Origin of the sequence: Blautia massiliensis (ex Liu et al. 2021), from assembly GCF_052064225.1 — a bacterium.
Classification (GTDB): domain Bacteria; phylum Bacillota; class Clostridia; order Lachnospirales; family Lachnospiraceae; genus Blautia_A; species Blautia_A fusiformis.
On the sequence record NZ_JBQHWA010000012.1, the window covers coordinates 1 to 57,671 of the forward strand.

The 57,671-nt window shown below is 46.4% G+C and carries 51 protein-coding genes, 1 tRNA gene and 1 pseudogene (1 of these 53 running past the window's edge); 6 read left to right on the forward strand and 47 right to left on the reverse strand.

All coding sequences use genetic code 11. The features are described from left to right. Nucleotides 1-101: 101 nt before the first annotated feature. Together ACTNDQ_RS06410 and ACTNDQ_RS06415 are read right to left on the reverse strand one after the other, a co-directional pair. Entirely contained in the window at nt 102-1,349 is a 1,248-nt protein-coding gene (locus ACTNDQ_RS06410; RefSeq protein WP_288788013.1) for a DUF1015 domain-containing protein, read from the reverse strand. A 130-nt stretch (nt 1,350-1,479) separates the two neighbouring features. Beyond that, nucleotides 1,480-2,841 carry an MATE family efflux transporter gene (locus ACTNDQ_RS06415; protein ID WP_441064207.1) on the reverse strand — a complete coding sequence of 454 codons (1,362 nt, stop codon included), beginning with the start codon at nt 2,839-2,841 and terminating at the stop codon, nt 1,480-1,482. Between the two features lie 253 nt (nt 2,842-3,094). On the opposite strand from ACTNDQ_RS06415, the gene ACTNDQ_RS06420 reads away from it, so the two are divergent. After that, entirely contained in the window at nt 3,095-3,394 is a 300-nt protein-coding gene (locus ACTNDQ_RS06420; RefSeq protein ID WP_015524766.1) for a BMC domain-containing protein, read from the forward strand. A 16-nt stretch (nt 3,395-3,410) separates the two neighbouring features. Further along, complete coding sequence (locus tag ACTNDQ_RS06425; RefSeq protein WP_015524765.1) at nt 3,411-3,701, forward strand: BMC domain-containing protein; 291 nt, start codon at nt 3,411-3,413, stop codon at nt 3,699-3,701. A gap of 655 nt (nt 3,702-4,356) precedes the next feature. Here the strand turns inward: ACTNDQ_RS06425 and ACTNDQ_RS06430 are convergent. From ACTNDQ_RS06430 to ACTNDQ_RS06495, 14 genes are all read right to left on the reverse strand, one after another. Beyond that, complete coding sequence (locus ACTNDQ_RS06430; RefSeq protein ID WP_279199451.1) at nt 4,357-5,049, reverse strand: nucleotidyltransferase family protein; 693 nt, start codon at nt 5,047-5,049, stop codon at nt 4,357-4,359. A 78-nt stretch (nt 5,050-5,127) separates the two neighbouring features. Then, nucleotides 5,128-5,820: a selenium cofactor biosynthesis protein YqeC gene (gene yqeC, locus ACTNDQ_RS06435; protein WP_441064211.1), complete on the reverse strand. Its 693-nt coding sequence runs from the start codon at nt 5,818-5,820 to the stop codon at nt 5,128-5,130. A 52-nt stretch (nt 5,821-5,872) separates the two neighbouring features. Then, on the reverse strand, nt 5,873-6,736 hold the full coding sequence (yqeB, locus tag ACTNDQ_RS06440) for a selenium-dependent molybdenum cofactor biosynthesis protein YqeB (RefSeq protein ID WP_441064213.1): 864 nt from the start codon (nt 6,734-6,736) through the stop codon (nt 5,873-5,875). Continuing rightward, the gene (locus tag ACTNDQ_RS06445) at nt 6,708-7,523 is read right to left on the reverse strand and encodes a DUF975 family protein (RefSeq protein WP_114002574.1); all 816 of its coding nucleotides are present in this window, start codon (nt 7,521-7,523) and stop codon (nt 6,708-6,710) included. Before ACTNDQ_RS06445 ends, yqeB begins: the two co-directional genes overlap by 29 nt. 3 nt (nt 7,524-7,526) lie before the next feature. Then, entirely contained in the window at nt 7,527-8,126 is a 600-nt protein-coding gene (locus ACTNDQ_RS06450; protein WP_118623802.1) for a histidine phosphatase family protein, read from the reverse strand. Then, nucleotides 8,119-8,499: a bifunctional adenosylcobinamide kinase/adenosylcobinamide-phosphate guanylyltransferase gene (locus ACTNDQ_RS06455; RefSeq protein WP_021650419.1), complete on the reverse strand. Its 381-nt coding sequence runs from the start codon at nt 8,497-8,499 to the stop codon at nt 8,119-8,121. Before ACTNDQ_RS06455 ends, ACTNDQ_RS06450 begins: the two co-directional genes overlap by 8 nt. Nucleotides 8,500-8,526: 27 nt before the next feature. Further along, nucleotides 8,527-9,303 carry an adenosylcobinamide-GDP ribazoletransferase gene (gene cobS / locus ACTNDQ_RS06460; protein WP_173739654.1) on the reverse strand — a complete coding sequence of 259 codons (777 nt, stop codon included), beginning with the start codon at nt 9,301-9,303 and terminating at the stop codon, nt 8,527-8,529. Then, nucleotides 9,300-9,827 carry a bifunctional adenosylcobinamide kinase/adenosylcobinamide-phosphate guanylyltransferase gene (locus ACTNDQ_RS06465; protein WP_279199440.1) on the reverse strand — a complete coding sequence of 176 codons (528 nt, stop codon included), beginning with the start codon at nt 9,825-9,827 and terminating at the stop codon, nt 9,300-9,302. The genes cobS and ACTNDQ_RS06465 overlap by 4 nt, the downstream gene beginning before the upstream one ends. A 1-nt stretch (nt 9,828) precedes the next feature. After that, a complete protein-coding gene (cobT, locus tag ACTNDQ_RS06470) occupies nt 9,829-10,881 on the reverse strand; it encodes a nicotinate-nucleotide--dimethylbenzimidazole phosphoribosyltransferase (protein ID WP_441064287.1) in 1,053 nt (350 codons plus the stop codon). Beyond that, complete coding sequence (locus ACTNDQ_RS06475) at nt 10,881-11,309, reverse strand: GtrA family protein (protein ID WP_441064217.1); 429 nt, start codon at nt 11,307-11,309, stop codon at nt 10,881-10,883. The genes cobT and ACTNDQ_RS06475 overlap by 1 nt, the downstream gene beginning before the upstream one ends. Then, complete coding sequence (locus tag ACTNDQ_RS06480) at nt 11,290-12,237, reverse strand: glycosyltransferase family 2 protein (protein WP_320810581.1); 948 nt, start codon at nt 12,235-12,237, stop codon at nt 11,290-11,292. Before ACTNDQ_RS06480 ends, ACTNDQ_RS06475 begins: the two co-directional genes overlap by 20 nt. After that, a complete protein-coding gene (locus tag ACTNDQ_RS06485; RefSeq protein ID WP_441064219.1) occupies nt 12,234-15,008 on the reverse strand; it encodes a YfhO family protein in 2,775 nt (924 codons plus the stop codon). The genes ACTNDQ_RS06480 and ACTNDQ_RS06485 overlap by 4 nt, the downstream gene beginning before the upstream one ends. 113 nt (nt 15,009-15,121) lie before the next feature. After that, nucleotides 15,122-18,667: a pyruvate:ferredoxin (flavodoxin) oxidoreductase gene (gene nifJ / locus ACTNDQ_RS06490; RefSeq protein ID WP_059085599.1), complete on the reverse strand. Its 3,546-nt coding sequence runs from the start codon at nt 18,665-18,667 to the stop codon at nt 15,122-15,124. Nucleotides 18,668-18,911: 244 nt separating this feature from the next. Further along, nucleotides 18,912-19,325: an RrF2 family transcriptional regulator gene (locus ACTNDQ_RS06495; RefSeq protein ID WP_015524747.1), complete on the reverse strand. Its 414-nt coding sequence runs from the start codon at nt 19,323-19,325 to the stop codon at nt 18,912-18,914. A 341-nt stretch (nt 19,326-19,666) separates the two neighbouring features. Between ACTNDQ_RS06495 and ACTNDQ_RS06500 the strand changes: the two genes are divergently transcribed. Beyond that, nucleotides 19,667-21,307: an ABC-F family ATP-binding cassette domain-containing protein gene (locus tag ACTNDQ_RS06500; RefSeq protein WP_021650411.1), complete on the forward strand. Its 1,641-nt coding sequence runs from the start codon at nt 19,667-19,669 to the stop codon at nt 21,305-21,307. An 85-nt stretch (nt 21,308-21,392) separates the two neighbouring features. Here the strand turns inward: ACTNDQ_RS06500 and ybaK are convergent, their stop codons facing one another. The 9 genes from ybaK to ACTNDQ_RS06545 form a co-directional block, all read right to left on the reverse strand. Then, on the reverse strand, nt 21,393-21,872 hold the full coding sequence (gene ybaK / locus ACTNDQ_RS06505) for a Cys-tRNA(Pro) deacylase (protein ID WP_022426473.1): 480 nt from the start codon (nt 21,870-21,872) through the stop codon (nt 21,393-21,395). A gap of 23 nt (nt 21,873-21,895) precedes the next feature. Continuing rightward, the gene (locus tag ACTNDQ_RS06510; RefSeq protein ID WP_278796186.1) at nt 21,896-23,152 is read right to left on the reverse strand and encodes a hypothetical protein; all 1,257 of its coding nucleotides are present in this window, start codon (nt 23,150-23,152) and stop codon (nt 21,896-21,898) included. 49 nt (nt 23,153-23,201) lie between these two features. Further along, on the reverse strand, nt 23,202-24,410 hold the full coding sequence (locus ACTNDQ_RS06515; RefSeq protein WP_278796185.1) for a transglutaminase domain-containing protein: 1,209 nt from the start codon (nt 24,408-24,410) through the stop codon (nt 23,202-23,204). 85 nt (nt 24,411-24,495) lie between these two features. Next, a complete protein-coding gene (locus ACTNDQ_RS06520; RefSeq protein WP_441064223.1) occupies nt 24,496-26,523 on the reverse strand; it encodes an NlpC/P60 family protein in 2,028 nt (675 codons plus the stop codon). A 263-nt stretch (nt 26,524-26,786) separates the two neighbouring features. Continuing rightward, nucleotides 26,787-27,383 carry a zinc dependent phospholipase C family protein gene (locus ACTNDQ_RS06525; protein ID WP_022426477.1) on the reverse strand — a complete coding sequence of 199 codons (597 nt, stop codon included), beginning with the start codon at nt 27,381-27,383 and terminating at the stop codon, nt 26,787-26,789. A 194-nt stretch (nt 27,384-27,577) separates the two neighbouring features. Next, the gene (locus ACTNDQ_RS06530) at nt 27,578-27,835 is read right to left on the reverse strand and encodes a hypothetical protein (RefSeq protein ID WP_441064226.1); all 258 of its coding nucleotides are present in this window, start codon (nt 27,833-27,835) and stop codon (nt 27,578-27,580) included. 99 nt (nt 27,836-27,934) lie between these two features. After that, nucleotides 27,935-28,423 (reverse strand): IS110 family transposase, encoded by a 489-nt coding sequence (locus ACTNDQ_RS06535; protein WP_441064227.1) that lies wholly within the window; start codon nt 28,421-28,423, stop codon nt 27,935-27,937. Between the two features lie 74 nt (nt 28,424-28,497). Continuing rightward, nucleotides 28,498-29,529 (reverse strand): uroporphyrinogen decarboxylase family protein, encoded by a 1,032-nt coding sequence (locus tag ACTNDQ_RS06540; protein ID WP_022426478.1) that lies wholly within the window; start codon nt 29,527-29,529, stop codon nt 28,498-28,500. A gap of 54 nt (nt 29,530-29,583) precedes the next feature. Further along, on the reverse strand, nt 29,584-30,984 hold the full coding sequence (locus ACTNDQ_RS06545; protein WP_118515886.1) for an MFS transporter: 1,401 nt from the start codon (nt 30,982-30,984) through the stop codon (nt 29,584-29,586). Nucleotides 30,985-31,245: 261 nt separating this feature from the next. Here ACTNDQ_RS06545 and ACTNDQ_RS06550 point away from each other — a divergent pair, with 261 nt between their 5' ends. Further along, nucleotides 31,246-32,826, forward strand: a complete 1,581-nt coding sequence (locus tag ACTNDQ_RS06550) for a PucR family transcriptional regulator (RefSeq protein WP_441064230.1) — start codon at nt 31,246-31,248, stop codon at nt 32,824-32,826. Between the two features lie 21 nt (nt 32,827-32,847). On the opposite strand, the gene ACTNDQ_RS06555 is transcribed toward ACTNDQ_RS06550, so the two are convergent. From ACTNDQ_RS06555 to ACTNDQ_RS06590, 8 genes and pseudogenes are all read right to left on the reverse strand, one after another. After that, entirely contained in the window at nt 32,848-33,630 is a 783-nt protein-coding gene (locus ACTNDQ_RS06555) for an arylamine N-acetyltransferase family protein (RefSeq protein ID WP_441064232.1), read from the reverse strand. A 15-nt stretch (nt 33,631-33,645) separates the two neighbouring features. Further along, the gene (locus tag ACTNDQ_RS06560; RefSeq protein ID WP_278796169.1) at nt 33,646-34,185 is read right to left on the reverse strand and encodes a DUF2284 domain-containing protein; all 540 of its coding nucleotides are present in this window, start codon (nt 34,183-34,185) and stop codon (nt 33,646-33,648) included. A gap of 16 nt (nt 34,186-34,201) precedes the next feature. After that, the gene (locus ACTNDQ_RS06565; protein ID WP_441064234.1) at nt 34,202-35,902 is read right to left on the reverse strand and encodes an ASKHA domain-containing protein; all 1,701 of its coding nucleotides are present in this window, start codon (nt 35,900-35,902) and stop codon (nt 34,202-34,204) included. A gap of 91 nt (nt 35,903-35,993) precedes the next feature. Then, nucleotides 35,994-36,626, reverse strand: a complete 633-nt coding sequence (locus ACTNDQ_RS06570) for a corrinoid protein (protein WP_015524728.1) — start codon at nt 36,624-36,626, stop codon at nt 35,994-35,996. A gap of 46 nt (nt 36,627-36,672) precedes the next feature. Next, complete coding sequence (locus ACTNDQ_RS06575; RefSeq protein ID WP_441064237.1) at nt 36,673-37,488, reverse strand: methyltetrahydrofolate cobalamin methyltransferase; 816 nt, start codon at nt 37,486-37,488, stop codon at nt 36,673-36,675. A 326-nt stretch (nt 37,489-37,814) separates the two neighbouring features. Further along, complete coding sequence (gene metA / locus ACTNDQ_RS06580; RefSeq protein WP_278796167.1) at nt 37,815-38,747, reverse strand: homoserine O-acetyltransferase MetA; 933 nt, start codon at nt 38,745-38,747, stop codon at nt 37,815-37,817. A gap of 91 nt (nt 38,748-38,838) precedes the next feature. Next, nucleotides 38,839-40,800 (reverse strand): NAD-dependent DNA ligase LigA, encoded by a 1,962-nt coding sequence (ligA, locus tag ACTNDQ_RS06585; RefSeq protein ID WP_114002561.1) that lies wholly within the window; start codon nt 40,798-40,800, stop codon nt 38,839-38,841. Between the two features lie 85 nt (nt 40,801-40,885). Then, a pseudogene (locus ACTNDQ_RS06590) lies at nt 40,886-41,536 on the reverse strand (pseudouridine synthase); the annotation flags it as partial. Nucleotides 41,537-41,648: 112 nt separating this feature from the next. On the opposite strand from ACTNDQ_RS06590, the gene ACTNDQ_RS06595 reads away from it, so the two are divergent. Then, a complete protein-coding gene (locus ACTNDQ_RS06595; RefSeq protein ID WP_279201139.1) occupies nt 41,649-42,185 on the forward strand; it encodes an N-acetylmuramoyl-L-alanine amidase family protein in 537 nt (178 codons plus the stop codon). A 65-nt stretch (nt 42,186-42,250) separates the two neighbouring features. Here ACTNDQ_RS06595 and ACTNDQ_RS06600 read toward each other — a convergent pair whose 3' ends face one another. The 12 genes from ACTNDQ_RS06600 to ACTNDQ_RS06655 form a co-directional block, all read right to left on the reverse strand. After that, nucleotides 42,251-43,171 (reverse strand): SH3 domain-containing protein, encoded by a 921-nt coding sequence (locus ACTNDQ_RS06600; RefSeq protein WP_022426066.1) that lies wholly within the window; start codon nt 43,169-43,171, stop codon nt 42,251-42,253. A gap of 57 nt (nt 43,172-43,228) precedes the next feature. Next, a tRNA-Arg gene (locus ACTNDQ_RS06605) sits at nt 43,229-43,300 on the reverse strand. Nucleotides 43,301-43,507: 207 nt separating this feature from the next. Beyond that, nucleotides 43,508-44,338, reverse strand: a complete 831-nt coding sequence (locus ACTNDQ_RS06610; protein WP_441064241.1) for a hypothetical protein — start codon at nt 44,336-44,338, stop codon at nt 43,508-43,510. 34 nt (nt 44,339-44,372) lie between these two features. Further along, entirely contained in the window at nt 44,373-45,437 is a 1,065-nt protein-coding gene (locus ACTNDQ_RS06615) for a DUF6077 domain-containing protein (RefSeq protein WP_441064243.1), read from the reverse strand. Between the two features lies 1 nt (nt 45,438). Then, nucleotides 45,439-47,733 (reverse strand): xanthine dehydrogenase family protein molybdopterin-binding subunit, encoded by a 2,295-nt coding sequence (locus ACTNDQ_RS06620; RefSeq protein ID WP_015524718.1) that lies wholly within the window; start codon nt 47,731-47,733, stop codon nt 45,439-45,441. Continuing rightward, nucleotides 47,730-48,200 carry a (2Fe-2S)-binding protein gene (locus ACTNDQ_RS06625; protein WP_015524717.1) on the reverse strand — a complete coding sequence of 157 codons (471 nt, stop codon included), beginning with the start codon at nt 48,198-48,200 and terminating at the stop codon, nt 47,730-47,732. The genes ACTNDQ_RS06620 and ACTNDQ_RS06625 overlap by 4 nt, the downstream gene beginning before the upstream one ends. After that, nucleotides 48,197-49,009: an FAD binding domain-containing protein gene (locus ACTNDQ_RS06630; protein ID WP_022426069.1), complete on the reverse strand. Its 813-nt coding sequence runs from the start codon at nt 49,007-49,009 to the stop codon at nt 48,197-48,199. The genes ACTNDQ_RS06625 and ACTNDQ_RS06630 overlap by 4 nt, the downstream gene beginning before the upstream one ends. A gap of 121 nt (nt 49,010-49,130) precedes the next feature. Then, nucleotides 49,131-50,807: an alpha-glucosidase gene (locus ACTNDQ_RS06635; RefSeq protein ID WP_279201387.1), complete on the reverse strand. Its 1,677-nt coding sequence runs from the start codon at nt 50,805-50,807 to the stop codon at nt 49,131-49,133. An 11-nt stretch (nt 50,808-50,818) separates the two neighbouring features. Further along, the gene (locus tag ACTNDQ_RS06640) at nt 50,819-51,454 is read right to left on the reverse strand and encodes a GNAT family N-acetyltransferase (RefSeq protein ID WP_441064246.1); all 636 of its coding nucleotides are present in this window, start codon (nt 51,452-51,454) and stop codon (nt 50,819-50,821) included. A gap of 20 nt (nt 51,455-51,474) precedes the next feature. Further along, nucleotides 51,475-53,520, reverse strand: coding sequence for a M28 family peptidase (locus tag ACTNDQ_RS06645; protein WP_278796161.1), 2,046 nt, complete (start codon nt 53,518-53,520; stop codon nt 51,475-51,477). Nucleotides 53,521-53,670: 150 nt separating this feature from the next. Further along, nucleotides 53,671-53,931, reverse strand: a complete 261-nt coding sequence (locus ACTNDQ_RS06650; RefSeq protein WP_441064249.1) for a hypothetical protein — start codon at nt 53,929-53,931, stop codon at nt 53,671-53,673. A 241-nt stretch (nt 53,932-54,172) separates the two neighbouring features. After that, entirely contained in the window at nt 54,173-54,304 is a 132-nt protein-coding gene (locus ACTNDQ_RS06655; protein WP_441064251.1) for a hypothetical protein, read from the reverse strand. A 311-nt stretch (nt 54,305-54,615) separates the two neighbouring features. Between ACTNDQ_RS06655 and ACTNDQ_RS06660 the strand changes: the two genes are divergently transcribed. After that, nucleotides 54,616-55,203, forward strand: coding sequence for an AAA family ATPase (locus ACTNDQ_RS06660; RefSeq protein WP_015524710.1), 588 nt, complete (start codon nt 54,616-54,618; stop codon nt 55,201-55,203). A gap of 598 nt (nt 55,204-55,801) precedes the next feature. Here ACTNDQ_RS06660 and ACTNDQ_RS06665 read toward each other — a convergent pair. Next, nucleotides 55,802-56,908 carry a DUF362 domain-containing protein gene (locus ACTNDQ_RS06665; RefSeq protein WP_441064253.1) on the reverse strand — a complete coding sequence of 369 codons (1,107 nt, stop codon included), beginning with the start codon at nt 56,906-56,908 and terminating at the stop codon, nt 55,802-55,804. A 202-nt stretch (nt 56,909-57,110) separates the two neighbouring features. Continuing rightward, a protein-coding gene (locus ACTNDQ_RS06670; RefSeq protein ID WP_320810704.1) for an alpha/beta hydrolase crosses the window boundary here: on the reverse strand, nt 57,111-57,671 show its 3' portion. Its footprint extends 288 nt past the window's final position; only the last 561 of its 849 coding nucleotides appear in the window; its start codon lies beyond the right edge, outside the window — the gene reads right to left on this strand; the stop codon is at nt 57,111-57,113.

The window sequence follows — 57,671 nt, forward strand, 5'->3', positions numbered from 1 at the left end:
ATCAACTCCTTTCAATAATATTCCACTCTAATATCTTATAAAACTCAACATGTACTTATATGATTTTATAATTTATATTTAACTGTTAATAACCTCCGGCATCAGTCTGAAAGCTTATGGATAAAAAGACCACTGCGGAGCTTCGGTTCAAACCAGGTGCTCTTTGGCGGCATAAGCTTACCCTCGTCTGCGATCGTCATCAGCTCCTCCATGGATGTAGGATACATGGCAAAGGCAGCTCCTCCTGTCTCATCTGCAGCTGCTGCCAGATCCTTCAGCCGGTGGTTTCCTCCCATAAAGCGGATCCTCTCATCGGTACGCGGGTCACTGATCCCCAGAACCGGACCCAGGACCTTATCCTGAAGAATAGACACATCCAGCTGACCTACGCTGTCTTTACCCGCATAGATATCCGGATATGCCTTCAGATGGAACCATTCTCCGTCTACATACAGCCCAAAGCAGTGTTTCTCCACCGGTTTACATGGAAATCCCGGCATTGCCATCAGCTCAAAATTAAACTTCATGCTTCCGATAAAGGCTTTGGGTTCCATACCCTTGATATCCTTTACGATCCTGTGATACGGAAGGATGGTCAGCTGGTCATACGGAAATACCACCGACAGGAAAAAGTTAAATTCTTCTTTTCCGGTGTAGTCCGGATGCTCCGCTCTTCTCTTCTGTCCAACCTTTACTGCGGAGGCTGCTCTGTGGTGGCCATCTGCAATATAGATAGAGGAGATCCCGCCAAAAAGACTATGTATAGTCCGGATCTTTTCATCCTCATCTACGATCCATACACGATGTGTGATCTCATCATCGGAAGTAAAATCATACACCGGAGCATGTGCATTTTTCCATTCTTCCATAAGAGTAAGAAGCTCTGCCGGATATCTGCACGCCAGAAAAATAGGACCTGTGTTGGCATCACAGACATCCACATGACGGATGCGGTCCTGCTCCTTATCCTCTCTTGTAAGCTCATGCTTTTTGATCACACCATTCATGTAATCATCAATGGAACTGACACCTACGATCCCGGTCTGGGATCTTCCCTTACGGATCAGTTCATACAGATAATAGTTCGGTTTCTCATCCTGGATCAGGATCCCTTCTTTCTGGAAACGATCCAGATTTTCCCCTGCCTTCTGATAAACCTTCGGATCATAAAGATCGGTTTCCGGATCCAGATCCATCTCCGCACGGTCTATATGGAGAAAAGATTCCGGATTTTTTTCCCCGATCTCTCGCGCTTCCTCTCTGCTGACTACGTCATAGGGAAGTGCAGCCACCTTTTCTGCTTTTTCTGAAGCAGGTCTTACTGCCCGAAATGCCTGAAATAAAGCCATTATGTTTTCCTCTCATTCCTGTCCGGCCATACGCCGGCCCTTCTTAAGATTTCTGCTTAGTTTGCAGAAAAATCATCCTGTCCATTCTAACACATATCAAAATTTCCCGCAAACCTTTATCCGGCCCGTCTTATGCCTTACGTTTGTTCAGCTCCGGCAGTACCGTTACCAGCATAGTAAAAAAGCATGCACAGCCGCCTACAAGGTTGGAAACCGGTTCCGCCCAGAACACGCCGTCTGTTCCCAGGCCATTCACAGAAGGCAGCAGGATCGTCAGCGGTACCACGATCACTACCTTTCGGAACAGAGAAAAAAAGGTGGCCTTTTTTGCCTTTCCAAGTGCCACGAACACGCTTTGCCCGGTAAACTGCAAGGCCATAAAGCAGAAGCCGAAAAAGTAAATATGAAGGGCGGGAACTCCCTTTTCCAGAAGCCCGGGATCGCTGTTAAAGATCCGGATAAAAAATTCCGGAAGCAGCTTCAGGATTCCCCAGCCTGCCAGGGTATAGATCACACAGACAGCTGTGATAAATTTAATTGCTTTTTTGACTCTGTCGTATGCTTTTTCTCCATAATTGAAGCTCATGACCGGAGAAGCACCTGTGGTAAGCCCATGGACCGGCATGGTGAAAATATCGCGGACGGAATTTAAAACTGTCATGACACCAACGTAGATATCACCGCCCCAGGTCTGGAGTGTGGCATTGCATACCACCTGCACAAGACTGTTTGTAAACGCCATAAAAAAACCGGACATACCCAGGCTTACGATACTGCCCACTCTTTTCCAGGAGATCCTCATGGCGCTTTTTTTCAGGTTCAGGATCGCCTTTTTTCCTGTAAGGAAGCGTAAGACCCAGATGGCGGAACAAAACTGGGAAATGATAGTCGCCAAAGCCGCTCCCCGGACTCCCATGTGCATTCCAAAGATAAACAGGGGATCCAGAAGAATGTTCAGTACAGCACCGATCAGTATCGTGAGCATCCCTGTGTTTCCAAAGCCCTGGCTGTTGATAAACGGGTTCATTCCCAGAGTGATCATCACAAACAGGGTTCCCAGAAGATAGATCCTTATGTAGTCTGCCGCATAGGAAAAGGTTACATCACTGGCACCAAAGGCATAGAGAATCGGTCTGTAAAAGATAAGGCCAGTGGCTGTCAGGATCACTCCTGTGCCGATCAGCATCACAAAGGTGTTTCCCATGAGCATTTCTGCTTCTTCCCGGTTTCCTCTTCCCCGTTCCATGGAGCAAAGCGGTGCTCCTCCATTTCCAAAAAGATAGGTAAATGCGGTGATCAGGGTGATAATAGGAAAACACAGTCCCACTCCTGTCAGTGCAGTGGCTCCGATCTCAGGAATCCTTCCGATATAGATCCGGTCTACAATGTTGTAAAGGAGGTTCAGGATCTGTGCAATGATCATCGGCACAGCCACTTCCATAATGTTACGATAGACATTTCCTGTTGAAAAGTCTGTCTGATGTATCTGCATTTCTTTACACCTTCCTGCTATTTCTTATTTAATTAATATACTATATCCGGCGTCCAAAGTAAACTTTGCGTTGCTGTTCTCTTCGTGAGCTACTGTTCACTCCGTTCTCAGTAATACTTTGTTATCTGTGTATTTATTCCTTGCTATTTTTGTCTAAAAAAGTTATAATAAATCCATAAAAACGGTAATGATTCCACGTAAAACCGATCAAGAAACCACATTACTGGAATCTGTTCCGCATGGAGGTATTTTTATGGATAATAATTATAAGGGCATGGCTGTAGGTGTTTTTGAGCTGGATAACCTGGTTGCCTGTTTTGTTGCTCTTGATGCTGCTTCCAAAGCAGCCAATGTCAGGATCCAGAGTGTTGAACGTAACCGTCTGAAGAGTGGCGCCTGTGTCAAGATGCGTGGTTCTGTTTCTGACGTTAATGCAGCTATGGAGGTTGCGCTGGAGGCAGCCAAACCTCTTGGTAAGGTTGTTTCTCATACTGTGATCGCTTCTCCTTCTGAGGATACTGAGATCGCACTGAAGATGACGATCAATAAATAAAGGGGGCGACGGATTTATGAATTATGGTGCTTTTGGTTTAGTTGAGGTTGTTGGCAGCAGTAATGCGATCCTGGTGATCGACCAGATGCTGAAGACTTCTGATGTTTCTTTTCTTACCTGGCAGACGAAGTGTGGTGGTCATGCCACTGTTTTTCTGACTGGTGATGTTTCTGCTGTTACGGCTGCCGTTGACAGTGTAAAAGGGAACCCGCCTTGTGAGATCGTAGCTTCAGCAGTGATCTCCAATCCTTCCGGTGAGACGGTTCGTCTGGCTGAGGAAGAAGCGGCTAAGAATCATTTTATTTGAGATTTGTCTATATTATAAAATAATAACGAACGTACGCAGGGAACCGCCCTGGCGTGGCGGGAAGGGCTTCGTCGTCCGCTGGCTTCTAAGGTGCTGCGGCTTCTGCTAAAATCATTCCAAAAAGTTCTGAACTCGCGTCCAGACGCTCAGACAGCAGAACTTTTTGAAATAACGCAGAAACCACACCACCTAAGAATCAGCAGGACTCCTGCAGAACATCCCACTACGCCAGGGCGGTTCCCTGCTGGCTTTTGTATGCGTGAAATTGCCTCAGACACGGTGCTTTCACCCTAGCTCACTCTCTATGCCACACGTCAACAGCTCTTTTTGTCATCTTCTTCAACCTCACACCTTCACTCCAGCACATTCCCTCTGTCACACGTCAACAGCTCTTTTCGCTATATTCTTCGACCTCACGCCTCCACTATAGCCTTCCACTCCTTCGCACGTCAGCCGGCGAGATACCGTCTGGTTTGGGCTGGCTCTGCAGGAGGGGTGCGCTTCTTAGGCGGTGGGAATCTGCGTTGCTGGAAAAAATCCAGCTGTTTGAGCGACGCAGGAGCGAGTTCTGGATTTTTTTTCAGCGGTTTTAGCAGATTTCCGGCGTCTTAGAAGCCAGCCCCCGACGAAGCCCCAGCCCAAACCAGACGGTACCTCACCGGCGTCCGTCCGAAAAATCCACATCCACCATCTCCCGTCCATCTTCAACCTTCATCACAGCCACATCCCCCCGATGTGCCACAACCACTCTCTTCCCTCCGACATCACCGGAAAGCTCCATCAGCTCCCCATAATACTTCTTCGAAAAAACACAGGGATTCCCGGTCTTCCCATCATGCTCCACACAGGCGATCCCCTTCCCATCTCTCAAAAACACATCCACCAGTCCAAAAACCGTCTCCCACCGCAACCACGGCTGATCTGCCACCGTAAACAAACAAGCATCCATCTCCCGGTTGACCCGCAGCCCGATCTTCAGTGAGGAAGATATCCCCTCATCCGGATGCAGATTATAAAGAAACCGCGCGCCGAGCTTCTCTGCTTCCTGCGCGATCTCCTCATACTGTGTGACAACTGTGATCTCACACCTGTGCCCCTGTTCCTCCAGTGCTGCTTTCACTTTTTTCAGTTCCAGGAGAATATGCCTGTACATCGGCATTCCGTCTATCCCGTACAGCAGCTTATTGCTTCCAAACCGCCGGCTGTTTCCTGCTGCCAGCATGATCAGTCCCAGCTTCATATCACCGCTCCACTTCCTTTCGATTCTAGTACAGCGAATATTAAGTAACCGCCATATTGACTTGCCTGATTTTTCATCTGCTGCGTTGTCGTCAATCGTCGTAGCCACCGCTACACCTCATTCCTCCGCCTTGCAGATGAAGAAATCATCCTGCGTCAATATAGCAGAAACTTAATTTTCGCTGTACTAGCTGTTTACACTTCTCTGCAGGCTTCCGCAGATCATCATGATCCCAGACTCCTGACCTTGTGCCATAAGCTTCTCCACCACACAAGGATCCTCCAGAGTATCTGCCTTGTTCAGATACGCAAGAAATCTTCGCCCGTCCACTCCTTTTTGCAATCCGTCTTCAGACCGGATGATCTTCCACACATCCATCCATGTCACAGGCTCATCTGTACGCTTTCCCAGAAATCCCGCCACATCATCCGAACGCTGTGCCGTATCACAGATCCTTCTGCCGATGCAGTCAAGACCGATCACTCCTACTACCACATCTGCAAAAGAAGGGATCACCGGCTCATGAACAGCCGGCACTTTAAGGGGTCGGCGCCTGGATCCGTCAGCTTCCACAAGAAGAAGATCACAAAAGCCGGGCAGCTTTTCCAGGATCTCCTTTTCGGGGCCGGAAATCTTTGGCTGCCCGGCCTTGTGATGAGCCGCGATGACGTATCCGTATTGTTCTATAAGCCGGCATGCTCCCGGAATGTCCTCTGCCTCCGCAAAAGGACGTTCCGGTTCCCATGCCATATGCGTGGTTGTGGTCACGATCACACGTTTTCCCTGTCCGGAAAATATTTCTGCCAGTCCAAGGATCAGACTGGTCTTTCCGCCGCCTCCTGTGAATGCCACAGTAAGCGCTTTTTCATTTTTCTTCATGACTCACTCCATTTATCTTCTAACTTCTTTCAGGCACCAGGCTCTGTATCGGTCACAGATTCTCATTCCTCACAGCTTTCTCTGTTCCCGGAAGCACTCCGCAGGAAAGCAGCATCTCCAGTACTCCCCCTGCGATACACCTCGCCTTGTCTGAGATCGTAAAACAGTTTTTCTTCTGTTCTGCCCTTGGGTCGATGTCCGCGATCTTCATTCCCTCAAAAACAGGGTAGCCGTCCCGGATCAGCCCCCGGATCACGCCGGAAATGGTAGCCTTCACCGGCGTATCACCTACCATGGCGATCACCTGGTCTTTTTCAACAAGATCTGCGATCTGACAGATATTTTTCATGTTACCGGCTGCCGGTGAATGGATCACACGTTCCTTTCCGATCCCTGCAATCAGTCCCGGCACTCCGGTATTCGGCAGGGCACTGCCTTTTTTTATGATCCTTCCCAGGTTATGGCCGCGCATGGTCTCGATCACGTAATCCACATCCTCCCCTGCGGTAAAGCCCGGGCCAAGTCCCACAGTCAGTGGTGCCATATCCCTGCTGGTCCCAAGATTCTTTTTTGCAAGGATGGCATCGATCACTGCCTCCGGCTCCAGTTCGCGGATATGTTTTCCATGGGTATCTGTCAGAAGGGGGATCTCTCCCTGTGCCCAGCATTTCCTGCACTGGGTCCGGATATCGTTCTCCGTGATCCTCCTGCACACAACGCCTTCCACCTCTGCAGTTCCGTCATAAACAGCTTCACAGAAGGCCACATGACGGCGGATGGCACTTGGACGGTCACATTCCAGGATCAGGACCTGATAGCCACTCTGATGAAGCTTGTGGATCACTCCTGTGGCCAGATCTCCGCCACCTCTCACAAGGATCATTTTATCAGTAAATGCCGCTGTTTTCATCTTCATACACCTGCTGTCCGTTTCCCGGCATTCCTGCCGCAAGAGTATCATAAAGCTCCGCATAGGTTGCATCTTTATACGGGGATACATAAAAGAGTCCCGCGATCCCGGCCGTAATTGCCGAAAGGACAGACCAGGGAATAAAGGAAAGATCCAGGATAAAGGTATCCATCTTCTGTCCGTTCATCATCTCACGGCTTTTTGCAAATACTTCCTTTGTGCTCATATCCGGATATTCCGCAAGAAGATAAGGGATCATCTTATATTCGTAGGATTTTACCACTCCGGGAATAATAAAAAGCAGCGTCCACAATACAAGATACAGGTCCCGTAAAAACATGGTTTTTACGATATTACCGTAATTCCCGGAACGAAATACACTGAGGAGCTTTCCGGGTCCGGGTACAGAATAAAGGTTCTCAATGTAAAAATCTCTTCCGCCTACCTCCAAAACATTTCCCACAAAGAAATGAAAAAGGATTCCGATCAGAGCCACAGCTACCACGGCACTGGCACTCAGAAGTGCAAAAAGCACTGCCAGTGGGGAGCGAAATACATGGCTGACATAAGAAGTAACACCATTGATATCCGTACCCAAACGATACGTTGTAACACCGTAGTCCGGACTTACCACATTTCCGGCACTGCCTGTGGCCGCACCGCTTCCGCCGGTTGCCATCACAATAGCCAGCACCAGACTTACCAGTACTGCTGACCAGTAATTTTTTTTGAATGCCTGTTTTCCGCGCCATTTCAGGTCACTGCGTTTCCAGCTGATCTTCTGCTCATTCATAACTTAACCCTCCATATATGCTTCACGGACACAGAGCTCTCTCCGTCCCTTCTGCCACAGCGCAGGCTCCAGCTCTGCCAGATAACCGCCGCCGTTTTTTACATGCCATTCATAAAAAGCCCTGGGTCTGTCCGCATATTCTTCCATAATGTTCATGATCGTACCGCCATGTATCACAAGAGCCGCTGTCTTTATGTTGTTACGGATACACTGTGTGACAGCCTTCTGAAATCCTGTAAGGCTCCGGTGCTTAAACGCTTCTCGACTTTCTCCTCCCGGAAAAGGAAGCGTTCCATTGCTGTCGATCCACCTCTGATAATCCTGATTTCCGGAAAGCTCTTTATAATTTTTATTCTCAAACTCTCCAAAATCACACTCGGAAAGCTCTTCGATAATATGAAAGCTTTTTCCTGGAAAAAGGATCCCCGCAGTTTCCACACAGCGGCAGAGCGGACTTACATAAAGGGCCTCCGGCATGGGATAGGTCAGCTTTTCCAGAAATTCCTTTCCCTCCGTGCTCAGCGGTTCATCCGTTGTTCCGATATAACGCTGAAGCTTATTTCCGGGTGTCTGTCCGTGTCGTATCAGATATAATCTAATCATCCTTCAGCACCGTCCCGATCCCGCATACCACTCTTGTGACCCTGCTGCTTTTTGCAGCCAGTGCAGTGCACACCCGGCCAACAGCTTCTCGGTACTGCCGTTCAAAAGCATCCGCCGGAACGATCCCGTAGCCTACCTCCTCACTGACAAGGATCACATCCGGATCCTGCTGTGCCAGCTTTTCTGCCAGGCCGGTGAGATCTTCTCCTGCCTTCAGAGCTTTTCTTATGTATTCCTGAAATCCCAGAACGCCCGCTGCCTTCAGAAGCTCCTCTTCTGTGATCTCTCCTCCGAATTTCCAGTCCACATCCGGGAACTGTGCTTTTGCATAGGCAGCTTTTCCCTGATATGCACCTCCGATTATCATTTCCATATCTTTTTTACCTCATCCAAATCTTCATTACAGATTAAACGTGCCACCAAGAGCAAGCACCAGTGCCATCACAACCTCGCAAATGCAAAGGAAAAATCCGGAAAGATCACCTGTGGTCCCTCCAAAATATTTCAAAGCCATATGGTGATACCACCAGAATACCAGAAGTGCGCTGACAGCTGCCAGAACACCCAGGACCGGATCTACCCATATCATCAGCGCCGCAAGGATCACAAACATCGTGATAAGAACATTTCGCACTGCGATCTCTGACGCATTTCTGGAAAATTCTGCCACAGTCCCGTCTGTCCTTGCCTTGGGAAATGTGATCACACCGATCCCGGAAAGACATCTGGACATCATAAAGCCCAGGCTCATGATACAGATCCCGTTATAATTTCCAAGGAGCTGATCCCAGGCTCCCAGCCAGAGGATAAAATATACGCAGGCTGTGATAATGGCAAATGCACCTGCATGGGAATCCTTCAGGATCTCCAGCCTCCTTGTGCGTTCCTGCCAGGAGCTTAATGCATCCGATGTGTCCAGAAGCCCATCTACATGAATGCCGCCGGTAATAAATACCGGGATCACAGTAAGGATCACAGCAAGAAAAAATGGCTCCAGAGCTACGTGTACACCGAGGACCCCTCCTGCAAGCCAGGTCAGGATGCCGATGGCAGTACCCACAAAGGGAAAAAAGCACATCATATATTTTATGTTTTCCTTCTTCCAGTCCACCATGGGCATGGGGATCTTTGAAAACATGGCAAAGGCTGCCTTAAAACTGTTCCATAAACTTTTCATGCTTCCTTTCCTCCTTTATGCCATACAGGGATCCCGTATACGACTTCCACAACCTCTTCTGCCATCTCTGCCAGCTTCTGGTTGATCTGTCCCAGCTCTTTTTTGTACTGTTCTGATTCTTCCTCGTAGAGGATCCCGTCTGAAAAGATCTCGTTGGTGACGATCACCACATGCTTTGCCTGGGAAAGAAGATTTTTCACTCCTTCTGTGATCTTTTCTGCCACCTCCGGGTAGAAGCCGCCTTCCCGGAACATCTCATTTGCAACCAGATTGGACATGCACTCCAGAAGGACCACGCAGTCCTTCGGGATGAGCAGCTCATCCAGCTCTGTATATCTTTCTATTGTCTCGAAGCCTTTTCCTGCACGCATGTGCCGGTGTCTGCGGATGCGCCTGTGGCTTTCTTCGTCAAAAGCCTGCATGGTGGCGATATAGATCCTTCTGGCTTCGCCAAGGGAAAGTACGGTTTCTTCCGCAAAAGCAGATTTTCCGCTTCCGCTGCCTCCTGTTACAACAACCAGCATATTATTTCAGCTCCTCGTACTGTTCTACATTGATATCACCAAAGGTACTCATGGAATTATATACTGCACAGGACAGATCCATCATCGGAAACAGTGCCACAGCTCCGGTTCCCTCGCCCAGGCACATGCCTGCGTGGATGATCGCTTCCTTGCCAAGCTCCTTCAGGATCAGCTGTGCTGCAGGCTCTCTGGATACATGAGACGCAATGATATGATCACTTACCTGCGGGCAGATCTTTACTGCAATCAGTGCAGATACGCAGGAAATAAATCCGTCCATGACAACCGGCATTCCAAGTGCTGCTCCTCCAATGAATACTCCTGCCATTCCTGCAATATCCAGTCCACCTACCTTTGCCAGGACGTCAATGGCATCTGAACGATCCGGATTATTCAGGGCGATTGCCTTTTTGATCGCATTGATCTTCCGGACAAGGCCTTCACTGGTCAATCCGGCACCACGTCCGGTCATATCTTCCACCGGTTTTCCGAGAAGCACAGCTGCTACCGCACTGCTGGTGGTGGTATTTCCGATGCCCATCTCGCCGGTTGCAAGAACCTGATAGCCTTTTTTCTTCAGCTCCTCTGCCATGACAATTCCGGCTTCGATGCCACGGATTGCCTGATCTCTTGTCATTGCCGGCTCTCTGGTCATATTTCTGGTCCCATAGGCAACCTTAAGATCTGTACGGACCTTTGTATCTGTGACCATTCCCACATCTACAGGAAAAAGCTCTGCTCCACACTGACGGCACATCACACAGCAGGTAGTAGTCCCTTCCAGAAAATTCTCAGCCACAACAGCCGTCACTTCCTGTCCGGTCTGGGTCACCCCCTCTTCTACAACTCCGTTATCCGCGCACATGGCAACCACTGCTTTTTTTTCCACACGTACCTCCGGTGTACCTGTGATACCGGCGATCTGTGTCAGCATATTCTCCAGCTCTCCCAGAGAATGCAGGGGCTTTGCAATACTGTCCCATCTCTTTCTCGCCCCCTCCATAGCCTTTTCATCCAGAGGGCGGACTTTCTTCACTGCCTCATCCAAAGTCATCATTTGCTACCTCCAATCCTTTTACCTGTGGTAAAAATAATAAATTTACTAAAGATATAATTCAACGCCAGCACGATAAATTGTGTGCAGAATTTTGCAAACATATCCCGGAATCCCAGGATCTCCGCCAGAAGCCATACGCCACCTACCTCAATGACCATGGTCACCAGACGGGCACTTATAAATTTCAGAAAGGGCCGTATATGATCCCTCCATGTTTCACAGCGGTCATGAAATACAAATCTGGAATTCACAACATAGGCAAACAGGATCGCCAGGATGATCGATATGATGTTGGCACTCATCAGCGGGATTCCCATTTCCCTCATGATATAAAAGCTTAACAGATTTACAAGAGTCGTACAACCACCCCAGAAAATATAACGGATCACATCATTTTCATAGAATTTAAGGATCCACTTTTTCATTGGTATCTCCTCCTCGTATGATCTTTGATACGATATATCTTGGACGACGTTTTACTTCCTCATAGATCCTGGCGATATAATATCCGATGATCCCAAGGCTCATCATCACAGCACTTCCAATAAAAAGCATCACGATCAGAAGTGTGGTATAGCCTTCCACCGCATGCCCGGAAAAATACCGGACCAGAGAATAGACCAGAAGGAGCAGGGAGCACCCAAAGCAGCCAACGGCACCGGCTGTTACAAACTGCAGCGGAAGTGTTGTAAATGCCACGATATTCCGAAACGCATAGCTGATCAGCGTTCCTGCAGACCATTTGGATTCTCCGGCCTCACGCTCCTGCACCTCAAAAGGTACGGAGATGCTTTTGAAGCCTATCCAGGATGATGCCGCCCGGAAAAACATGCTGCGCTCAGGCATGGCGAGAACACTCTCCACCGCTTTCCTGTCCAGCAGCTTGAAATCGGAAGCGTTTTCCATATCAAAGCCGGTGGCACGGGACATGATCCGATAGAAAAATCCGGCACTTTTTCTGTGAAAAAGAGTTTCTTTTCCCCGGTTTTTCTTGATACCCTCCACAACCTCGTAGCCCTGCTTCCAGAGCCGGTACATTTCCAGGAGGATTTCCGGCGGATGCTGCAGGTCACAGTCCATCACAGCCACCGCATCTCCGCATGCCTGTGCAAGGCCGGCCACAATTGCTGCTTCTTTCCCGAAATTTCTGGAAAAATGCACACCTGTCACATTTTTATCTTCTACTGATACTTTTTCTATCGCTGCCCAGGTTCCGTCAGAGGAACCGTCATCTACCAGGACCAGTTCATAACGGATCCCGGCCTGCCCCAGGAGCTCTCTGAGAGTCCGGCAGGTTTTCTCCACCATCGGTTCCTCGTTACAGGCAGGCAAAACTACCGATAATCGGCTCATTTCTCCTGTTTTCCCCTTTCTTTTTGTTTTCCCTGGCGCCGGTAAGATATCACGATCCCGGCAAACAGGATCAGACCGATCACCGTCAGTATCATTCCGGGCACAATATACGGTGTACAATATCTGAGTGCGATTGTATGCCTGCCTTTTTTTAATTCCAGCCCCATATACATACTGTTTGCCTGCACAAGTTCTGTTTTTTCTCCATCTACATAGGCGGTAAAGCCTGCGCTGTATGGAATGGAAAATACCAGGATCTTATCGGAAGTGGTTGTGATATCTCCACGAATGCAATTTGTCTCCGTTTTGATATTCTGAAGACTTTCTTTTCCAAGCTCCTCTGTCTGTTCTTCAACAGAAGCCATGGGCTGACATACCACATACAGATCATCAAAGGTATATTCTCCCGGCATGGAGAATGTCAGTGTCATAGTTCCTGCAGAATAGTTTTTATATCCCATATTCAGAAGAAAATTATGTCTTCCGCTGTAGCCGTTGTATTTATCTGTAAAGATCCGGATAGTCTTGTCCACGGAGCCCAGCGAAACATCCACTGCTGATTCCTTGCTTTCTTTCCAGTAGCGCCAGTTATTATCTTCATAACGCACGGTATTCTTCTCATATTCTGTCATGGAATCCCATTTTTTATCACTGACCACTGCACGTGGAGAATAGGCATTAAAATCCAGATTTTTTGCCACAAGATAAACCTCTGCCTCCGGCTCTCCCTGATATCCGATCTGTACGGTTGCTCCTTCTTTGGCCACAATAATCTTTCCGTCTTTGATCTTACAGCCTTTTCCTGCTTCCAGTGTAAAATCTGCTTTCTTATCGTCAAAGGTGAGGTCTGTCTCAGAAAGACTGCTGTCCTCAAGGACTGCCCCCTGCAGGAGCGCCTGCTGCTTTTCGGTCACGGAAAGCTTTTCATAGTTTTCTCTGGGGATCCAGGAATCATAGGTATAACCAAGAGAAAGGGAATCCTCGTCTTCGTAGATCCTGTATTTTTTTGTGACTTCTGCTTCACTGTCATAGCCGTATGGCAGATACCCATATCCGCTTTTTTTGATGGCAAAATATTTCACCGAGGCAAGACGATCCAGGATACTCCGTCCGTCCAGGCTGCTGTAATGATAATCCCAGGGGGTATTCAGATACATCTCATCAAAGAAACGGCTGATATTTCCATTGGCCACACTGAAATAATAGGAAGTACTGTTGGTTCCCATATACATGGCAGTGTTTACATAAGAGCCCGTTTTGTACTGGTCATATCTGGTAACCGCTGAATCGTCCATTGACCGGATCGCTTTGTCCGGTCCGGACTGAAGCTTCTCCAGCGCCTGATCCTTTTCCTCAAATTCTGACAGATAATCTTTTTCGTAAGAATACTGGTATGAAACATTCAGAAGGATACTTGTCACAAGCACGGCCACGGTCATTCCACAGAGATATTTTCCCTGTGTAAATACGTTTCCGTAGGAAACCACTGTAAACACAGCCAGGACCAGCATCATCAGTGCCATGATATTGCGTTCTGTGCGGGCGGATTCTGAAAACAGTGCCAGCACGCCATATATCAGCAGCATCACAAATATCCGTCGTTTTTCCCTGATCCCCAGCGTAAACAGTTCCGGATATGCCTGTACCAGGATATATGCGATCAGCATTCCATACGCCCAGATCCATCGGTTGGACACGTATGAAAATCCATTCAGTACATGACCTGCAAAGGGGATCAGCAAAAACAGATTCAGAAGCACAAAGCCCAGCTTCAGTCCCGTATATTTTTTCTTTTTGGAAAAGATCACAAACACGCCTGCCATTGCGACTGCGGAATATCCAGCAACTCCCCACTGGATCATATTTTCGCCGATCAGGCAGCCGAGATATTTTTCGTAGTAAATGCGGTCATATAACAGTGGCACATAATTCTGCGCCTGAAAGCGCTCTGTTCCAAACAGAGTCATGACCACAGGTAAAAAGATCAGTGCAGCGATCATAAGTGCGACCAGATAAAAGCCAGCAAATTTCAGGAACCACTGAAATACATCTTTTACTGAACGCTTGCGGAATATTCCAAAATACCGGAAAGCTGCATACAGCACCATAAAGATACTGATCATATAAAAGAAATAAAAATTAGACATTGCCGCTACAGCCGTCGCACAGATAAAAAGGTATGGCTTTTCTTTTTTGTAAATCTTTTCAATTCCCATAAGGACCAGCGGCAGATAGATCATGGGATTGGAAAAATATGGATGCTTCATGGACGCATAAATGGTCCATCCTGCAAAAATATAAACAAGGCTTCCAAGAAATGTGGCCTGTTTGGGATTCTTGCGGTAAAAGCAGTAAATGCTGAATGTGATACCCGCCAGATAAATGCGGAGAAAGATCAGAATCTCATATAAGATCTCTGTGTCTTTTTCCGGTACAAAAACGGACAGTAAGGTCAGCGGATCACCGATCGCATAATAATGAAGTGTTGTAAGGATATCGGAACCGTATCCAATATGCATATCCCACATAGGAAGGGAAAGCTTATGCTCCGTCACCAGCGTCTGCAGAACATTCCGCAGATATTTTCCATAATAGGCCAATGCATTGATGTGCTGCGGAACACCGTCATGACTCCAGATCAGGGATTTTCCATTGAAATAAAAACAACTGTAAATAAACAGCGAGATCGCCGCAAAAACAATCGTATACAGAATATAAAAATCTGCTTTTTTCTCTTTCCGGGATTTCTCCTTCGAAAAAATTCTCTTCATATATGTCTCTCCTGTATATGAAAAAAGGCCTGCGGTGCGCTAAACACCGCAGGCCTGTCACCTAATGCTTAATCAGCAAGCACACTGTATAAACAGTAACTATTGATCAATAATTAGTCTTCTTTCTTATCTGCTCCGTAAAGAGTGATAAGTTTCTGCAGATACTCATATCTAGCCTGAGCCTCAGACTCGTTCTTAGCAAACAGTCTTGCAGCTTTCTCAGGATTCTGACGCTGCAGAGAATTGTAACGAACCTCACCGTTCAGGAAGTCCATATAGTTCTCCATATCCGGTGTCTTGGAATCAAGGCTGAACTTGTTCTCAGCAGCCGGGTTGAATCTGAAGTTGTGCCAGTATCCGCACTTAACTGCCAGCTCTTCCTCTGTCTGAGCTTTGCTCATACCTTTCTTGATACCATGGTTGATACATGGAGCGTAAGCGATGATCAGGGATGGTCCCGGATATGCCTCTGCCTCTGCGATTGCTTTTACAGTCTGGTTGAAGTCAGCACCCATGGAGATCTGTGCTACATATACATATCCATAGCTCATTGCGATAGATGCCATATCTTTCTTCTTAGTCTCTTTTCCGCCTGCTGCGAACTGAGCGATCGCACCTGTCGGTGTAGATTTGGAAGACTGTCCGCCTGTGTTGGAGTAAACCTCTGTATCGAATACCATAACGTTGATGTCACGTCCGCTTGCAAGAACGTGGTCAACACCACCGAATCCGATATCGTAAGCCCATCCGTCACCACCGAAGATCCACTGGGATTTCTTGGAGAGGAAGTCTTTCTGTGCAAGGATCTCGTTAGCCTTGTCACATCCGCAAGCCTCAAGAGCTGCAACGAGTTTCTCTGTAGCTGCACCATTTGTTGCGCCTACAGCATAAGTATCCAGCCATTCCTGACCAGCTGCCTTAACATCCTCGTTTGTTCCGTTAGCTACAAGGTCTTCGATCTTCTCTTTCAGACCGCCACGGATCGCACGCTGTGCAAGAAGCATACCATAACCGAACTCTGCGTTATCCTCGAACAGAGAGTTTGACCATGCAGGTCCCTGTCCCTTAGCGTTTGTTGTGTATGGTGTAGATGGTGAAGAGTTACCCCAGATAGAGGAACATCCTGTAGCATTTGCAATGTACATTCTGTCACCAAAGAGCTGTGTGATCAGCTTAGCGTATGGTGTCTCACCACAACCTGCACAAGCGCCGGAGAACTCAAGGAGCGGCTGTTTGAACTGGCTGCCTTTTACAGTTGTCTCTTTATATTTAGCGATAACGTCTTCCTTCTGAGGAAGTGTTACACCGTAATCGAAGAATTTCTGCTCTTCTGTGTTAGCTTCAAGCGGAGCCATCTCAAGAGCTTTGTTGCCTTTCTTTCCTGGGCAGACATTTGCGCAGGAACCACATCCTGTACAGTCAAGAGCGGATACAGTCATTGTGAATGTATAGTCTTTCATTCCTGTAAGAGGAAGTGTCTTGATTCCCTCTGGAGCGTTAGCTGTCTCATCTGCTGTCATAGCAACCGGACGGATTGCAGCATGCGGGCAGACATATGCACAGCGGTTACACTGGATACAGTTGTCCGGAACCCATACAGGAACGTTAACTGCGATACCACGTTTCTCATATGCAGCTGTTCCGGATGGTGTTGTACCATCTACATAATCCTTGAATGCAGATACCGGGAGGCTGTTACCTTCCTGAGCGTTGATCTTGCACTGGATGTTGTTTACGAAGTCCTGAGCTTCCTGAGCACCGTGGGATGCGTGAGACATGAAGAGTCCCTCGTCCTCAGCATTCTTCCAGCTCTCCGGAACCTGAACCTCTACGACCTGTTTAGCACCGGCATCGATAGCTGCCCAGTTCTTCTTAACAACGTCATCGCCCTTACGTCCGTAAGTAGCTTTAGCAGCAGCCTTCATAAGCTCGATAGCCTGCTCCTCAGGAATGATTCCTGTAAGCTTGAAGAATGCGGACTGAAGGATCGTGTTGATACGTGTTGGTCCCATGCCGGTCTCAATACCGATCTTAACACCATCGATGGTGTAGAATTTGATATTGTGGTTAGCGATGAAAGCTTTAACCTGTCCTGGAAGATGTTTCTCAAGTCCTTCCATATCCCAAGCACAGTTCAGAAGGAATGTACCTCCGTCAACAAGCTCCTGTACCATGTTATATTTGTTAACATAGGACGGATTATGACATGCAACGAAGTTTGCTTTGTGGATCAGGTATGTGGATTTGATCGGTTTCTTACCGAAACGAAGGTGAGACATTGTAACACCGCCGGACTTCTTGGAGTCATAATCGAAGTAAGCCTGAGCGTACATGTCTGTGTTATCACCGATGATCTTGATGGAGTTCTTGTTAGCACCTACAGTACCATCAGCTCCAAGTCCCCAGAACTTGCAGTTTGTTGTTCCCTCTGGTGTTGTAACAAGTGGTGCGCCTGTCTCAAGAGAAAGGTTTGTAACATCATCAACGATACCGATTGTGAATTTCTCTTTCTCAGTGTTCTCATATACTGCTACGATCTGTGCAGGTGTTGTATCTTTGGAACCAAGTCCGTAACGTCCTGTAAAGATCTTAACATCGCTGAACTTGCTGTCGCGAAGAGCTGCAACAACATCAAGATACAGAGGCTCGCCAAGAGCTCCTGGCTCTTTTGTTCTGTCAAGAACAGAGATCTGCTTAACTGTATCCGGGATTGCATCGATAAGAGCCTGTGCACAGAATGGTCTGTAAAGACGAACTTTAACAACACCGACTTTCTTGCCAGCTGCCATAAGGTAATCGATTGTCTCCTCGATGGTATCGTTTACGGAACCCATAGCCACGATGATGTGCTCAGCGTCAGCAGCTCCGTAGTAGTTGAACAGTTTGTAGTCTGTTCCGATCTTCTCGTTAACTTTGTCCATGTACTCCTGAACAACTGCCGGAAGAGCGTCATAATATGGATTACATGCCTCTCTTGCCTGGAAGAAGATATCCGGGTTCTGAGCGGAACCTCTCTGACATGGATGGTTCGGGTTCAGAGCACGGTTACGGAACTCTGCGATTGCGTCCATATCTGCCATATCTTTCAGATCTTCATAGTCCCATGTCTCGATCTTCTGGATCTCATGAGATGTACGGAATCCGTCGAAGAAGTTGATAAACGGAACTTTTCCTTTGATTGCTGCAAGATGAGCAACCGGTGTAAGGTCCATAACCTCCTGTACAGAAGACTCACAAAGCATTGCACATCCGGTCTGACGACAGGCCATAACGTCGGAATGGTCACCGAAAATACAAAGTGCGTGGGAAGCAAGTGCACGGGCAGATACGTTGATAACTCCCGGAAGCTGCTCACCGGCGATCTTGTAAAGGTTCGGGATCATAAGCAGAAGACCCTGGGAAGCTGTGTAGGTTGTAGTCAGGGCACCTGCTGCCAGAGAACCGTGAACGGCACCTGCTGCACCTGCCTCAGACTGCATCTCTGTAACCTGTACTTCCTGTCCAAAGATGTTCTTTCTTCCCTGAGTTGCCCACTCGTCTGTAGCCTCAGCCATTACAGATGAAGGGGTAATCGGGTAAATAGCAGCTACATCAGAAAAAGCGTATGATGCATGAGCGGCTGCATGGTTACCATCCATGGTTTTCATCTTTCTTGCCATTGTTTTTTCCTCCTTAAAGGTTTGTTAAAAAATATATTATTTAGGCTTATGAAGGCCTAAAATTCCATTAGTTATTATATCATAGATTCCCAGTTATGTCCATTTTCTTTCATTGTTTTTTGTATATTATCCTGTACAAACGCCGTTATCTTTTTCACAAATAAAAAAGAGCTGTTCGGAATTTTTCCTCTCCAAACTGCTCTCCTTATCATCTCATACGCTTATCCCAACTCACATCCGGGAATCACTTCTCCTCTTTTCCGAAAAGATCCTTCATGGATTTCCGACGGAGCATTGTCCACAGCTGATCCTGGATCTCCTGAAGCTCATCATGTGCATGGCAGGGAACTCCGTCCTGTCCGTTCCTCGGACACTGATATGTGCCGTTCAGGCACTCAATGATGGACATATCCGGATCGATCGCACTGTATATCTCATATAATGACAGTTCTTCCGGATCTCTCTTCAGCGCGTAACCGCCATGAACTCCGCGGTATCCTTCCACGAGCCCTGCATTCTGAAGCTTCTTCAGTATCTTGTATGCAAAGGGTGCTGTGATCGATTCCCTCTCACAGATCTCGCTGACGCTCAAACGCGGTTCCCACATCAATGCGCGGATAACCCGCATCGCATAATCGCTTTCTCTGGTGATAAACATTTTTAACCTCTCTTCTGTTCAACTAAGCTGCTGATTTATGATAGTTTCCGCATTCCATCCGATCTGCCACGTTCCTGGGTGTTTCTGATGTGCCAGAGAGCCGGATATCCATATCCCCGGAATACTTCATTACCACATACGACAGTATAACCCATTTTTTTATATAATAAAAGGTTATTATTTTCCTGTGATTCATAGTAATCCCCTGTTTTTCCTTTATTTAGCCGAAAAAAGGAAAATACAGCTTGCAAATTTTTCAGTTTACGGTACAATAGGAAACGATTGTAATGCTTTCGTATGTAATTGAAACGATATTTATTTAATGAAAAAAGAGGTATGATATGATTTCAGCAAATAACATCACACTGCGCGTTGGAAAAAAAGCGCTGTTTGAAGACGTTAACATCAAATTTACAGAGGGTAACTGTTATGGATTGATCGGCGCCAACGGCGCAGGAAAATCTACATTCCTCAAAATCCTTTCCGGTCAGCTTGAGCCTACCAAGGGCGACATTGTGATCACCCCCGGTCAGAGACTTTCTTTCCTGCAGCAGGATCACTTCAAATATGATGCTTATCCGGTTCTGGATACTGTCATCATGGGTAATGAAAGACTCTATCAGATCATGAAAGAGAAAGAAGCCATTTACGCAAAGGAAGATTTCACAGACGAAGATGGCATCCGTGCCAGCGAGCTTGAGGGTGAGTTTGCAGAAATGAACGGATGGGAAGCAGAGTCCGATGCTGCTACTCTTCTCAACGGTCTCGGAGTCGACACCGAGTTCCACTATACACAGATGGCAGACCTTACCGGTAGTATGAAGGTCAAGGTTCTTCTTGCACAGGCTCTTTTCGGAAATCCTGATATCCTTCTTCTTGATGAGCCGACCAACCACCTGGATCTTCCTGCTATCGAATGGCTGGAGGAGTTCCTGATCAATTTTGACAATACGGTTATCGTAGTATCCCATGACCGTTATTTCCTGAACAAGGTCTGCACACATACTGCTGATATCGATTATGGCAAGATCCAGCTTTATGCCGGAAACTACGACTTCTGGTTTGAATCCAGCCAGCTTCTGATCAAGCAGATGAAAGAGGCCAACAAAAAGAAAGAGGAGAAGATCAAAGAGCTCCAGGAGTTCATCTCCCGTTTCAGCGCCAATGCTTCCAAATCCAAGCAGGCGACTTCCAGAAAGCGTGCCCTGGAAAAGATCCAGCTGGATGACATGCGTCCTTCCAGCCGTAAATATCCATACATCGACTTCCGCCCGAACCGTGAGATCGGAAACGAGGTCCTCATGGTGGAAAATCTGTCCAAGACCATTGATGGAGTAAAGGTTCTGGACAACATTTCCTTCACTCTTGGTCGTGAAGATAAGGTTGCCTTTGTGGGCGCCAACGAGCAGGCCATCACAACCTTCTTCAAGATCCTTACAGGTGAAATGGAGCCGGATGAAGGAAATTACAAATGGGGCGTTACCACTTCCCAGGCATATTTCCCGAAGGATAACACACAGGAATTCGATAACGACCTTACTATCACCGACTGGCTGACACAGTACTCCGAGATCAAGGACGCAACCTACGTCCGTGGATTCCTTGGCCGTATGCTTTTCCCTGGTGAGGATGGTGTAAAACGTGTCCGTGTTCTTTCCGGTGGTGAAAAGGTTCGCTGTCTTCTTTCCAAGATGATGATCTCCGGTGCCAATATCCTGATCCTGGATGAGCCAACCAACCATCTGGATATGGAGTCTATTACAGCACTGAACAACGGACTGATCAAATTCCCGGGAGTGATCCTTTTCACCTCACACGATCACCAGTTTGTACAGACAACTGCAAACCGCATCATGGAGATCCTTCCTAACGGCAAGCTGGTAGACAAGATCACCACTTACGACGAGTATCTTGCCAGCGACGAAATGGCCAAGAAGCGTCACGTATTCCAGGTTAACGAAGAGGACGCACAGGATAACTAAATCCCATGCTTCTGTAACAAAAAATCTCCCCTGCTTCCGCCTTTACAGGCAGTCAGGGGAGTTTTTTTATCTGTTTTATATGCGCTTACTCCATGGTGATCGGAGCAAGCTTGCCCTGTGTTACATCCAGAAGATCTTTAAGCGGTACCTTCAGGGTAAGGCCTACTCTTCCACCACTTACATAGATCTCATCAAAGTTTTCGGCAGACTGGTCAAACACCACCGGATAATTTTTTTTCATTCCAAGAGGGCTGCAGCCTCCGCGGATATAGCCCGTGATCTTTGTAAGATCCTTTACATGGATCATATCTACTGTTTTTTCGCCTACAGACTTTGCGGCTGCCTTACGGTCCACCTCTTTCTCGATCGGAACTACAAACACATAGTAGCCGCCGCTTTTCCCTTCCATGACCAAGGTCTTAAAGGACTGATCATGAGGGGCTCCTGTGATGTCTGCACAGTGGATCCCATCTATGAACTCTCCACAGTCATATGCGATCGCTTCATATTTTACTTTTTTTCGATCCAGCATTCTCATCGCGTTTGTTTTGGCTTCTTTTCCCATTTCTGTCACTCCTTGGATTTTTCTCAGTTGTCTTTCCACTCATCAAGCTCATCCAGATCCTCATCATTCATCAGATCCGGGGCATTCCTGTAATTTTCATATTCTTCCTGCTCATCAAAATCCGCCATATTTTCAATATCCATCCGACGTCTTTTCTGCTGCAGTTTTTCAAAATCTTCATAGCTGTCCCTGTTTTCCGACTCATCAAAATGATCATAGTCTTCATGATCCTCCGGATCTGCATAGCGGGATCTGCTTCCCGTTCCTGCATTCCTTCGTTCCCTGGTGCTGCTCTGACTGTATCTGCGGCCTCTTCTGTCATCCGAAGCATAATTTCTGCCGGAAGTTCTGTTTCTGCCGGATGTTCCGGAAGTGCTTCTTCTTTCAGTGGAACTGCCTTTGCTGTTTCTTTCGCTTCCGGATCTTTTCCGGCTGTCTGCATAATTTCTTTCTCGTCTGTCAGAGTTGCGTTCTTCTCTGTCAGATGGTCTGCGGAAACGTCTTTCACCCCGGCTTTCCCGGTCATCGTTTGCCCGGTTTTCGTATGTATATCTGCGATCGTCCCTGTTACGGTCAGAAGTGTATTCACGGCTGTTTCCTCTACGGTCCCTTCCTGCCGGCTTCCTGGTCTCCTCCGGCAGAGCTCCATCGTCGTCATCCTCTTCTTCGTCATCTTCCTCATCGTATCGGTCTTTGTTGATGGCGAACTGGATCAGCATACCAAGGATCGCAATTCCCGCTGCCATACCGACACCATATGGAAACTGCGCCAGCCCTGTGATCTTTGCAATGGATAATCCTGCCAGAACACCACCCAGTATACTGGTTCCGACAATGATCACTCCTTTCGCATAACGCATAGCAAGTACTCCCAGTCCCACGCCAATAAGGATGCACAGGAAAAAGGAAAAAGAACTGGTCGGATGGACCAGATAGATACTCAATGTTATTCCGATACCAAATCCCAGTACAAAGATTCCTGCCCTGTAGATCAGAAACGAAACAACAGCCAGTACGATCCCCAGTCCCGCCATGGCACCTGCGATCACCATTTTATCCCGAACACCGGACATATAGGTTACACCAAAGCCGGCGCCTGCTCCGATGATAAATCCAAAGATCATCATCCAGAACCGGAGGATACGATATCCCAGGATACAGTTCAAAAGCCCGAAAACGCAGAGCACTCCATATACGATCACCATCAGCTGGCTGATCTGTTCCATACCTCCTGCTCTCTGCAGTATGTCAAATCCTCTTGACAACATATCCATATTCATAACTTACTCCTCTCTTTCCAAAACCTCCGGAAATCTTCCCGAAGATGTTTCAGAAAATAAAATATATGGTATAAAAATTATCCATCACTCCATAATGATACTCCACCTGACCAAGTCCGTGAAGTTTCATATAATACTGTGCCACATTCTGTACCACGCCATCATCCAGCAGTTCCTGACAGGCTTCGGAAAAAGCTTCCTGACTGCCAAACTTGAAACGCACTACAGCCGCACCATTATCCATTCTCATCTTACAATAATCATATATGTCCTGCCAGCTGTAATCTTCAAAGTACCCCTGGTTCAGCACATAAAAATCCAGATCCTTCGCAGTACATGCCGGAACTGTCAGTTCTTCCGATGGTGTATAGGTTTTTTCATATTCTTCCGGGAAAGGGCAGAGATAATCGTAAATGATCGTCTTATGTTCTTCCAGCTGTGCGGCATCTCCATTTAAAAAATCCGGCTGATCCCCATTGGTAGCATCTACATAATAATACTCCTGGCCTATTTTTACAATATCCCATGCATGACCCTCTGTACTTCCTTTTGTGCTTCCGTCCACATAAATACAGGGAATATCCAGCCTTTCCAGAAGATACTGGACAGCTCCTGCATATCCGGCACAGACTGCGGATTTTTTCCAGAAAACACCTGCTATGCTCTGATCATCCTCCCCGGTCTGATACTGGGTATGGTCAATAACATACGTATAAACAATGCGTACCTTCTCGTAGTCACCGGCATCCTCCGGAATCAGGGCTCTGACCTCCTGAAAGCTCTGCTCCATCGCCGTCTGTATCTCATCGATCTCGCCGTCTGTATAAGTATAGCCCGGAGTAAAAACGCAGTAATCACTGTCTGAATACGTAGTTTTGTAGATTTTTTCACGATTGTGGACCCAGAATATCTCCGGGTGGTCTTTCAATACTGCATGATAGCTTCTGTCAATAATGTCATCATCGGAGATCGTCAGATAAAACTCCTTTTCCCGGGCACGGATTCCTTTCAGCAGCTCCCGATATACTCTCTGCTCTTCTTCCGTAAGCTGTTTGAAATAATATTCCTGATGCCCTTCTTCGCTCTGGGCAACCTCCATCTGACGCAGTTCCTCTACTTCCTTTGGTTCGCCTGAAATAATGCTCTTTGCTATGGAACGGATCTGATCCAGTGCCTCTGCCGAAGCGCTAAAGGGCTGAAGGATCACTGCAGCTGTAAGCACTGCGGCTGCCATGGGGCAGAAATTTCTTTTTTTCATAATATCATGTCCTCTGTCTGAAGCAGCGATTGTAAGAAAGGGCAGCCTCCCGTGGGAGACTGCCCTTATCTTCAATCGCTGTCCCTTAGTTTTCCATTTCCAGTGTTTCTACATCATCATCAAATGTATCCACTGCATCGTCCATGGTCTCCTGATCCAGAGTCAGCGTCTCAACTTCATCTTCTTCCTCATCCTCCTGCAAAGCCGTATTCTTAAAATCTGCAAGAAGGTCACTTGAAACAGTATCACCGGATGCCAGTGCATCCTTCAGTGCATCAGATCTAACCACATCCGTGAGGAGCTTTTCTGCACTCTTCTCTGTCAGAACATCATTCTCTGTAGCTGTGGTCTTATCAACTGTTTCCTCCGCTGTTGTATCCTGATAGAAGGATGGCTTTCTGATATAACGGAAGCTTGCACTGTATGCCTCACCAACCGTTACACCATTCTTGCTTGAAGAACAATGTACTGCGATCCAGTCGCCGGAATCCGTCTTTCCGCACAGGATACCAACGTGGTTGTTGCTTCCTGCTTCCGGTCCTCTCTGGAATACCAGATCTCCTGGCTGTGCATCTGCTTCGCTGATAACACCGGCCTTCTCCCACTGGTCAGAGGTTCCGTCTCCAACTGCTGCCTGCATTCCCTGATCCTTATATCCATTGATTACTGCCCAGGTAACAAAGCCGCTGCAGTCCAGACCATATGCACGGAGCGTACCGGAGCTTCTGCTGCCGTCTGCAGATACCTTCTCAACGGAGCCCCAGCTTGGATCTTCTCCGATCACCGTAGATTTACCGCCCCAGAAATATCCGACCTTACCAACCAGTGAATACGCTGCGGTGATAACATCTACACGATCCTCAGAAACATTGTCTCCCACGCTTTCACGGACAAAGCCTTTGGATGCGGTAACTACCGCACAGAGAAGCTTACAGTCTGTTTCCACATATTTCTTAAGGACGCTTCTGTCTTCCTTTGCAATATTGTTCTTCTTGATGTAGTAGTTGATCTTGCGATTTCCGTAGGATATCTTGGTAATATCCTGCTTGTCCCTGACGATGGGGTTCATCTCCGCAAAAATCCTTGCCAGATCATCTTTGCAGGATGCATCCAATGTAAATGACGTTGCTCCTGCTTTGCTCTTTTCGTAAATATAAACAGCAAGGATATCCTGCCAGTTTCTTACCAGAAGTGTATTCTCCGTATCGGTAAGCTTGTTCTTCTCTTTATATTCTCTTTCGATCTCTTCCATTACAGAAGCAAAATCATCGGAGAAGGACAGATGATAATTGTTCTTAAGACTATCCAGATAAAAATCCTTGCCTGCATGGAGATTGGATACCATATTTGTCACATAAACAGGATCTCCGATCTGTGTTGCTGTGGCGTTATTTCCATCTGTGATCTCTGTATTCTTGTTATCTTCCGTGCTGCTATCATCTTTTTTGTTATCTTTTTTGTTATCACTGTCGTTCTTGTCGACAGCTGCAAGCTTGGCTTCTGCCTCAGTCAGGATCTTATAATTCGTAACCTTGGCCTTTTCTGTATTAGACAGTGCCTCATAAGCTGCACGTACGCTATCTATCTCCGCTTTATCTGCTGCTGTGATCGTTCTGCCTGCCAGTGCTTTGATCTTCCGGATCACCGCCTGTACCTTTGCAGAGTCATCCCTGGCCGGTGTTTCCGTCGGTGCAGGTGTTGCGGTTGGCTCCGGCGTTGCCGTTGGTGCAGGTGTCGCGGTCGGTTCCGGTGTTGCCGTCGGTGCAGGTGTCGCTGTCGGCTCCGGTGTTCCCGTCGGCGCAGGTGTTGCTGTCGGCTCCGGTGTTTCCGTCGGCGCAGGTGCCGGTGTATCTGTTGGCTCCGGCGCTGTAGTTGGTTCCGGGTCAGGTGCAGCAGTTATTTCCGGTTCCGGTGCAGCTGTCGGCACCGGTTCTGCCGGAACTTCCGGAACTTCTGGTTCCGGTTCACTTACCTCGCTCCCGTCTCCTGAAACACCTTCCTCAGCAACAACATTATCTGCTTCCTCGGCGGCTTTTACTCCGGTTGGAACTGCCAGTACCATAGCTGATAACATCGTGATGCAAAAAAACTTATTCAGGTACTTGTTCTTCATATTTATTAAGATGCTCCCTTCTTTCCTTGAACATCCCTTTACTTCCCCTATAATAAAGGTCTGCCTTAAACCGTTTGATAACTTAAAGTTTAATTCAATTTATTTTAGCATACGAAAATCGTGAAATCAACTGTTCTGGTAGGATATCTCCTTCAATTCATCTATTTTTCACTTTTTATTCACATTTTTGTAAGATTTTTTAGAGTTTACCATAACGTAAAAAAGCCACAGTGCTCTCACACACTGCGGCTTTTTATATACTGTCAGACAGTCACTGCCGGCTGTCCGCCCATATGAAACTGTTTTCTGACACAGAGCTGAAAAATTCCCTGTACAACCTGATAGCACACCCGAAGGATAAAACGGATGTCATCGGCAATGCACCGCGGGCTTTCCAGATAATATGCATGACGCTCACGGATATATTCCACAAGTTCCTCAAAGCTTTCAAACTGCTTCGCTTCTTCCAGCTGGCTGTCTGCTGCGCCGCTGAGGATACATTCTCTCAGGCGGTTCTTCAGCTCAGCTTCATAAGAATTATGTGCTGCAAGATTTCCTTTGTATGTTTTGTTATGAGGAAAAGTAAAATAATCAGCCATATAATGCATGACCTCACCGAATCTTCTCCAGTATACTCTGGCATTCTCTTCCTCCGGGTTCTTCTCGACAAGCGCCCTCATCTTATTCTGGAGGTGATCGAATGTTCCGAAAAACTCATGTCTGGTGGTGAGAAACGATGGTTTCAGATCAGGCATGATATTGCCCAGGCAAAACGCTTTTCTGTGCTGCTGGAGACTGTACACCTCAGACATCTGGTCAGCCAGGTATCTGCCTAACAGTATATGTGATTTTTTACGCAATTTTTTCCCTCTTCCTTCTTTCCTGATCCAGATCCTGACCGGTCAACAGTAATTTGGTTCCGCCCGGTCCTCTTCTGGGATCCATAAATCATCCGTTTACCGGAACCAACTTTACTATAGCACTGTTTTTTCAAATAATCAAATAAAGATTATGTAAATTTTAATCCAGATCAAAAAGCTGCCGCTGCTTCAGATCAATAGATGCCCAGACGGTACTTGTCTTCGGTTCTCCGTAAAGATAAACCGTGCTGGAAACCAAGCAGCATATATAATTCACTTTTTGTTCCAATCCCTCCGTCAAGTCCAACACTGTTGTGCGCAGCTTCAACCAGGGTCTTTGCCCTATCTTCAGTAACTCCTCTGCCTCGCATCTTTTTATCATGCCAGATCTTTCGGATCCCATTTACTCCAAGCGCGATCACATCTTTTGGCAATGGTGCTTTTTCAAGCACTGCCAGGCCGCTTATTGCATCAAATCGTGTGTATAATCCCAGATATTCCGGGAAATGTATTGCAAGCCATCTCTGGATCCTGTTTGCAGATATGTTGTGCTACTTCATGATCCTGTCACGGCTGTATACCAGGTCTCTTATTTCGGCATAAATGCCTTCTGGCATGTATGGGATTGAATATCTCCCATCCACAACTAGTTTTGCGATTATTTTTGGATCTTTTGAATCTGTTTTCTTTGGACTGTTATCATCAAGTTCCTTGATCTTCTTAACCGAGAATGGATTGACCATTACTAATCTTTTCTGATGATCATTTACATACTTCGTAAACGCAAACCAGTAATGACCTGTTGGCTCGCAGCCGATCAGAACTGCAGTCTTTTTATTCTCAGTCTTAAGTGTCTCTGCCCAAAGGTTGAAAGAATTGAACCCTTCCAGATCGTTATGAAAAGAAAAAATACGTTTTGTAAGTTCGCGTCCTCTGTTATCAAAAGTTCTTGCATAATGTATCTGGCTTCCGATATCAACTCCGACAACCATTGTTGAATCTGTTACTTGCTCAATCTTTTCATTCTGTGTATAATTCATTTGGAACCTCCAGTGCTTGATTGTTTTGTTTACATCCGCCAAGATGCAACTCAATCATACCTTGAGGTTCTTTTTTATTCAATTGGCGCTTTTAATGAATTACAGGAATGCTCCTTATTATATTTTTCAATCTCGTCATCAATAATTGAATCTACATGAGGGAACAGACAACCGGGACCTCCATAGGTAATACATGGAATGAAATGTCCGTGTGGTGCATACTCCTCACATGCTCTTCTGACCTCCTTGCGGATCTCTTCTTCTGTGGAATCCACACGGTCTACGATCGAAGCATCGATTCCGCCCATAAGTGTCATTCTTCCGTTCAGCTGTTTCTGGAGCTTCGGAATATCATTCTGCGGAAGTGTTCCCTGCCAGATGTCAATCCCAAGATCAACCATATCCTCTATGATCGGTTCCATGAAGGAATCTGCGTGATGCATGACGATCACTCCATGGTCTTTCATATATTTATAGGATCTTTCATACTGTGGTTTGATAAATTCTCTCCATGTGTCCGGACTGATGAACAGGGACTGCTTGGAACCCCAGTCATCGTGGGAAAGGATGATATCCGGGTGGAGATTATCAACGATCAGCTTTGTAAGCTGAAAACGGTACTCCCCAATGGCATTGCAGAGATCCATCATATCCTCCGGCTCAAGAAGGAAGTTCACCAGCATATCCTCAAATCCCATCAGGAAGTGAAGCCTCTCAAAAACACCTGTAGGCATAAATGCCATGAAAAGGCTTCCTGAATCCTTTATCTCCTGTGCCTTCTGTTTAAATGGTTCCCATAAAGCCGGATCCGAGCACTGACCGACAATATCCGGGATCACCAGCTGCTCTTTCCATTCTGTGATATCATCAATGACCTTGTTGTCCTCTGTTACATGCGGCATTGCAGCCAGCTGTTCCTGGGGCCAGAGGATCTCAGTTCCGAAAAGATCCTTCATAGGCTCCATACCACGGTGACGGTTTCCACGCACATAATTATTTGCCGGGTTCGGCGGGTAAAAGGTCGCACCCTCATACTGTCTCAGAAGTCGTTCCGGCCTGCCGTCCTTTTTTATCGTTTCAAGTAAAATCTCCGATGCTTTCAACATAATGCTTCCTCCTTTATTATCCTGTGATCTTTCGAAATACCCGATCACTTTTCTTTATGATCTTGCGTCAATCTCAGCCTGATACTGAAGAACCTTTTCCTTTGTGATCTTAAATCCAAACACCAGAAGCAGAAGACCTGCCAGACAGAAAATAGCCGGAACAAGTGCAAAGGAAATCGTCATTCCCTGACGGGCCGTTCCCTCAAGAACAACTCCGGATTTCCAGCCTACCGCCACAAGACAGGCGCTGAGGATCGTTCCTCTTAAGAATACGGCAATCTTCAGCGGAAGATTCTGTAATCCCATGATCCATCCGGATGCATCTTTTCCGCTCTTCCATGTTGCATACACTACAGTGTCCGCATAAAGTGCAGGTGAAGCTGCAAAAGCCATACCATAGAAGAACTGGGCAAGTGTCATAAGAGCGATCACTGTCATTGCATTTCCATAGAAAATATATACAAGAAACAGTGATACTGCCATTCCTGCATAAGCGATGATCATAGTTGTACGGGACGATATTGCTTTTGCAATGTATCTCATGGAAAAAGCTCCGATGATGGCACCGATGGCAACCCAGAGAAGATAGGTGGTCATCAGTCCCGGATTTCCCATTGCATCCCTGAAATAGTAAATAGCAGATGCTGCTGTTACAAATTTCACACACCATTTTGCAAGGTCTGCCAGCATCAGGACCATAAGAGGCGGATTCTGAAACAGGGAAGCAAACATCTCTCTGATCGTGATCTTTGTTTTGTCATTTTTCTTTCCTGCTGTTTCCGTTTCAATCTCTTCATAGCCTTCCGTCATCTTGAAATGGGCAAAATAGGTTACGACCATCAGAATACCCAGGCAGAAAGCTGCTGCTGCAAATTTATTTTTCTCACCGACATATCCGGCAAGAAGTGTTGCAAATGGAAGACCCATATAGGAAAACAGCAGACCGCCTATGTTATTCCAGGTTGCCCTGGAGGATGCAAGCGTTGCTTTGTCTTCCGGTGTTTTACCAACAACACTGATCAGGGTTGCGTTGGCAACATAGCTGAAATTCCATGCCACATGAGATGCGATGGATGCAGCAATAATCACCACTGCCGAAACCCATTCATTATCACTGACACGTATGAACATGAATGCGTACAGAAACGGCACCATCCACGGAACCATGATCAGCCAGGAACGATAACGCCCCCATTTCTTTGCTTTTGTGCCATTGATGATTCCTCCGTAAAGCCAGGACAGACAGGCATCAACAATGGTAAATACGGAATTGATCACACCAGCTACACCAGCCGCAAAGCCTGCCAGATCCGTCAGAAATGTCATAAAGTAAAATGTCTCGATATTACTCATAAGAACAAATCCGGCATCACCAACACCAAAGAAATATTTCAGGGCATTTGTAAGACCCTTTTTCTGTTTCGGATCTTGTTTCGGTATTTCATTTTTACTCATTTTCTTTCCCCCTTCGCTGTTTTTTGTGGGACCGGCCATTTCCACAACTTCACGTTACATTTGATGATTACAGTATAGTTGTTTTTTTCTTGTTCGTAAATCCGCACACTTCTTCATTCTTTCTTCAATACTTCATACTTTTTGTACAGTTATTATTGTAAATATGCATAAATAATTTCCTCTCCGTTTTCTTTTTATTTTCCGTCTAATATGTTATAATTTCCTATAAATACAAGGCTTTTATGAATTGGAGGAAATATTTTGAACAAAAGAGAGCATTTCGTGAATAGCCCGCATACAGGCTTCCATCTTAATCTCCAGATCATTGCTGACGATTTTGCGGAGAAAAAAGAGGATGTTTCCATCCTCTGCCGTGAAGACCCCCTGACGCTGGATGGTCTTCGCATATATCAGGCAGGAGCCCTGCTGAAGCCATGCTACCTTTATCTTGTCTTCGGCAATTCTCTTTCCGAAAGCTTCCTGCGATACCACAACATCGCATTTGTAGTGGTGGGCTCCGGTGATCTTTCCTGCTTTTCCGAAAGCTGCAGGATCCTTCACATTAAGGGAACCCTTTCTTTTTCTGAGGTCTTCAACCAGATACAGCAGACCTTTGACAGATATTCTGACTGGGACAGTAAACTCCAGCTTGCACTTGGAAGTATCGATCCGCTGAATGAGATGCTGGAAGCCAGTCTGGATATATTTCATAATCCGGTTTTTGCCCACGACACCAACTTTTATATCCTTTCTTCTCCCCGGCACGTAACCGGTATGTCCGAATGGGTCCATGACCAGCGTACAGGAAGACTCATCGCACCTTTAAGCCTGATTCAGGATTTCAAGCTTGACGCCGAATACCAGCGCACACTTATCACCCACGGCGCCAATATTTATTCCGAAGAGCTCCGCGGTTACCGTATCCTCTACATGAATCTCTGGGTCAGCGGCAATTATCAGGGCAGGCTTTGTGTGGATGAGCTCCAGACGGAGATACAGCCCGGACATTTTTCTGCTCTTGAGTATCTTGGCTCCTTTATCGAGCTGTGCATCCGTCGACACAATCTGTTCCAAATTTCAATGGGAAATGACTCCCGGCAGTTTTTCACGGAGTATCTTTCCGGAAAGCTCACAGAACTACAGGCAGTTACCGATCAGATCCAGTATCTGAACTGGAATCGCCATGACCGGTATCTTGTACTTCGTCTGGAAACCCAGCAGCAGGATGACCGTATGCACTCTTCCATCGCCACACTGGGACACATTGAAGCCCAGATCCCGGAAGGTCTGGCCTTTACCTATCAGCAGGGAATCGTTGTGATCGTTAATCTGTCCTTTAAGCACTCTGTATCTTCCGATGTTATCAGTTCACTTGCGATCATCCTGCGCGAAGGGCTTTTTAAAATGGGAGTAAGCTCTGAATTTCGTGATTTTCTCCTGATCCCTCAGGGATATATTCAGGCTGTTTCCGCCTTGCGCCTGGGCAAAAAAAGTCAGAGCATGGCCTGGTGCTATCATTTTGATGCTTATCTTCTGGAATATATGCTTTCCCAGATCAGCCATCAGATCAGTCCCGAGCTTCTGGTCTCTTCACGGCTGGATGCACTGCAGAATTATGACCGAAAAAACAATACCGAGCTGTATCACACACTCAAGGTCTATCTGGAGCATGAACGCAATTCTCTTCAGACAGCCCGTGAGCTTTTTATACACAGAAGTTCCCTGACCTACCGTCTGGAGCGCATCCAGAAGCTCACAAAAGTTGATCTGGATAATCCGAAAGACCGGCTTCTTCTGCAGCTCTGCTTTCTTCTGCAGGAAAAGGACCAGACTGTCACCTGACAACCTGGTCCTTTTTTCTGTTTATATCTGTAAAAACTCCAATCCGAAATAATGTTCCATCCATAGCCTGATGGTTTCTTCCGAATCACTTATTTTCGTTTCAATGGATCCATCTTCCTTCTGGATCGTAAGAACATTCCCGGTCAGCGCAACACTTCCTTCCGGTCTGCAGATGCTCACTACTCTTTTTCTGGTAAATAATACATCTGGAGATTTTGCACAATAGAAATTCAGCAGTTCAAAATCTGCTTCTACTGTAGGAGTCTGTGAAAATCTGAGTATTGGCAGATATTTTTCTTCTTTCCTTCGTTCAACAAGTATCTCTCCGTTTGCATTTCCCGGCTTCATGTTAACACGGTACCATCCGTTTTTTTCTCTGTGGATACCATCCTTCATAAGAACCGGCTTCTTGGGACCGGGACCTCCGTATCCTACATCACAGTAATAGCTTCCTTCCTCAAAAATAACAAGGGTTGCCCGGTGCAGGACCGGCGGAAGCTCTTCCCGGTTCCACAATATCCTTACCGCCACAGGGATCACACAGAAATCCAAAGCTTTCAGAAGCTCATAAAACAATTTATTCAGCTCAAAGCAATATCCGCCTCGTTTTCTGACAATGATCTTCTCATAAATATCTTCCGACCTCAGAGAAGGAATCCTTCCCTCGTCAAAAACTTCCAGATTTTCAAAGGGAATACTGCAAAGATGAAGGTCCATTATCTTTTCCAGACATTTTTTATCTGTTCTTAATTCACCCTCATATCCGATCCTGTTCAGATATGCCTCCCGTTCTCTGTCATTCATTTTTTCACTCCTGTTCTATTCAAGAAGATAGCAGCTGGTATAGGCGATCGTGCAGGGACCATAATAGTATTCCAGACCATTTGCCTGGCATACCTGTGTTACCAGCATTCCATAGGCTTCCATCGAAGAAAATGCCTGTTCGGGAAAACGGCATGGAGCATCCGGATATGTACACGTTTTACATTTTGTACAGCACCCGGCCCCTATGGGGAGCATGCCCGGCCATCTTTCTCTGAGCATTTTTTCAAATTCATAAAAATTCTGTTTATGAACCGCTTCGGTCTCCATCATCGTCTCTCCGTCCAGAGGATCCTCCAGTTTCCCCACTGTCTGGACAATAATGCCTTCCCTGTACTTTTCTATCTTTTTTCTGCATACTTCAAGATCTCCGCATCCGGGAGGACAGCTCCAGCGTTTTGCATACATATGGCAGGTATTATTTTTGCACATTTCCCTTACCTCCGGCATAAGCTCGATCGAATCGCTCTTCAGAAGTGCTACATAAGAAAATCCTGCCTTTTTTCCCATCTCTTCCAGTTCTTTTATATTAAGCATATCCATTCTCCTCGCATTACGGAAAGCATAAGCCATCCACAAAACAGTCCTGGAACTCCGGCGAAGCTGCCAGCTCCACAAAATCCATATTTTTGACAGTTCGATCCATTTCTTTTCTTTCCTCTTCATTCAGGAGTGCGATCCTGGCACCTTCGCCTGCCGCATTTCCTACCGGCTGTATCCTGGGCAGCAGTCCGGCCGGGAACATCCCGATCGCTGCCGCACTTTCCGGATTCATGTAATTGCCGAATGCACCGGCAAGATAGACCCGTTTAATATCCTTTTCTGTGATCTCCAGTCTTTTCATAAGAAGAAAGATTCCCGCTGCGATAGCCGCTTTTGCCAGCTGTACCTCTCCGATATCCTTCTGTGTCAGATAAACGCCCCTGTCATTTCCCGACTTTTCCGGAGGTACCAGCACAAACACTCCCGCCTTTTCCTGGCCGCTTTCCAGATGACCACTTTCATCAATAAAACCAGCCAGGTACAGCTGCGCCACAAGATCGATCAGACCTGAACCGCATAAGCCTGCCGGAGCCTTATTTCCTATAGTCGTGTATTCCCATTTTCCATCTTTGTATACTACATGATCTACTGCTCCTGCGCCTCCACGCATCCCGCACTCGATCTTTGCACCTTCAAATGCCGGACCGGCAGCTGTTGAACAACAGGCTAATCTCGTTTTATTTCCGAGGACCATCTCCCCGTTCGTTCCAATATCGATCATAAGGCTGATCTCGTTCTGCTGATCCTGTCTGAGCGCCAAAATGCAGCCACAGGTATCTGCCCCTACATACCCGGCTATATCAGGCAGCATAAGCAGCTGCCCCTTTCTGTGGATATGGAGCCCATATTGCTCTGCATTCAGTGTAAGCCCCTGACTGATCGCCGGATTATATGGTGCATGGACCAGCGATGCCGGAGAAATCCCAAGAAAAAGATGATGCATGCAGGTATTTCCTACTACAGATACCTGACAGATATCTAATGTGCTTCTTCCTGCTTCCTCTGCCAGTTCCTGGAGCATTTCATCAACCGCATTCCGTATGCAGCCGGTCAGCTGCTCTACGCCATGCTCCAGAGCATGATCCGCCCGCATGATCACATCTGCGCCATACTGAGTCTGTGGGTTCATTCTGCTCTTGAGAGCCAGCTGCTTCCCGGTCAATGCATCCATAAGATAGCCGACCACCGTCGTTGTACCTATATCAAAAGCCGCAAAACAGATTTTTTTCTCTTCTCTGCTGATATCCAGGATCTCATTTCCTGCACAGATCACATACCATTCTTCTGCTTCTTTTCTGCAGCCGTAAAGCTTCGATGCAATTTCAGTATCAGGCAGAACAGTTTTTTCCACATCCAGCTGTTCTGTCAGCCGCTCCCATTCAGAGCGGTTGTCTCCTGTCTCCGGTTTCTTAAGAATCACTTTTTTCTGTTTCAGATCAGGCCTGAACGCAACCGGTCTCTGCATTCCTTCTGTAAGGATCTCCTCTTCCTGGCATCCGGACAATGTATCTACTTCAAGGTCACTGTGGATTTCCATCTGACATGCAAGCACCATGTGATCTTCTATTTTAACACGACATTTCCCGCACTTTCCCCGGCCTCCGCAAGGTGCATCAGGAACCAGCTTTGCTTTTCTTTCCGCCTCAAGGATCCTGGTACCCGGTTCCACCAGGATCTCCTTTTCCTCCCTGATAAATTTTATTCGGTACATTTTCATCCCTCCGATGGTCACTGTAAAGCAAAAGCCGCTCTGCCGTCTATGCCATGCACAGACAATACAGAGCGGCCTGTTTTATTTTCCCTTATGCTGCCAAAGCTTTTGCAAGAACTGCTGCGCTTGCTGCATCTTCTGAATATCCATCTGCGCCGATCTCATCTGCAAACTCCTTCGTGATCGGTGCTCCTCCAACCATGATCTTAACATTGCTTCTGAAATCTTCCGCATTAAGTGCTGCAACTGTATCCTTCAGAGCCGGCATTGTAGTTGTGAGCAGCGCTGAAAGTGCAATTACCTTAACATCCGGATTTTCTTTGTAACATTCAATAACCTTCGATGCAGGTACATCAACACCGAGATCAATAACTTCAAAGCCGGCACTTTCGATCATCATTGCAACAAGATTCTTTCCGATATCATGAAGATCTCCTGCTACAGTAGCGATGATAAGTTTTCCCATACTTCCTGTAGCGCCGGATGCAAGATGTGGTTTCAGAACCTCAACACCCTTTTTCATTGCACGGGCTGCTACCAGCATTTCCGGAACAAAGATTTCTCCGTTCTTAAATCTTTCACCTACAACAGCCATTGCATCGATCATGCTGTTAAGAATCTCTGTTGCCTCACAGCCTTCATCAAGAGCTGACTGTACAGCTGCACCTACAAGTTTTGCTTTTCCTTTTTCTACCAATTCTGCTACTTCTGTGATTTTTGACATAATCAAACACCTCCGCTTTTATCCGCATTCCGCATATGCGTTTTATTTATTTTTTTTCAGGTCCGATCAGACCTTCTCTGTATGCTCCGATGTATTCCATACAATAATCATCCAGACCAAGCAATGCCTCTGTTGCATATACAAGTCCAAGCATATCTCTGTTTGTAGGATCCATGATCGCACTGTCAAGGCCGGCATTCATTGCAAGTACCACAAATCCGAAATTGATAAGCTTACGTACCGGCAGATTGAAGGAAATGTTGCTGATCGCCGCTGTGATGTGGATCATCGGATACTGTTTACGGACACTTGAAATTACTTCCACGTTCATCGCAATACCATCTTCAGATGTACAGAGCATCTCAACCAATGGATCAATATGGATACGATCCGGTGAAATTCCGTACTCTTTCGCTTTTGCCATGATCTTGTCAAATACCTTCAGCCTGTCTTCCGCACTTTTGGGGATACCCGTATCATCGCTTAGAAGTGCGATAACCTGCCACCCTTTATTTTCAGGCTGTGCCATAAGAGGAAAAATCTTATCGATCTTATCTCCTTCACCGGATACAGAGTTAAATATACCCGGTTTCCTGCAGAATTTGTAAGCTTCTGTAAGAACATCTGCGCTGGGACTGTCTACGGAAATCGGAAGATCTGTCACTTCCTGAATACAGTCGATCATCCATTTCAAGGTTTCTACTTCTTCTGTTTCCGGAACAGATGCGCAACAATCGATATAGCTTGCTCCTGAGTTTGCCTGAGCAAGTGCCCGCTGCTTGATGAATTCTGCATCTCTGTTTGCGATCGCCTCCGCCACAGAGGGGATGGATCCATTGATTTTTTCACCTATGATTATCATACTATTTATCCTCCCGTTAACATATTCTGGCCTGCATCAAGAATTGTTACTGTTCATTCCGTTCTCAGTAACACGCTTCGCAGAATATTACCAATGAACAGTAACCAGGAATTCCTATTTCAGTTCCATGTCTTTTATATAATGATTGTATCAAAATAAATGCAAAAAACCAGCCGCATTTCATACCATAAACATTGCATTTATTCCTACATTTTGTAGGAATGTTTTTCAGGAAAGACCTTCGTAAGCAGCAATCTAAAATAAGCCCATAAATCATAGCTTTGTCTACGATTTATGAGCTTATGCTAACACTTATTTCATATTCCTTAAATTTCCCTGAAATCCGGTGTCCCGTACAGATCATACGGAGTACTCTGGTATACGTAATAATTCAACCAGTTCGTATACAGGTTGTTGGCATGGGCCCTCCAGGTGAGGAGTGGTTTGTTGTTTGGATCGTCATCTTTGTAATAGTTCTTCGGGATTTCAATAGGCAGACCCTTGGCAAGGTCTCTTTTATATTCGCCATCCAAAGTCACGCGGTCGTATTCCGGATGTCCCATAACAAAGATTTTACGTCCTCCCTCTGCCATTGCAAGGAACAGACCAGCCTCTTCGCTTTCCGCCAGGACCGTAAGGTCTTTGCATGCATGGATATCTGCAATAGGAACTTCTGTGTGTCTGGAATGCGGCGCAAGAAATACATCATCAAAACCCCGGACCAGCGGGATCTTACGGTTCAGTACCCTGTGCTGGAAAAGTCCGAACATTTTCTTATCCAGAGGTTTTTTCTCCAGGCCATAAAAATGATAAAGACTGGCCTGCGCTGCCCAACAGAGAAAGATCGTGGAAGTCACATGCTTCTCAGTCCAATCCATGATCTCAGTCAGCTCATTCCAGTAATCCACTTCCTCAAAAGGCATCTGCTCCACCGGTGCTCCTGTGATGATCATTCCATCAAATTTACGTTTCTTTATATCGGTGAATGTTTCATAAAACTTGTTCAGATGGCTGAGAGATGTATTCTTGGCTTCATGGCTCTCCACAGCCATAAATGTCACATCCACCTGCAGCGGTGTATTGGAAAGAGAACGCAGAAGCTGCAGCTCTGTTTCTTCTTTCAGCGGCATCAGATTCAGGATCAGAATCTGGATCGGACGGATATCCTGATGCATGGCACGTTTTTCGTCCATTACAAATATATTTTCTCTCTCCAGGATCTCCTTTACCGGAAGATCCCCCTGTGTTTTGATTGGCATTGTTTGCCCTCCTTATATATGAAGCGTCTCTTATAAAGGAGCCGCTCGGCTTTTTTCTTCAGATAAAAATTATCTCCAGTCTGTACGGCCTTTACTGCACTCCGGCAAGTTTCCGAAAATCTTCTTCTGAAAGGATCGGAATCCCCAGTTCTCTTGCCTTTTTGTTTTTGGATGAATTGGACTGGATGTCGTTATTGATCAGATAATTGGTCTTTTTGGTAACTGAACCGGTAACCTTGCCTCCCAGGGATTCGATCAGCTCTTTGGCCTCACTTCGATTTCCAAAGTGCACCAGACTTCCTGTGATCACAAAATTCATTCCTTCAAAGATCTGTTCCTGTTTGGGACTGTCCTCCTGAATATGAAGAAAGTTCATCAGATGATCCAGGCGGCGATTATTATCCTCATCCCTAAAATAAGCTACCAGATTTCCGGCAATGACCGGCCCGATGGTATCAATATCACTGACCTCTTCCAGACTGGCATGACGTATCCTGTCCAAATCGTTGTCAAAATGGCGGCAGATCACCTTTGCATTAGCCAGACCGATATTTGCGATCCCAAGACTGTAGATCACCCTTGGAAGTGTAGTCTCTTTCGCCCGTTCAAGACTTTCCATAAGATTATCATAGGATTTCTGCCCAAAGCCTTCCATTTCCACAATCTCATCTTTATACCGGCTGATCTCAAAAATATCGCCAAAATCATGAATAAATCCCCTGGCAATAAATTTCTCCAGTGTTGCCTCGGAAAGTCCGTCGATATTCATGGCATCCCTGCTTGTAAAAAGCCCAAAGGATTTGATCTTCTTGGCCGGGCACCCCGGATTGACGCAGAAAAGACATTCCACATCGTTTTCTTTCTTCACTACCGTTTCCTGTCCGCAGGCCGGGCAGGTATGCGGGATCGGTGCATTACCGCTTCCGGTCAGATTTTCCGCGATCTGAGGAATGATCATATTTGCTTTGTATACACGAATGGTATCTCCAATCCCCAGCTTCAGTTCCTTCATGATACTGATGTTATGCACACTGGCCCTGCTCACTGTGGTTCCTTCCAGTTCCACCGGCTCAAAAATTGCTACCGGATTGATCAGTCCGGTCCTGGACGGGCTCCACTCAATCTCCAGAAGTCTCGTATCACGCATCTCATCGGCCCATTTAAATGCCATGGCGTTCCTTGGAAACTTGGCCGTAGTTCCCAGAGATTCTCCGTAAGCAATATCATCATACAATGCCACAAGCCCATCTGACGGAAAATCATTGGTCGTAACTGCTTCCGCAAAGTAATCCATCGCTTCATCCAGAGTTTCCGCTGTGACTTTTCGATATTCCACAACCTCAAAGCCCTGTTCATTCAGCCACCGGAACTGCACCTCCCTGGAATTCCGGAAATCCACGCCTTCCGCGCTCACTAAAGAAAAAGCATAAAACCGTACGTTTCTCTTCGCTGTAATTTCGTTATTCAGCTGACGGACAGAACCACTGCAGAGATTTCTGGGATTTTTGTATTTGGCATCTGCATCTCCGATAGTTTCGTTGATCTTTTCAAAATCCGAATAGGTAATGATGGCTTCTCCGCGAAGTACCAGTCTCCCTTTAAAAGAAATTTTCAGAGGTATGTTCTTAAATACTCTGGCATTATTGGTAATAACCTCTCCCACAATACCATTTCCTCTGGTAACTGCCTTTATAAGCTCTCCGTTTTCATAGGTAAGCACGATCGTTAAGCCATCCAGCTTCCAGGATAAAAGTGTAGGATGTTCCCCGATAAACTCTCTCAAAGCTTCTCTCTCTTTGGTCTTATCCAGAGACAGCATCGGTCTCTCATGTTCCTCCTTGGGGAGCTGCTCCACTGCCTCATATCCTACATTAACGGTTGGACTGTCTGCCAGAACGATCCCTGTTTCTTTCTCCAGTGCGCTCAGAGTGTCGTACAGGGCGTCGTACTCCACGTTGGACATGATCTCCCTGTCTTCCTGATAATAGGCCCTGGACGCTTCCCGGAGCTTTTCTCCCAGCTCTTTCATTTTTTTTATGGATGATTCGTTCATGGCTTCCTCCCGTCCTTTTTTCTGATTTTTCGGAGGAAAACATCTCCTCCAGTTCTTTTCGTTCTTCCGGCCGGATCTCACGATATTTCCCCTCTTCCAGGCCATCAATATACAGATTCATGATCCGAACACGTTTCAGTGTTACGACTTTATATCCGAAATATTCACACATACGACGGATCTGGCGGTTCAGACCCTGGGTAAGGATGATACGAAAACTGTTTTTCCCTGTTTGTGTAACCTTGCAGGGACGTGTGACCGTATCAAGGATCGGCACTCCGCCGCCCATACCACGGATAAATTCTTCTGTCACCGGTTTATTCACGGTCACCTGATATTCCTTTTCATGGTAGTTCCCCGCCTTCATGATACGGTTCACCAGATCTCCTTCATTGGTAAGGAGAAGCAGTCCTTCGGAATCTTTATCCAGCCGTCCTATAGGATAGATCCGCACCGGATAATCCAGATATTCTGTTACTGTCATCTCATTCCGCTGTTTTCTGGTGCTGCAGACAATCCCTTTTGGTTTATGAAAAAGAAGCAGGATCTTTTTTTCCTGTTTTTTTACAGGCTTTCCGTCAATACAGATCTCCGCATCCGGAAGGATCTTCATTCCTGTGGAAACCAGTTCTCCATTAGCAGTAACTCTCCCCGCTTCTGTCAGTCGGTCTGCCTCTCTTCTTGAGCAGACTCCTATATCGCTTAAATATTTATTGATTCTGATTTTTTCGTCCATTGTTCTATTATATATTTTTTCTCATGCATTCGCAACCGGTTATTTTTCTTGTATTTTCTTGCTCATTATTGTATGATAAACAGAAATATACTTAAATATCAGGAGGAAAAACATGTCAGAGCATACTCCTCGTATGAACCGGCTGCTGATCTTTGTCGCTGTTTTCCTGTGTCTGATCTGCGGTATTCTCTTTACCCAGTCATCGGCCGGTCCTTTTGAAAGCAGCAGTACTTCCGTAGTTTCCATAAATACCAGCGATATTTCGGCTATTGAACCAAGTTCAGATCGCGATCACCATACAGATGCATCGATATCTTCCGGCGCTCCCTCACCTTCCGCCACACCGTCTCCTGTTCCCACAGAGATTCCCGAAACAGAAAAGGTTTCGCCGGAGGCAGAAAACGGAGTCTGGACACCGGATGGCACCAACTGGAAATTTATGGTTGACGGAACCGCCTATACCGGATGGCTTACCGACACAGATGGTCATCGATATTATTTCAACAAGGACGGAATCATGCAGACCGGCTGGATCACCCTAGGCAAAAAACGTTATTATCTGGACGAAGACGGAATCATGCAGACCGGAACCATCACCGTAAATGGAAAAAAATACACATTGGCAGCAGACGGTTCACTCAAAAAATGATCTTTCGTTATATCAGAGCAACAAAAATGCAGGTTCTTCCGGAACCTGCATTTTATTAACCCTTATTATTCTAACAGACCACTATAGACATAACCGGTCTGTCCATCATAATCAACCTGTATCCAGTCGCCTTCCTGCCCTTTCTTTTCAACTTCCGTTCCTGCAGAAAAACCACCGATAACCTCACCCTCTGAATCTGCGGAAGCACGAACATTACAATCCTCTGTAACTGTAAGCATTGTTCCTGCATCTGCGGAAGCACTGGCATCTTCACCAAGGCCCTGAAGGAACTCTGCCAGAGAGGGATCACTCTCCTGCGCAGCTTCATAGTCCGTCTTTACCTTTGTGATAAGCTCCTGCACATCCTTCTCAGATTCCAGTTTTTTCACATAGGCACTGATATCTGCATCGTCATCAGCACCACCTTTGATCTTCAGATTGCCGTCACTGCCCGTCTCCACATAAAACTGGCTCAGTGCCGGAACCGGAGTCTCAATTCCAGTACAGATATAATTAAAGACTACATAAACGACATACGAATCGTCCGTCAGTCCCTTCTTAGCGTAAACATTCTGTACCTCATACCCATCAATATAATCCCTTGAATTAATCTGCGACTCGTCAGCCGGCGTAAATCCGTCCTCAATCGTCTTAAGTGTTGCAATGTCTTTTTCCCCAAAAGCTTTATAATAGCTCTGAATCAGCTCGGTTACTTCCGTGCTGGCTTTTTCCATGGTTGTCTCCGCATCCGTATCTGCCGCGGAACTGGCGTCTTTCTTCTCGTCTGTCTCCCCATCATTTGCCGGAGAAGAAGGATCATTTTCCTGGTTACTTTGGGCTGTTGTCTGATCTTTATTGGAATTCCCCTTCTTACCTCCAACACAGGCGCGGACGCCAAAGATCAGAACAAGCACGATCACCAGAATGGCTCCGCCTAGCATAAAATAGCGAAGGTTATCTGATAACCATTCTCTGAAATCATCCAAGTTCTTGTCCTCCTTATCATAACAACACGCCGGAACAATTCCCACTGTTCCGGGCAACACACCTGAAGGGAATCGAACCCCCGCACATGGTACCGGAAACCACTGCTCTATCCACTGAGCTACAGGTGCATAATGAAAAACATAACTTCTAAATTCAGGTATGAAATTATCAAAGTAGGTTTACACTGTTTATGATTTTAACACAAATCCATGAAATTGTAAAGATTTTTTTAAACAGTACATATTCATCACACATTTTATGGTTGCTGTTCACTCCGTTCTCCGTATCATTTTACGCACTTTGGTCATTTTTCCAGGCCAGAAGGGCGAACACATTCACCCTTCAAACCTGTATACCACATATTTTTCTGTCTGTGCAATAGGGGTACATCCTGCCTGACGGATATAGTCATGATTTGTAAGATCTACCGGAAGAACGAGATAATCGGTTTCCGTTCTTTTCAATACCTGCCGGAACTTATCGATCCCTACATCCATCTGATAACTGATCACATCCATGATCACTTTCTGGATCTGGTAGGCCTTGCTGTTTTCGTAGTTTCCTACCACAGTACTTCCTGCACGATACAGGATAAAATTACGATCCAGAACAAGGATCAGTGACGGATCATACTGTCTAGCCACCAGATTCAGCTCATTGTCAAAAACAACCTTGAGTTGTTCTTTATCGCAGTCCTGATGGATCACATCGCATACTGAGCGCAGCTCATTCGGGACTTTATAGATGTTTTCCGCCATCACATAATCTTTTGCAATGCCGGGAACAGGTGTCCCCGTAGTGACGATCACTGCCGCAAGGATCAGCGCTGTTACAGCCTTCAGCCATCGAAACCTTACCGCTTCCACGATCCGTACAGCATAATAGGCAGCACCCGGGATCACCGGAAGGATCCAGATAAAACGATAATATTCATTTTCAAAATGTACCTTTGGTATCACATATTTTACAAGAACCGGATTATATACCGTAAGTGCCAGAAAGACCAGATAATACAGAAACACTCTGGATTCTTTTCTCCTGCGGTAAAAACTATCCCAGAGTATACCTGCCAGAAAAAATACAGGCAGCATACAGCCACTCCAGTAATTTTCCATACAGATCTGCACAAAACGCAGTCCCAGTTCTTCGATCGTTACTCCCGCCATTTTCTTCTCCTATCCATAGTATCTTCCCAGTTTCCTATGATGCCGGAAATGCGATCCATCCAAGCTTCGCCGAAAAATAAACCAGGGCATACAAAAATCCCGGCAGCATACAAAGCGCATAGGGAATCGCGTAGGAAAGCTTTTTCTTCAGCACCATCACCGGAAGGATCGCCGTACTGACTACTGCAGGATAAATAAGGGAGGATCCTGAAAACGTCAACGCACTGACTGCAGCAATGAAAAGCAGCACCCAGCTCTCTTTATTTCTGCCATCTTTGTTGAGCCAGAGCCGTATACTTACCAGAAGCGCTGCCGGAATGGAAATATTTGCCAGCAGGGCCTTCCCTTCATAAATCCGCATAAACGCAAAGGTTCCTGTTGTATAGATAGAAAAAGAAAACAATTGCATCAGACACACAAAAAGAACCATCAGGTCTGCTTTTTTTTCATCTCCACGAAAAAAGCTTTTTCCGATCTGGTAGATCAGAAGATTGATCATCAGCATGTTGATCACAGACATCACGACCTTGGACTGAACGATCGGGTGGATGCCCAGAAGGACACACCACACCGCATTGTTCATCGGATATGCAGAAAGATCATAGCGGAGATTAAAATTTCTCTGGATAACACCGGTAAGCGGACTGTATCGGGCAAGAGTGTCTGTATACACAGAAGTGCTTACTGCACCAATATAATGTGTTGCATCTGCAGTAACGTCCTGATATGCAGCCACCAGAAAACACTGCAGGATCACTGCCGCAGCGGTCAAAAGCAGCAGCAGTGAATGCTTCCGAAATGTTTCTCCTATCCGGTTCAGCTGTCCTTTCCAAAGTTTATGCGCAAACAGACATGCTGCCAGTACACAAGTTGCCATGATCACCATCCACAGATACGAAAAGGTACTCAGTTTTACCCATTTCAGTGTCATAGGAACTGCAAGTATCTCAAAAACCGCAAAATACAGAAGATATCCCAAGACCAGTTCCATGGTTACTTCCGCCTTCATTTTCAGTATCCGTGTCAGCAGACTTCCTGCACAGAAAAATACCAGCAGCTCCAGGATCAGTCCGGCAATTGCCAGTATCAGCTCCTGCATTTCACACCTTCTCTCCGGCTTCTCTGGCAAGGATTCCCATTGCAACCTTCTCCGGAGTGATCGGGAGCTCTCTGACACGTACACCTGTTGCATTATAAACCGCATTGGCAATAGCCGGACAAGGTGTATCGATCACAAGCTCACCAATGGATTTTGCGCCGAAAGGACCTGTCTTCTCGTAGCTGCTCTCAAACTCGATCCGCACCTTCGGAATATCCATACGGTTGGGGATCTTATACTGCATAAAAGAATTGTTACGGATCTTTCCCTTATCTGTATACTGTACATCCTCATACAGAACCATTCCGATTCCCTGACCGATACCGCCTTCTGCCTGCACTCTGGCAAGATTTGGATTGATCGGAGTTCCACAGTCAATCACGCCCACATAATCAATGACATCGATCTGTCCGGTCTCTTTATCGACCTCCACTTCAGCGGCACCTACCATAAACGGTGGCGGAGAGATCGGAGAAGAATATTCTTTTACAACCTGAAGCTCACTGCAGACTCCACAGGTCGCTTTTCCTGCGATCTGCTGCAGCGTTACCTCTTTTCCGTCTTCTGTGCGGACTTTTTCTCCGTCAAAATCAGAATCCTCTGCAGATACTCCAAGCATCTGTGCGCCAAAAGCGTGGATTCTCTTTCTGAGTTCTCCGCAGGCCTGGATCACGGCATTTCCGGTTGCATAGGTTGTGGAAGATGCATAAGAACCGGAATCATAGGGAGAAATATCTGTATCCACACTGAATACCACGATATTTTTCATATCTGTATCCAGACAGTCTGCTGCCATCTGAGCAAGAATGGTATCACAGCCGGTTCCCATATCAGAACATCCAAGTGCCAGGGTATAGGAACCATCCTCATTTAATTTAATGTCTGCTCCGCCGACATCGATCCCTGCAATAGATGAGCCCTGCATGGCCATAGCGATACCGACACCCCGTACTTTGCCGTTACCCATATCACGGAACGGATATTTCTCATCCCATCCGATCATTTCCTTTGCACGGGCGAGGCATTTATCCATGGTACAGCTGCCGTTGATCGGTACATCCGGATATCCCGGAAGTGCCTCTCCCTCCATAGGCATGTTCAGCTCGCGGAATTTTACCGGATCCATCCCCATCTTATGAGCCAGCTCATCTGCTGCGGACTCCACAGCAAAAATACCCTGTGTGGCACCATAGCCACGATAAGCGCCAGCTGCCTGCATATTGGTGTAAACAACATCATAGGCAAAACGGTAGGCTTCCGTATGACGATACAGCGCAATGGATTTATGGCCTGAAAGTCCTACGGTTGTAGGCCCATGCTCTCCATAGGCACCGGTGTTGGAAAGAGTATAAAGATCGATTGCCTTTACAATACCGTTTTCATCTGCACCCATACGGATATGGACTTCCATCTCATGACGCGGAGAAGACGCGATCATGGATTCCTTTCTGGAAAAAACGATCTTGGACGGACGCCCGGTAACCCATGTTACCAGTGCCGGGAAAACCTCACTGACAGAAGACTGTTTTGCACCAAAGCCCCCGCCGATACGAGGCTTGATCACACGAACTTTGGAAGACGGAATGTTCAGCGCATTTCCTACGATCCTTCGGATATGGAACGGGATCTGGGTGGAAGAAACCACCGTCAGTCTCTGAAAATGGTCCATATAACAGTAGGTACGGAAGGTCTCCATCATGGTCTGCTGATTTGCCTTTGTATGGTAAACCTGGTCTACTGTATACGCACATTTTTCCAGCATGGCATCCACATCACCCACTTCTTCTACATTGGAGGAACAGAGATTACGCTTATTATCTCCGCCGGCCGGGATCGGCATATACCAGTCATCCTCCGGGTGCACCAGAATGGGATTATCCTTGGCTGTGTGGATATCCAGAACCGCTTCCTCCACACGATATTTTACCTTAATGCGTTTCAAGGCTTTATCTACTGCCTCTTCTGTCTCACCGGCTACGATGGCAACCGGATCCCCTACAAAACGCACATGTTTATCTATGATATAACGATCCCATGGACTGATCTCAGGCGCTGTCTGCCCGGCCAGAGTAAATCTTTTGTGGGAAACATCCTCATAGGTCAGAACACAGGCAATCCCCTCGATTTTCTTTGCAGCATCTGTCTTGATCTCTTCCACCCAGGCATTGGCATGAGGACTTCTTAAGATCTTGACGATCAGGCAGTCAGAAGGTGCAAGATCATCGGTATAGACCGGTTTTCCGGTTACCAGAGACATTGCATCTGTTTTTGGCACCGGCTTGTTTACGTATTTCATTTTCCTTCCTCCTGTCCTTTTTTATAGTCGAGAAATTTCAGGATACTTCTGGTCTGTCCCACAAATCCCGAGCAACGGCACAGATTTCCGGAAAGATACTCCAGGATATCCTCTTCTGTGGGATCTTCCAGTTCCTTTAACATGGCAAATACATTCATGATAAATCCCGGATTGCAGAAGCCGCACTGCTCTGCTCCCTCATTTGCCATAAAAGCGCCGAATTCCTTTGCTTCCTCCTGCATTCCCTCCAGAGTCACGATCCGTTTCCCGTCTGCGCGGGCAGCCAGCATGGAGCAGGACAGTACCGGACGTTCATCCATCAGCACAGTACAGAGACCACAGTTTGCAGTCTCACAGCCACGTTTTACGCTGTAACAGCTGTTTTTCCGCAGGAAATCCAGAAGCAGTTCATCCGGACGTACCTCTGCCTGCCGTTTTACACCATTCAGCCAGAAAGTGATATTCATTCTGCTCTCCCTCCGATCTCTTCCCAGGCTCTTCTTGTAAGGACTTTCACAAGAAGACTTCTGTATTCTTTTGAAGCACGCATGTTCTTGTCTGTAGAAACATGTTCCGCCGCATATGCGGCAAAAGATGCTGCTGCATCCTTTTTCTGCTGTGCATTCATCTGTACAAAATCTTTTAAGATTTCCTCTTCATCTTCCACAATCATTGCTTTTCCGGGTCTGGCCCCAATGACAGTTCTTGCTTTTCCATCAATAAGAGCGGCCGCACAGGTGAGCACAGGAAAATCTGTGGAATTGTTCCGCTGACTTAAGTACACACTGTTCAGCGGCTGTTTTTTTACAATGATATTTACCAGGATATCGTTATCCTTTTCCATGGATGCAAACTGTGCCAGCGGAATGGTTCCGCCATTGTACAGCTCCACCCAGGTATCCAGTGCCAGAAACATGGTCAGTACATCGGAAAATCCGAATCTTCCGAAAATACTTCCGCCCACTGTGGCACAGTTTCGAAACTGCACACCCACAATGTGCCGTACACTTTCACGGATAGCACTGTTTGTATAGGCATTCAGCTCTTTGTGGGTTTCCAGCGCATGAAGTGGTGTCATGCAGCCGATCACAAATGCTTCTTCTGTTTCTGTAATAGTATCCAGCCCAAGACCTGACAGGTCAATGGCTGTCATGATGTTCCGGTTTCCCATTTTCAGCCAGACCATACCGCCCAGCACACAGGCTGTTCTTTTCTGGTTCAGTTCATATGCCTGTTCAAGGCTTTCTGCCTTTACGTAATTCTTTATCTTCAGCATACTTTATTCCCTTCTGAATTCTCATTCTCTTTCTTTACGGCTGTTTTTTCAGCCGAACATTTATTTTAACAGACTGTCAGCTAAATAGCTATTGTTTTTTCTCTTCTGTTCTGACACCTCATTAGACAGCGGTCTCCAGAACGATAAACTGATACGGTTTCAAAATGATCTCTTTTTCTGTGATCTCCACAGCTTTCTGATTATTCAGAAGCACCTCTTTTACTTCTCCCGGCAAAGATACCTTCTGTGACTGTGCCTGCATATTTCCCAGGATCAGAAGATTTTTCTCACCGTTTCTTGTATATGCGATCAGATTCTTCTGTTCTTCCTGATATGGAGCGAATGTTCCGTATACAAGCGTTTCTTTATATTCCGGAGCTTTTCTCAATGCAGTCAGCTTTTTGTAGAAAGAAAGGAGGGAGTTACTATCCGTTAATTGAGACTCTATATTGATCTCCTTATAATTCGGATTAACCCCAAGCCACGGCTCTCCTTCTGAAAATCCCGCATTTTTCTCTGCGCTCCACTGTACCGGAGTTCTGGCATTGTCTCTGGAAAATGCGGAAGCAGCATCAAGCGCTTCTTTTTCACTGCATCCGGCACGGAGCGCTACCTGGTATTCATCGATGGTACTGATGTCATCGATCTGATCTATAGAAGTAAACTCCATATTTTCCATACCGATCTCCTGCCCCTGATAAATAAACGGAATTCCCTTCAGCAGGAAATAAACACCTGCCAGGAGCTTCCTTGAATCCGGGCAGCGGTCTTCCGGAGAAATATAGTGACAGACACCTCTTGGCTCATCATGATTCTCAATAATGTTGGAGATCATGCCGGTATCCCCGATCTTTTTCTGCGTATGGAAAATACACTTCTTGTACTCTTCCGGAGTCAGGTACGGTTTGGATGCATACCAGCCATCCTCGCTCTTTCCGTAACAGGTTTCCTCAAAATCAAACATGGATGAAAAATATCCGTTTTCTCCGATAAAATCTTTGATCTCATCTTCCTTTTCATTGAAGACCTCTCCTACAGTAAAAGCATCATAGGGATGAAAGCACTTCTCAGCCATCTCTCCCAGAAATTCTCCAATCCCTTCTGCCTCCTCCAGCATCCTCTCGATGCTGCAGAGCCCATCTGCACGATCGGCAGGATAATCGGAAAACGGAAGCTTCTTCTTGATATTGATAATGGCATCAATACGAAATCCGCCAAGCCCTTTTTCCATCCACCAGCGGATGTTTTTGTAGACTTCCTCTCTTACTTCAGGATTCTCCCAGTTGAGATCCGGCTGCTTCTTGTGGAATACATGGAGATACTGTTTATCCGGATGTCCCGGAAGCTCTTCCCATACCGGACCACCGAAATAGCTTCTCCAGTTGCAGGGAGCTTTGTCATCCTTTTTGTCCCGGATATAAAAGAAATTTCCATACTTTCCGTCCGGATCCTTAATGGCCTGCTGAAACCACTCATGCTCATCGGAGCAGTGATTTACCACCAGATCCATAAGGATGTACATTTCTCTTTTTTTTGCTTCTGCGATCAGACGATCCATATCCTCCATGGTCCCAAACCTCGGATCAACCGCATAATAATCTGCAATGTCATATCCCTGGTCTGCAAGGGGAGATTTATAGATTGGGGAAAGCCAGAGGATATCTGCTCCCAGTTCCTTAAGATAATCAAGCTTGCTGATGATTCCCGGGATGTCTCCGATCCCGTCTCCGTTGGAATCATAAAAGCTCTTGGGGTATATCTGATATACCACCTTGTCATGCCACCATTTTCGTTGCATCGTAATTCCTCCTATGCCTGTTTGATCATGCAGTACTGCTTCAGATCAAATCCTTTTTTCTGTACAATGCCGTATAATTTAAATCCGAATTTCTCATACATGGAAACATTTGCCGGATTATGGGTTTCCAGAGAAATCATCAGCTTATGCCTGTCCGCATAATCGATCACCTCATCCATCAGCTTTTCAGCAAGACCGTGATGCTGCATCTTCGGCGCCACTGCCAGATAGATCACATGAAGTCTTTCTGCTGTATGAAGCTGGGAAGTCCAGCTGGAATTCAGATAGTCTTTTCCCTGGATGAATTTCCGCAGGGTCGCAAGACTTGGATCCTCTTTGATCAGATAGCCATCTGTTTTCAGAAGGGCAAAAAAATCCACCATCAGATTATGTAAGGCTGCTTCATGCTCCGTTCCGTCGGATACTACCAGGATGCTGTTCAACTCACTGCTGTCTGCATAGATCTCGCAGGTCTCAAAAAACTCCGTAAGATCACAGGTAAAAAGCTCCGGCATCAGCCGTTTTCTGGTATCCCTGTCCGGGATCAGTGCATGATACAGAGGATCCTCCGAAAAACATACGGTCAATATCCGGATCAGCTTATCCAGATCTTCTTCTTTCACTCGGTATAAATTATGGCTTTCCATTCTTTCCTCCAGGTATGGTTTTATTCTGTTCCTTTTTCAAACATATCACTGACCTCGCAGATCAGATTCCTGAGCTTTTCCGCTGCACGGATCAGATATTCAATATCATCCGCATAATAACGCTTCTGTCTTTCCCAGGCTTCCTTGAGGCTCTGCTTTTCTGCCTCCAGGCTGTCACCCGGCTTCTTTTCCTTCAGGCTTTCCACAAGATCATAAAGGTTCTCATGGTGGATGATCCTGCCCTTTCCCCACATCAGGCGATCCGGGGACTGCTTCAAAATATATTCTGTAAAATGATAAAAGACTTCCCGCTCAAACTGAAAGGCATAACAGTTGTTGTCAATACTGTAAAAAGCCTCCAGCGCAGGTGCGATCTCTCCTTTTTCCAGATATCCCATCGCTTTCTTCAGTGCATAAAGATTGTTCTGCACTGCCTGCTGCGGAAAGATCACATTGTCATCCCAGTCCAGACGTACCAGATAATCCTGGGATTTCCGGAATACACCGAGAAGCTTTTCGGTAATGGCATCAGCTTTTTTCCAGTCACGTTTTTCTTCCGGAAGGCTGTTGAAGCGCCGTACCTGCTCTGCAAGGATGGCAGCCGCTTTTTTTGCCTCTTCTGTTTTTTTCAGAAGGAGTGTACTGTCGGCGCCGGTCTGCATACACAGATCCGTATCCAGGGTCTTAATACTTTGGTCCAGTACCCGCCCGAAATCCATTGGCGGCAGAGCAAGGCTGTCAATAGCCAGAAGAAGTTTCAGATAAAATTCATGATGGAATCTGTATACCTCTTCCTCATAAACATCCTGGTTATCGTATTGGGAATGATAATAATTTTCCATAAAGGGACCACCGCTGAAATCATTGACCATGGACGGGATCCCGGAAATAGCCATGGTAAAATCATCAGACCAGGTTTCAATGGGATACAACGTGGTCATGCCCTCCGGATAAATCCCCTCCGGCATCTGCACAGCATCCACGAAGCTGCGCACAAAATCCGCATACTCATAGGTACATCGTACTGCATCTCTGGTACTGTGTGCATGAGCCGGAAGCTCAAAATTCAGATCTGCGATCACGTGCCCCTGCCACTCCGGTCTCGCCTCAAATACCTGGCGGTAAGCACCTGTGGACCAGTCATATTTTGTGTCGGAAATCCCCCATTCTTCTGCTGCAAGAGCACATACCACAATAGTATGGCGAGGTTTATAGCCACCACGGAGCAGCGCCCTGGCAATTCCAATGATCATGGCCACTGCCGCATTATCGTCCTGAAATCCCTCAAAATAGGAATCATAGTGAGCACTTAACAGGATCATGGAATCCGAATCAGTTCCCGGGATTTTGCCAACGATATTGTAGGTATACTGGTCTTTGATCACCTCTGTATCCGCATCAAATTCCACGGAAAGCTCCGGAACACGATTCCCATTCTCATTTTTTTCCTCCATCAGCTGACGGATCATAAGAAAATCTGCCCGTGACATGGAAAATGCAGGCGCACAGGAAGGTCCTGCGATATCCTGTGCATTCAAAGCCGTATCATCGATCTGTGCGTATCCTCTGCTCTGTACGGCGATCAGAGCTGCTGCACCCTTCAGGTGTGCCTGATACACCGGGTAGTTGATCCACCATTCTTCTCTCTGATTGATCTCGATAAGAACCAGCTTTCCTTTCACATCGATATCCTTATATTCGTCAGCTGTACCCTTTCCAAGATATACAAGATCAAACCTCTGAAAGCCATTGGTCTTAAAATCTGTCTGATATGCGCCAAGCTGGATCTCCCGGCAGGTTCCCTCTCTGTCATGGCAGCGCATCACAGCTTTTTTAAATTCCCATGCATCCACACGGATCTTATCTTTTTCTACCTGTGTGAGACCGGCTTTTTTCATTTCTTCCAAAAGCATATCTCCGGTTTTTCGCTCTGCCAGGGAGCCTGCTGTACGGTATCCCAGAACCGGATTTGTTTTTTCCTGTTCCATGCGCCTGGCCAGATCATAAGATTCTTTTATATTCAGGCATGAAACACATTTCTCCACGATGTTCAAATTTACTGTCATCCCTTTCTCGGCAGTTCCCTGCCGGCAGTTCCGTCCTCCCGGCAGAGATATTCCTCTAACCGTTATAGATTATACCTTATCAATGTGCGGATTTCCAGATAAAAAAACGCGATTTGTTCTGACAAAAAATCCATCTCACAAATCACGTTATTATAATTTCTTTTTAGCCGGAATACCGAAGCGCATCAATAGGCTTCCTGGATGCTGCCTTGTTAGCCGGATACAGACCAAAATCACACCGATCATCAGAGACATGGTGTTGGTGACACCGGGCATGGCTTCCATGATCTCTGACTGATCCACAATGGAAAAAGCGTCTTCGTCCTGCTCAAAGCGTTCCATCAGGAGCTCTGTAAGCGCATTTTCTGCCGGCTCCAGGCTATCCTCATCTGCTCCGGATGCGTAAAACATGGTCACATCCAGTACATTATCCGCAAGCCTGGTCATAGTAGAAAACGGGATGTGTCATCGTTCCGTTGGAATATATTGGATACTACTGCATGCCACGCCATTTTCATGCTCTGAAGGATCATATGCTCACCTCATTGATCTCAAGACCGGAAGGAACATACTGCTCTTCAGCTTCTGCCAGGTCCAGATTACCGGTACCCACACTCGTCTTGGAAAGGTTCCCTTTTTTCGCCTCCGCCGATTACGTTTTCGCTGCTGTTTTCTGCGCCGGCTTCGTATGCGCCACTTTAAAATATCCCACAGTTCCCTCACCTGCCACACAGACAGCCGCCATCGGGATGATCACCATAAGCCTTTTACGCCGTCGTTTCATTTTCCTTAACCTCCAAATATGCTATGTATGTTCTCTCTGTTTTAAAAATGTTTTAAAAGAAAAATGTGTAAAGTCTTTGTGTGATCTGTGAAAACCCGGTGAAAAAGGTATGATATTTTTCATATGCAAATACAAATAATTAATTATATTTTCTGTCTGCTGCCATTATTTTTTGTATATATTAAATATTATTTTAAAAATTATATATTATTTTCTGGTATTTTTTACCGAAATATGTTATAAAAGAAGTAAGAAAAACTACCGAAAATCAGATATTCCTGCTTTCGGTCCGAAATAAAGGAGGTATCTTTATGGCAAAACGTATTATCACCATCAATCGTATGTTTGGAAGCAACGGACGCCTTATCGGCAAGACTCTGGCTGAAAACCTAGACATCGGTTTTTATGATAAAGAACTGATCGACATGGCTGCCAAGAAAAACAATATCCCCTTCGACACCCTGGCAAAGGTAGACGAGAAAAAAGCCAGTCAGTGGGTATTTCCCGTTGACAGTGAGCTGCAGTTTACAGATAATTTCTCTTTTGTACCAATGAACGATGTGCTCTATGATCTCCAGAGAAAGATCATCCTGTCCCTTCCGCAGAGAGAGGACTGCGTAATTGTCGGCCGCTGTGCAACCAGTATCCTGAAGGATAAATCACTTAAACTTTTTATCCATGCACCTTTTGAGGAAAGAGTTCAGAATGTGATACGCCGTACCGGCAGAGAAGAAGCCAGCGCACGGAAGCTGGTCAAAAAAATGGATAAAGAGAGAAAGGCTTACTATGAATACTTTACAGACAGCAAATGGCTGGATATGACACAGTATGATCTCTGTATTGACAGCAGCCGGTTTTCTATGGAGCAGATTATTGAGATTGTAAAGAGATGTCTTTAGGATTCTTTTTTCTGAAAATTTTTTCTGAAAAATGTTTTTACGCTTTGGAAGCGTAAGTGAAACCGCAGGGGAGGGGAAGCACTCGTAGTTGCGAAAGGCCGTTTCCCCTCCCCTGCACCCCTTCCCTCAGGCCCCGCTAGAAATCGTACGTTTTGGTCATGTTACGTTATTGACAGGGCGATGGATTCTGCGTTTGTTTAAAACGCCAGGCTGTGCCGATCTCATCGGCATAACACCTTTCAACAAGAAGACGTATCCTTCCCACCATTCCAACACATTGAGCAACACCAAAATATTTATTGACCAGACGCTATTCTTCCCACACCTCCAACTGCGGACGCTCAACTCATCAAAACGTAAGGACAGGACACCACGCGTCCGCTTCCACCTCTCCGTCTGAAACGTCAGCCGGGGAAGTGACAGTCCTCCGGGCTGCTACGGAGGAGGGGTGATGATGGTTAGGTTGCGGGAGACGGCGTTATTGTGGAAGGGCCCAGCTGTTTGAGCCGAAGGCGAGTTCTGGGCCCTTCCGCAATGGTTTTAGCCGGCTCACGGAACCTTAGCAGCATCCCCCGACGGAGTCCGGCCCGGAGGACTGTCACTTCCCCGGCGTCCGTTCACCAATATACTCTTTCAAAAACTCATATATATCCCCCTCCAGCGGCGGACACCCCTCCACATAATTCTGAAACTTACAGGTACAGTGTCCCACACCAAGCATTCCCGTCTTACCACGATACCCCTGTCCGATGCAGATCTTTTCATCCAGCTTCTCAAAAAGCCCCTCTTCCTTCAGCATCTCCAATGCCGGGATCAGATACCCGTAGCAGGCACTGCAGGATTCCACTTCCTCCACGGCATCCGCAAGCTCCACAACCTTTCTGGATACCGGCATCCTCTGATCCGCACCATCCTCCAGAAATCTGACATCTGCTTTGGAAATATCTGAACAGCCCACGCCAAGATCACCTGCCAGCTTCACATAAGGAACCTCAGCTACCTCATAATGCATCATCTGACACACATATGCATCCACAAGAACCGGATCACAGGCAGCAATCACCCGGTTCATCACAACAGGATTTCCGCCATCTTCAAAATCCAGATCCCCGCAGATATTATCCACAACAATAAAATCCTGCCGTATCCCCATATTCAGATGAGCAATGGGTTTATGAAGCCCCAGGGAATGAAACCGTCTCTTTTCCTTATTTGGGATCAACCCCTTCATATTCTTAAGGGCACAGGTGATCTTTGTCTGACAATGACCTTTCAGAACCGGCACATTGATCAGAAAATCAAGCTCCTTTACCCGCTCACAGACATTCAGCTCCATTCCGCCGCAGTCCACAGAAATACCCTTATCCTTCTGCATATCCCAGAACGGCACCTGATACTCTTCCTCAAGCCTGTCAAAGCCACAGGTCTCAAAGGCCTCCCTTGTCTTATCTCCTACCCAGGATCCCTCCAGCATCACCATATCCCGGAAGCCATGCTCATTCAGATACTCGATAATTCCTGCAACCACTTCCGGATGAGTCGTTGCACCCCAGGAAGCCTCTGAAGGAGAAACCAGATTCGGCTTGATCCCGATTTTTTTCTTTCTGTCCCCGATATGGGACTGAAGATCCGCTTTTTCCAGAAGCTCCTTTGTCATTCTTTTATATTCCGTACCACTGGTAATAAAAATCTGATTTTTATCCATAATTATCAAAATTCCTTTCTTTCTGCAATGTGAATGTTGATCCAGATCCACACCAAAGCCCTGCAAAGCTTTTATCATCAGATAAGCCAGACAAAACAGCCGACAAATACAGCATTCATCACAATCATCACAATCATAAAAAATACCCTCTCTACCGGTTTCCCGGTAAAAAGGATATTTTATCCGACACAGCAGTCTCGTATTATCTTTCGATCTTTGCCCCGTTCCACCATGGGAATTCTCGGTTCAGCCATTTTCCTGCAAGCTCACTCCATGGTTCACAGGCTCTTGCGATCCCTCTGCCGTTTTCGTTGGCAGTCAGCTCATTTGCCAGGCCGATCCCATGGGGTCCCTGCGGAAAAACATGATACTCCACTGGAATGCCCTTTTTATAGAGTGCCTGAACAAAGAGAAGTGTATTATCCAGCAGCACCGTCTGATCCTCAAAGGTATGCCAGATAAAGGTTCTGGGTGTATCTTCCGTAACCTGAAATTCCAGAGACATCCGATCTTTCAGCTCCTCATAACGATCTCCCAGAAGATTTCGAAAGCTTTCTTCATGACCAGCTTTCCCTGAAGTGATCACCGGATAATTCAGGATCATGCCATTGGGACGGATCCTCTCGTTTTCCATTCCCGTGATTCCGGCAAGCTCCTCCGTATTCCAGAATACTCCCAGAGAAGCTGCCAGATGGCCACCTGCCGAAAAACCTGACACAATGATCTTATTCTTTTCAATATGCCACTTATCGCTGTTCTCTCT

Excerpts from the sequence above, each read along its gene's own strand:
- ACTNDQ_RS06410 (WP_288788013.1), bottom strand. The coding sequence starts at position 1,349 with ATGGCTTTATTTCAGGCATTTCGGGCAGTAAGACCTGCTTCAGAAAAA.
- ACTNDQ_RS06415 (WP_441064207.1), bottom strand. The coding sequence starts at position 2,841 with ATGCAGATACATCAGACAGACTTTTCAACAGGAAATGTCTATCGTAAC.
- ACTNDQ_RS06420 (WP_015524766.1), top strand. The coding sequence starts at position 3,095 with ATGGATAATAATTATAAGGGCATGGCTGTAGGTGTTTTTGAGCTGGAT.
- ACTNDQ_RS06425 (WP_015524765.1), top strand. The coding sequence starts at position 3,411 with ATGAATTATGGTGCTTTTGGTTTAGTTGAGGTTGTTGGCAGCAGTAAT.
- yqeC (WP_441064211.1), bottom strand. The coding sequence starts at position 5,820 with ATGAAGAAAAATGAAAAAGCGCTTACTGTGGCATTCACAGGAGGCGGC.
- yqeB (WP_441064213.1), bottom strand. The coding sequence starts at position 6,736 with ATGAAGATGAAAACAGCGGCATTTACTGATAAAATGATCCTTGTGAGA.
- ACTNDQ_RS06445 (WP_114002574.1), bottom strand. The coding sequence starts at position 7,523 with ATGAATGAGCAGAAGATCAGCTGGAAACGCAGTGACCTGAAATGGCGC.
- ACTNDQ_RS06450 (WP_118623802.1), bottom strand. The coding sequence starts at position 8,126 with ATGATTAGATTATATCTGATACGACACGGACAGACACCCGGAAATAAG.
- ACTNDQ_RS06455 (WP_021650419.1), bottom strand. The coding sequence starts at position 8,499 with ATGGAAATGATAATCGGAGGTGCATATCAGGGAAAAGCTGCCTATGCA.
- cobS (WP_173739654.1), bottom strand. The coding sequence starts at position 9,303 with ATGAAAAGTTTATGGAACAGTTTTAAGGCAGCCTTTGCCATGTTTTCA.
- ACTNDQ_RS06465 (WP_279199440.1), bottom strand. The coding sequence starts at position 9,827 with ATGCTGGTTGTTGTAACAGGAGGCAGCGGAAGCGGAAAATCTGCTTTT.
- cobT (WP_441064287.1), bottom strand. The coding sequence starts at position 10,881 with ATGACTTTGGATGAGGCAGTGAAGAAAGTCCGCCCTCTGGATGAAAAG.
- ACTNDQ_RS06475 (WP_441064217.1), bottom strand. The coding sequence starts at position 11,309 with ATGAAAAAGTGGATCCTTAAATTCTATGAAAATGATGTGATCCGTTAT.
- ACTNDQ_RS06480 (WP_320810581.1), bottom strand. The coding sequence starts at position 12,237 with ATGAGCCGATTATCGGTAGTTTTGCCTGCCTGTAACGAGGAACCGATG.
- ACTNDQ_RS06485 (WP_441064219.1), bottom strand. The coding sequence starts at position 15,008 with ATGAAGAGAATTTTTTCGAAGGAGAAATCCCGGAAAGAGAAAAAAGCA.
- nifJ (WP_059085599.1), bottom strand. The coding sequence starts at position 18,667 with ATGGCAAGAAAGATGAAAACCATGGATGGTAACCATGCAGCCGCTCAT.
- ACTNDQ_RS06495 (WP_015524747.1), bottom strand. The coding sequence starts at position 19,325 with ATGTTTATCACCAGAGAAAGCGATTATGCGATGCGGGTTATCCGCGCA.
- ACTNDQ_RS06500 (WP_021650411.1), top strand. The coding sequence starts at position 19,667 with ATGATTTCAGCAAATAACATCACACTGCGCGTTGGAAAAAAAGCGCTG.
- ybaK (WP_022426473.1), bottom strand. The coding sequence starts at position 21,872 with ATGGGAAAAGAAGCCAAAACAAACGCGATGAGAATGCTGGATCGAAAA.
- ACTNDQ_RS06510 (WP_278796186.1), bottom strand. The coding sequence starts at position 23,152 with ATGAATATGGATATGTTGTCAAGAGGATTTGACATACTGCAGAGAGCA.
- ACTNDQ_RS06515 (WP_278796185.1), bottom strand. The coding sequence starts at position 24,410 with ATGAAAAAAAGAAATTTCTGCCCCATGGCAGCCGCAGTGCTTACAGCT.
- ACTNDQ_RS06520 (WP_441064223.1), bottom strand. The coding sequence starts at position 26,523 with ATGAAGAACAAGTACCTGAATAAGTTTTTTTGCATCACGATGTTATCA.
- ACTNDQ_RS06535 (WP_441064227.1), bottom strand. The coding sequence starts at position 28,423 with ATGAATTATACACAGAATGAAAAGATTGAGCAAGTAACAGATTCAACA.
- ACTNDQ_RS06540 (WP_022426478.1), bottom strand. The coding sequence starts at position 29,529 with ATGTTGAAAGCATCGGAGATTTTACTTGAAACGATAAAAAAGGACGGC.
- ACTNDQ_RS06545 (WP_118515886.1), bottom strand. The coding sequence starts at position 30,984 with ATGAGTAAAAATGAAATACCGAAACAAGATCCGAAACAGAAAAAGGGT.
- ACTNDQ_RS06555 (WP_441064232.1), bottom strand. The coding sequence starts at position 33,630 with ATGAATGACAGAGAACGGGAGGCATATCTGAACAGGATCGGATATGAG.
- ACTNDQ_RS06560 (WP_278796169.1), bottom strand. The coding sequence starts at position 34,185 with ATGCTTAATATAAAAGAACTGGAAGAGATGGGAAAAAAGGCAGGATTT.
- ACTNDQ_RS06565 (WP_441064234.1), bottom strand. The coding sequence starts at position 35,902 with ATGTACCGAATAAAATTTATCAGGGAGGAAAAGGAGATCCTGGTGGAA.
- ACTNDQ_RS06570 (WP_015524728.1), bottom strand. The coding sequence starts at position 36,626 with ATGTCAAAAATCACAGAAGTAGCAGAATTGGTAGAAAAAGGAAAAGCA.
- ACTNDQ_RS06575 (WP_441064237.1), bottom strand. The coding sequence starts at position 37,488 with ATGATAATCATAGGTGAAAAAATCAATGGATCCATCCCCTCTGTGGCG.
- metA (WP_278796167.1), bottom strand. The coding sequence starts at position 38,747 with ATGCCAATCAAAACACAGGGGGATCTTCCGGTAAAGGAGATCCTGGAG.
- ligA (WP_114002561.1), bottom strand. The coding sequence starts at position 40,800 with ATGAACGAATCATCCATAAAAAAAATGAAAGAGCTGGGAGAAAAGCTC.
- ACTNDQ_RS06595 (WP_279201139.1), top strand. The coding sequence starts at position 41,649 with ATGTCAGAGCATACTCCTCGTATGAACCGGCTGCTGATCTTTGTCGCT.
- ACTNDQ_RS06610 (WP_441064241.1), bottom strand. The coding sequence starts at position 44,338 with ATGGCGGGAGTAACGATCGAAGAACTGGGACTGCGTTTTGTGCAGATC.
- ACTNDQ_RS06615 (WP_441064243.1), bottom strand. The coding sequence starts at position 45,437 with ATGCAGGAGCTGATACTGGCAATTGCCGGACTGATCCTGGAGCTGCTG.
- ACTNDQ_RS06620 (WP_015524718.1), bottom strand. The coding sequence starts at position 47,733 with ATGAAATACGTAAACAAGCCGGTGCCAAAAACAGATGCAATGTCTCTG.
- ACTNDQ_RS06625 (WP_015524717.1), bottom strand. The coding sequence starts at position 48,200 with ATGAATATCACTTTCTGGCTGAATGGTGTAAAACGGCAGGCAGAGGTA.
- ACTNDQ_RS06630 (WP_022426069.1), bottom strand. The coding sequence starts at position 49,009 with ATGCTGAAGATAAAGAATTACGTAAAGGCAGAAAGCCTTGAACAGGCA.
- ACTNDQ_RS06635 (WP_279201387.1), bottom strand. The coding sequence starts at position 50,807 with ATGCAACGAAAATGGTGGCATGACAAGGTGGTATATCAGATATACCCC.
- ACTNDQ_RS06640 (WP_441064246.1), bottom strand. The coding sequence starts at position 51,454 with ATGGAAAGCCATAATTTATACCGAGTGAAAGAAGAAGATCTGGATAAG.
- ACTNDQ_RS06645 (WP_278796161.1), bottom strand. The coding sequence starts at position 53,520 with ATGACAGTAAATTTGAACATCGTGGAGAAATGTGTTTCATGCCTGAAT.
- ACTNDQ_RS06650 (WP_441064249.1), bottom strand. The coding sequence starts at position 53,931 with ATGTTTTACGCATCCGGAGCAGATGAGGATAGCCTGGAGCCGGCAGAA.
- ACTNDQ_RS06655 (WP_441064251.1), bottom strand. The coding sequence starts at position 54,304 with ATGAAACGACGGCGTAAAAGGCTTATGGTGATCATCCCGATGGCGGCT.
- ACTNDQ_RS06660 (WP_015524710.1), top strand. The coding sequence starts at position 54,616 with ATGGCAAAACGTATTATCACCATCAATCGTATGTTTGGAAGCAACGGA.
- ACTNDQ_RS06665 (WP_441064253.1), bottom strand. The coding sequence starts at position 56,908 with ATGGATAAAAATCAGATTTTTATTACCAGTGGTACGGAATATAAAAGA.